Origin of the sequence: Marivibrio sp. (assembly GCF_040218065.1) — a bacterium.
Lineage (GTDB): Bacteria > Pseudomonadota > Alphaproteobacteria > UBA8366 > Aestuariispiraceae > Marivibrio.
The window spans coordinates 628664-683939 of sequence record NZ_JAVJQE010000013.1 but is presented as its reverse complement, the minus strand read 5'-3'; the positions used below and the strand labels follow the sequence as shown (position 1 = coordinate 683939).

General features: G+C 68.9%; 55 protein-coding genes and 1 other RNA gene (1 of these 56 only partly in view). 36 read left to right on the top strand and 20 right to left on the bottom strand.

Translation table 11 applies throughout. From position 1 onward, the window contains the following. Positions 1 to 187 precede the first annotated feature (187 nt). From RIB45_RS15100 to epmA, 3 genes are all read right to left on the bottom strand, one after another. Positions 188 to 667, bottom strand: a complete 480-nt coding sequence (locus RIB45_RS15100; protein WP_350051241.1) for an Hsp20 family protein — start codon at positions 665 to 667, stop codon at positions 188 to 190. A gap of 268 nt (positions 668 to 935) precedes the next feature. After that, entirely contained in the window at positions 936 to 1160 is a 225-nt protein-coding gene (rpmE, locus tag RIB45_RS15095) for a 50S ribosomal protein L31 (RefSeq protein ID WP_350051239.1), read from the bottom strand. Between the two features lie 135 nt (positions 1161 to 1295). Continuing rightward, positions 1296 to 2387, bottom strand: coding sequence for an EF-P lysine aminoacylase EpmA (epmA, locus tag RIB45_RS15090; RefSeq protein WP_350051238.1), 1092 nt, complete (start codon positions 2385 to 2387; stop codon positions 1296 to 1298). 242 nt (positions 2388 to 2629) lie between these two features. Between epmA and efp the strand changes: the two genes are divergently transcribed. From efp to RIB45_RS15055, 7 genes are all read left to right on the top strand, one after another. Further along, the gene (gene efp, locus RIB45_RS15085; protein WP_350051237.1) at positions 2630 to 3196 is read left to right on the top strand and encodes an elongation factor P; all 567 of its coding nucleotides are present in this window, start codon (positions 2630 to 2632) and stop codon (positions 3194 to 3196) included. Between the two features lie 105 nt (positions 3197 to 3301). Continuing rightward, a complete protein-coding gene (locus tag RIB45_RS15080) occupies positions 3302 to 4105 on the top strand; it encodes an inositol monophosphatase family protein (protein ID WP_350051236.1) in 804 nt (267 codons plus the stop codon). A 217-nt stretch (positions 4106 to 4322) separates the two neighbouring features. After that, a complete protein-coding gene (locus RIB45_RS15075; RefSeq protein WP_350051235.1) occupies positions 4323 to 5693 on the top strand; it encodes an OmpA family protein in 1371 nt (456 codons plus the stop codon). Positions 5694 to 5785: 92 nt separating this feature from the next. Then, complete coding sequence (locus RIB45_RS15070; protein ID WP_350051234.1) at positions 5786 to 6973, top strand: flagellar motor protein MotA; 1188 nt, start codon at positions 5786 to 5788, stop codon at positions 6971 to 6973. 29 nt (positions 6974 to 7002) lie between these two features. Further along, a complete protein-coding gene (locus RIB45_RS15065) occupies positions 7003 to 8196 on the top strand; it encodes a peptidoglycan -binding protein (RefSeq protein ID WP_350051233.1) in 1194 nt (397 codons plus the stop codon). Between the two features lie 271 nt (positions 8197 to 8467). Further along, positions 8468 to 8752: a hypothetical protein gene (locus RIB45_RS15060; RefSeq protein ID WP_350051232.1), complete on the top strand. Its 285-nt coding sequence runs from the start codon at positions 8468 to 8470 to the stop codon at positions 8750 to 8752. A 22-nt stretch (positions 8753 to 8774) separates the two neighbouring features. Continuing rightward, positions 8775 to 9164 (top strand): MAPEG family protein, encoded by a 390-nt coding sequence (locus RIB45_RS15055; RefSeq protein ID WP_350051231.1) that lies wholly within the window; start codon positions 8775 to 8777, stop codon positions 9162 to 9164. A 15-nt stretch (positions 9165 to 9179) separates the two neighbouring features. Here the strand turns inward: RIB45_RS15055 and RIB45_RS15050 are convergent, their stop codons facing one another. From RIB45_RS15050 to tkt, 5 genes are all read right to left on the bottom strand, one after another. Next, the gene (locus RIB45_RS15050) at positions 9180 to 9824 is read right to left on the bottom strand and encodes a thiamine phosphate synthase (protein WP_350051230.1); all 645 of its coding nucleotides are present in this window, start codon (positions 9822 to 9824) and stop codon (positions 9180 to 9182) included. Between the two features lie 25 nt (positions 9825 to 9849). Further along, positions 9850 to 10770, bottom strand: coding sequence for a class I fructose-bisphosphate aldolase (locus RIB45_RS15045; RefSeq protein ID WP_350051229.1), 921 nt, complete (start codon positions 10768 to 10770; stop codon positions 9850 to 9852). A 28-nt stretch (positions 10771 to 10798) separates the two neighbouring features. Further along, positions 10799 to 11806 (bottom strand): type I glyceraldehyde-3-phosphate dehydrogenase, encoded by a 1008-nt coding sequence (gene gap / locus RIB45_RS15040; RefSeq protein WP_350051228.1) that lies wholly within the window; start codon positions 11804 to 11806, stop codon positions 10799 to 10801. A gap of 218 nt (positions 11807 to 12024) precedes the next feature. After that, positions 12025 to 13488: a tannase/feruloyl esterase family alpha/beta hydrolase gene (locus tag RIB45_RS15035; RefSeq protein ID WP_350051227.1), complete on the bottom strand. Its 1464-nt coding sequence runs from the start codon at positions 13486 to 13488 to the stop codon at positions 12025 to 12027. Between the two features lie 101 nt (positions 13489 to 13589). After that, positions 13590 to 15617 carry a transketolase gene (gene tkt, locus RIB45_RS15030; protein WP_350051226.1) on the bottom strand — a complete coding sequence of 676 codons (2028 nt, stop codon included), beginning with the start codon at positions 15615 to 15617 and terminating at the stop codon, positions 13590 to 13592. 328 nt (positions 15618 to 15945) lie between these two features. Between tkt and RIB45_RS15025 the strand changes: the two genes are divergently transcribed. The 5 genes from RIB45_RS15025 to RIB45_RS15005 all read left to right on the top strand — a co-directional run bounded on the left by RIB45_RS15025 (position 15946) and on the right by RIB45_RS15005 (position 18317). Continuing rightward, positions 15946 to 16233 (top strand): hypothetical protein, encoded by a 288-nt coding sequence (locus RIB45_RS15025; protein ID WP_350051225.1) that lies wholly within the window; start codon positions 15946 to 15948, stop codon positions 16231 to 16233. Positions 16234 to 16263: 30 nt separating this feature from the next. After that, complete coding sequence (locus tag RIB45_RS15020) at positions 16264 to 16656, top strand: cell division protein ZapA (RefSeq protein WP_350051224.1); 393 nt, start codon at positions 16264 to 16266, stop codon at positions 16654 to 16656. Positions 16657 to 16670: 14 nt separating this feature from the next. Then, a non-coding RNA gene (gene ssrS, locus RIB45_RS15015) (6S RNA) lies at positions 16671 to 16827 on the top strand. 60 nt (positions 16828 to 16887) lie between these two features. Then, positions 16888 to 17505: a 5-formyltetrahydrofolate cyclo-ligase gene (locus RIB45_RS15010; protein ID WP_350051223.1), complete on the top strand. Its 618-nt coding sequence runs from the start codon at positions 16888 to 16890 to the stop codon at positions 17503 to 17505. Further along, positions 17502 to 18317, top strand: coding sequence for a TIGR00282 family metallophosphoesterase (locus RIB45_RS15005; RefSeq protein WP_350051222.1), 816 nt, complete (start codon positions 17502 to 17504; stop codon positions 18315 to 18317). The genes RIB45_RS15010 and RIB45_RS15005 overlap by 4 nt, the downstream gene beginning before the upstream one ends. 78 nt (positions 18318 to 18395) lie before the next feature. Here RIB45_RS15005 and RIB45_RS15000 read toward each other — a convergent pair whose 3' ends face one another. Then, entirely contained in the window at positions 18396 to 18917 is a 522-nt protein-coding gene (locus RIB45_RS15000; RefSeq protein WP_350051221.1) for a phosphorelay protein, read from the bottom strand. A gap of 110 nt (positions 18918 to 19027) precedes the next feature. Beyond that, positions 19028 to 19594: a response regulator gene (locus RIB45_RS14995; RefSeq protein ID WP_350051220.1), complete on the bottom strand. Its 567-nt coding sequence runs from the start codon at positions 19592 to 19594 to the stop codon at positions 19028 to 19030. Between the two features lie 485 nt (positions 19595 to 20079). Between RIB45_RS14995 and RIB45_RS14990 the strand changes: the two genes are divergently transcribed. The 13 genes from RIB45_RS14990 to ftsH all read left to right on the top strand — a co-directional run bounded on the left by RIB45_RS14990 (position 20080) and on the right by ftsH (position 33368). Continuing rightward, a complete protein-coding gene (locus RIB45_RS14990) occupies positions 20080 to 20829 on the top strand; it encodes a YebC/PmpR family DNA-binding transcriptional regulator (protein WP_350051218.1) in 750 nt (249 codons plus the stop codon). Positions 20830 to 20854: 25 nt separating this feature from the next. Then, positions 20855 to 21415: a crossover junction endodeoxyribonuclease RuvC gene (gene ruvC, locus RIB45_RS14985; protein WP_350051216.1), complete on the top strand. Its 561-nt coding sequence runs from the start codon at positions 20855 to 20857 to the stop codon at positions 21413 to 21415. Then, complete coding sequence (gene ruvA / locus RIB45_RS14980; protein WP_350051214.1) at positions 21412 to 22062, top strand: Holliday junction branch migration protein RuvA; 651 nt, start codon at positions 21412 to 21414, stop codon at positions 22060 to 22062. Before ruvC ends, ruvA begins: the two co-directional genes overlap by 4 nt. Next, entirely contained in the window at positions 22059 to 23171 is a 1113-nt protein-coding gene (gene ruvB, locus RIB45_RS14975; RefSeq protein ID WP_350051213.1) for a Holliday junction branch migration DNA helicase RuvB, read from the top strand. Before ruvA ends, ruvB begins: the two co-directional genes overlap by 4 nt. Next, positions 23164 to 23586, top strand: a complete 423-nt coding sequence (gene ybgC / locus RIB45_RS14970; RefSeq protein ID WP_350051212.1) for a tol-pal system-associated acyl-CoA thioesterase — start codon at positions 23164 to 23166, stop codon at positions 23584 to 23586. Before ruvB ends, ybgC begins: the two co-directional genes overlap by 8 nt. Positions 23587 to 23636: 50 nt before the next feature. Further along, on the top strand, positions 23637 to 24392 hold the full coding sequence (gene tolQ, locus RIB45_RS14965) for a protein TolQ (protein ID WP_502882574.1): 756 nt from the start codon (positions 23637 to 23639) through the stop codon (positions 24390 to 24392). Between the two features lie 3 nt (positions 24393 to 24395). Next, positions 24396 to 24863, top strand: coding sequence for a protein TolR (gene tolR / locus RIB45_RS14960; RefSeq protein WP_350051210.1), 468 nt, complete (start codon positions 24396 to 24398; stop codon positions 24861 to 24863). 58 nt (positions 24864 to 24921) lie between these two features. After that, the gene (tolA, locus tag RIB45_RS14955) at positions 24922 to 25956 is read left to right on the top strand and encodes a cell envelope integrity protein TolA (protein ID WP_350051208.1); all 1035 of its coding nucleotides are present in this window, start codon (positions 24922 to 24924) and stop codon (positions 25954 to 25956) included. Next, on the top strand, positions 25956 to 27374 hold the full coding sequence (gene tolB / locus RIB45_RS14950) for a Tol-Pal system beta propeller repeat protein TolB (RefSeq protein ID WP_350051206.1): 1419 nt from the start codon (positions 25956 to 25958) through the stop codon (positions 27372 to 27374). The genes tolA and tolB overlap by 1 nt, the downstream gene beginning before the upstream one ends. Before the next feature lie 423 nt (positions 27375 to 27797). Beyond that, a complete protein-coding gene (pal, locus tag RIB45_RS14945) occupies positions 27798 to 28325 on the top strand; it encodes a peptidoglycan-associated lipoprotein Pal (RefSeq protein ID WP_350051204.1) in 528 nt (175 codons plus the stop codon). Positions 28326 to 28589: 264 nt separating this feature from the next. Then, positions 28590 to 29804 carry a tol-pal system protein YbgF gene (gene ybgF / locus RIB45_RS14940; RefSeq protein WP_350051202.1) on the top strand — a complete coding sequence of 405 codons (1215 nt, stop codon included), beginning with the start codon at positions 28590 to 28592 and terminating at the stop codon, positions 29802 to 29804. Then, positions 29801 to 31153, top strand: coding sequence for a tRNA lysidine(34) synthetase TilS (tilS, locus tag RIB45_RS14935; protein WP_350051200.1), 1353 nt, complete (start codon positions 29801 to 29803; stop codon positions 31151 to 31153). Before ybgF ends, tilS begins: the two co-directional genes overlap by 4 nt. Before the next feature lie 265 nt (positions 31154 to 31418). Continuing rightward, complete coding sequence (gene ftsH, locus RIB45_RS14930; protein WP_350051198.1) at positions 31419 to 33368, top strand: ATP-dependent zinc metalloprotease FtsH; 1950 nt, start codon at positions 31419 to 31421, stop codon at positions 33366 to 33368. Between the two features lie 221 nt (positions 33369 to 33589). On the opposite strand, the gene RIB45_RS14925 is transcribed toward ftsH, so the two are convergent. Beyond that, the gene (locus RIB45_RS14925) at positions 33590 to 35434 is read right to left on the bottom strand and encodes an FAD-dependent oxidoreductase (RefSeq protein ID WP_350051196.1); all 1845 of its coding nucleotides are present in this window, start codon (positions 35432 to 35434) and stop codon (positions 33590 to 33592) included. A gap of 210 nt (positions 35435 to 35644) precedes the next feature. Between RIB45_RS14925 and glmM the strand changes: the two genes are divergently transcribed. After that, entirely contained in the window at positions 35645 to 37009 is a 1365-nt protein-coding gene (gene glmM / locus RIB45_RS14920) for a phosphoglucosamine mutase (RefSeq protein WP_350051195.1), read from the top strand. 31 nt (positions 37010 to 37040) lie between these two features. Here the strand turns inward: glmM and RIB45_RS14915 are convergent, their stop codons facing one another. Next, positions 37041 to 38531: an aminotransferase-like domain-containing protein gene (locus RIB45_RS14915; RefSeq protein WP_350051194.1), complete on the bottom strand. Its 1491-nt coding sequence runs from the start codon at positions 38529 to 38531 to the stop codon at positions 37041 to 37043. A gap of 122 nt (positions 38532 to 38653) precedes the next feature. On the opposite strand from RIB45_RS14915, the gene RIB45_RS14910 reads away from it, so the two are divergent. The 6 genes from RIB45_RS14910 to RIB45_RS14885 all read left to right on the top strand — a co-directional run bounded on the left by RIB45_RS14910 (position 38654) and on the right by RIB45_RS14885 (position 43493). Next, positions 38654 to 38935 (top strand): DUF1127 domain-containing protein, encoded by a 282-nt coding sequence (locus RIB45_RS14910; RefSeq protein WP_350051193.1) that lies wholly within the window; start codon positions 38654 to 38656, stop codon positions 38933 to 38935. Positions 38936 to 39170: 235 nt separating this feature from the next. After that, positions 39171 to 40160: a threonine dehydratase gene (locus RIB45_RS14905; RefSeq protein ID WP_350051191.1), complete on the top strand. Its 990-nt coding sequence runs from the start codon at positions 39171 to 39173 to the stop codon at positions 40158 to 40160. After that, positions 40157 to 40960: a PhzF family phenazine biosynthesis protein gene (locus tag RIB45_RS14900; protein WP_350051190.1), complete on the top strand. Its 804-nt coding sequence runs from the start codon at positions 40157 to 40159 to the stop codon at positions 40958 to 40960. The genes RIB45_RS14905 and RIB45_RS14900 overlap by 4 nt, the downstream gene beginning before the upstream one ends. An 88-nt stretch (positions 40961 to 41048) precedes the next feature. Further along, complete coding sequence (locus tag RIB45_RS14895; protein ID WP_350051188.1) at positions 41049 to 41552, top strand: GNAT family N-acetyltransferase; 504 nt, start codon at positions 41049 to 41051, stop codon at positions 41550 to 41552. A gap of 140 nt (positions 41553 to 41692) precedes the next feature. Next, positions 41693 to 42601: a methylated-DNA--[protein]-cysteine S-methyltransferase gene (locus tag RIB45_RS14890; RefSeq protein WP_350051187.1), complete on the top strand. Its 909-nt coding sequence runs from the start codon at positions 41693 to 41695 to the stop codon at positions 42599 to 42601. 91 nt (positions 42602 to 42692) lie between these two features. Then, a complete protein-coding gene (locus RIB45_RS14885) occupies positions 42693 to 43493 on the top strand; it encodes a phytanoyl-CoA dioxygenase family protein (RefSeq protein ID WP_350051186.1) in 801 nt (266 codons plus the stop codon). Between the two features lie 9 nt (positions 43494 to 43502). Here RIB45_RS14885 and RIB45_RS14880 read toward each other — a convergent pair whose 3' ends face one another. Further along, positions 43503 to 44078 (bottom strand): PAS domain-containing protein, encoded by a 576-nt coding sequence (locus tag RIB45_RS14880; RefSeq protein WP_350051185.1) that lies wholly within the window; start codon positions 44076 to 44078, stop codon positions 43503 to 43505. Continuing rightward, positions 44075 to 46117 (bottom strand): oxidoreductase, encoded by a 2043-nt coding sequence (locus tag RIB45_RS14875; protein ID WP_350051183.1) that lies wholly within the window; start codon positions 46115 to 46117, stop codon positions 44075 to 44077. The genes RIB45_RS14880 and RIB45_RS14875 overlap by 4 nt, the downstream gene beginning before the upstream one ends. Positions 46118 to 46278: 161 nt before the next feature. On the opposite strand from RIB45_RS14875, the gene RIB45_RS14870 reads away from it, so the two are divergent. Both RIB45_RS14870 and RIB45_RS14865 read left to right on the top strand, forming a co-directional pair. Next, a complete protein-coding gene (locus tag RIB45_RS14870) occupies positions 46279 to 47073 on the top strand; it encodes a tyrosinase family protein (protein ID WP_350051182.1) in 795 nt (264 codons plus the stop codon). 15 nt (positions 47074 to 47088) lie between these two features. After that, complete coding sequence (locus RIB45_RS14865; RefSeq protein ID WP_350051181.1) at positions 47089 to 47541, top strand: hypothetical protein; 453 nt, start codon at positions 47089 to 47091, stop codon at positions 47539 to 47541. A gap of 48 nt (positions 47542 to 47589) precedes the next feature. Here the strand turns inward: RIB45_RS14865 and RIB45_RS14860 are convergent, their stop codons facing one another. The 6 genes from RIB45_RS14860 to RIB45_RS14835 form a co-directional block, all read right to left on the bottom strand. Then, a complete protein-coding gene (locus RIB45_RS14860; protein ID WP_350051180.1) occupies positions 47590 to 48141 on the bottom strand; it encodes a MarR family winged helix-turn-helix transcriptional regulator in 552 nt (183 codons plus the stop codon). A gap of 234 nt (positions 48142 to 48375) precedes the next feature. Then, positions 48376 to 48624 carry a DUF2783 domain-containing protein gene (locus RIB45_RS14855; RefSeq protein ID WP_350051178.1) on the bottom strand — a complete coding sequence of 83 codons (249 nt, stop codon included), beginning with the start codon at positions 48622 to 48624 and terminating at the stop codon, positions 48376 to 48378. A 2-nt stretch (positions 48625 to 48626) separates the two neighbouring features. Then, entirely contained in the window at positions 48627 to 50288 is a 1662-nt protein-coding gene (locus RIB45_RS14850; protein WP_350051177.1) for an FAD-dependent oxidoreductase, read from the bottom strand. A gap of 85 nt (positions 50289 to 50373) precedes the next feature. Beyond that, positions 50374 to 51339 (bottom strand): MBL fold metallo-hydrolase, encoded by a 966-nt coding sequence (locus tag RIB45_RS14845; protein WP_350051176.1) that lies wholly within the window; start codon positions 51337 to 51339, stop codon positions 50374 to 50376. 30 nt (positions 51340 to 51369) lie between these two features. Then, positions 51370 to 52395, bottom strand: a complete 1026-nt coding sequence (locus tag RIB45_RS14840; protein ID WP_350051174.1) for a fumarylacetoacetate hydrolase family protein — start codon at positions 52393 to 52395, stop codon at positions 51370 to 51372. After that, positions 52392 to 53552 (bottom strand): homogentisate 1,2-dioxygenase, encoded by a 1161-nt coding sequence (locus RIB45_RS14835; protein ID WP_350051173.1) that lies wholly within the window; start codon positions 53550 to 53552, stop codon positions 52392 to 52394. Before RIB45_RS14835 ends, RIB45_RS14840 begins: the two co-directional genes overlap by 4 nt. 194 nt (positions 53553 to 53746) lie before the next feature. On the opposite strand from RIB45_RS14835, the gene maiA reads away from it, so the two are divergent. After that, positions 53747 to 54391: a maleylacetoacetate isomerase gene (gene maiA, locus RIB45_RS14830; RefSeq protein ID WP_350051172.1), complete on the top strand. Its 645-nt coding sequence runs from the start codon at positions 53747 to 53749 to the stop codon at positions 54389 to 54391. Positions 54392 to 54451: 60 nt separating this feature from the next. Beyond that, positions 54452 to 55276 carry the 5' portion of a phospholipase D-like domain-containing protein gene (locus tag RIB45_RS14825; protein ID WP_350051171.1) on the top strand. Its footprint extends 627 nt past the window's final position, so only the first 825 of its 1452 coding nucleotides appear in the window; the start codon lies at positions 54452 to 54454; the stop codon falls past the right edge of the window.

Below are 55276 nucleotides of genomic sequence, written 5' to 3'. Positions count from 1 at the left end.
TGCAAACGCGCGAACGGGCGGGAGCATGGTGGGGGGCGCGGCGGCGCGCAAGATCGGATATCTCGGCCTCAGACCAAGTTTGCTTGGGGCGGCCGAAATGGCGGGCCTCCGAAAAAGTGGGCCGTATGCAGAAAAAGGGCGGCGCGTCGGCGCCGCCCTTTCCGTCTGCGTCGGCACGAACCGGGACTTACGCGGTCTCGGTCGCGCCTTCTATCGCCTTCGCCTGCGTCTTGCCGTTGATGGCGATCTGCCGCGGCTTGGCCTCCTCAGGCACCTCACGCTTCAGCGTGACGTGCAGCAGGCCGTTCTCCAGCTTGGCGTCCTCGACCTTGATGTGGTCGGCCAAGCTGAAGCGGCGTTCGAAGGCGCGCTCGGCGATCCCGCGATGCAGGAAGTGACGCTCGGCCTTCTGCTCGTCGCCGTTCTTGACGGCGTCGGCGGTGCGGCCGGAGATCGTCAGCACGTTCTCCTGCACGGAGACGTCCAGGTCCTCCTCGCCGAAGCCGGCGACCGCCATGGTGACGCGGTAGGAGTCCTCATCCAGCTTTTCGATGTTGTAAGGCGGATATGAGGGAGCCGCGTCCGCCTGCACGCTGTCGAGCATGCGGGCCAGACGGTCGAAGCCGACGCTGGTGCGGAAAAGCGGGGAAAGATCGTAGGTGCGCATAGAGCTACCCTCCTTCTAGAAGCGATAACCGTTTCTCTGTCGCGGCCGCCCCGGCTCATTCCGGCGACGGCCCGATGCTGCGTCGGCGCTAAAGCCTCCCTTTAAGGCGAGGCGGGAACCCGCGCTGGGCGTTCCCTGCGCCGACACCCGAGAGTTGGGAAATCATCCGGCGATTTCAAGAGGCTGGGGTCCTTATTGGCGCCCCGCCTACGGGCATGAAAAAAGGCGGCCGAAGCCGCCTTTTTCCGAACCGTCGGGCCGAGGCCGATCAGGTCTTGAGGCCGAAGCTCGCGAAGCGCTTATTGAAGCGCGCCAACTGCCCGCTCTCCATCAGGCGGGCCGGGCCGCCGGTCCAGGCCGGGTGCGTGGAGGGGTCGATGTCGAGCTTCATGACGTCGCCCTCCTTGCCCCAGGTGGAGCGGGTCTCGTAGGTCGTGCCGTCGACCAGCTGGACCGTGATGGTGTGGTACTCGGGATGGATGTCGGCCTTCATGTCTCGTCTCCTTCATGGACGGGCGCGGCCATACGCGACGCGCCCTATCGCATGGGGTTTCAGGTCACTGCTGGACGCGGGTTCTACAGAAAGGCCGCGCGCGGCGCAACCGCAATTCCAGGGGATTTCCGCCTTCTATTCCACCCACGCCCACTGCACCTCTCGGATGTCGTCGGCGCCGGTCGCCAGCATGACCAGTCGGTCGAAGCCGAGCGCGATCCCGGCCGCGCGCGGGGGGAGGGTCTCGACCGCCTCAAGGAACCCCTCGTCGATCGGCGGGGCGGGGCGGCCGTAGAGCCGCTCATGCAGCGCGCGGTCGGCCTCGAAACGGGCGCGCTGAACGCCCGCGTCCGCCAACTCCCCGAAGGCGTTGGCGAGCTCGACGCCGGCGACGTAGAGCTCGAACCGTTCGGCCGTCGCGGGATCGTCGGCGCTCGGCCGGCTGAGCGCGGCCATGGAGATCGGATAGGAATGCAGCGCCGTCGGCCGATCCGCCCCCAGATGCGGCTCGACCCTCGCCTCCAGGATGCGGAAGAAGGCGTCCTCCCAGCGGTCGTCGTCGGCCGCGCGCAGGCCGAGGCCGCGCGCCGCCTCGATCATCGGCGCGGCGTCCGGATCGCTCGGATCGCCTTGGGTCAGCGCCGGGAGGTCGAGACCGACCCAACGCTCGAAGGCCTCGGCGACGCTGATCCGCTCCCATCGCGCCGAGACGTCGCAGACCCGATCGCCGGCGCGGAACAGCGGCGTTCCGGCGACCTCGGCCGCCGCGGACAGAAGGCCCCGACAATCGTCGATCAGATCGAGATAGGCGGCCTCCGCCCGGTACCATTCCAGCATCCGGAACTCCGGGCTGTGACGTCCGGAGCCTTCGGCGTTTCGGAAAACCGGGGCGAGCTGCCAGATGCGCCGGAACGCGGCCAAATCCCGCCCGCCGGCCAGCAGTTTCTTCATGGCGAATTCCGGGCTGGTGTGCAGGTAGCGCCGCGCGCCCGCTTCGGCCGCGTCCAGCGCGTGCGCGCCCGGCGGCAGCAGGCGGGTCTCGAACACGCCCAGATGCGGCTCCATCCCCGGCGACAGCTGCAGAGCGGGGGTCTCTACCTCGGTGAAGCCGGCCGCGTCGAACCAGCGGCGCGTCGCGCTCAGGATCCGGGCGCGGATCGCAAGCCGCGCCTCGCGGGCGGCCAGCGCCTGCGGGGCCCAGAAGCGGCGGTCGGTCGGCTGTGTCATCAGGTCTCGCTCGGCTCTGCGGCGCGGCCGCGCGTCACGGCTTGTCCGGCCGCGGTCCGAATGGTAGAGAAACGCCGCTTTCGCGAGGCGGCGCCGGCGCTTGTCGGCGTTGTCGGTCCGTCCGTCGCGAAACCCCTTTATCGGAGCGCGCCCCGGACTTCCAGCCCTCTCGCGGCCGGTCCCGGCGGCGCCCTCGTCACCGTGAAGCGCCCCGGCGCACAGGAGTTGAGAAGAGTCCGCCCATGAAGGTCAACGCCATCAATCTGCGCCCCGGCTCCGCCATCGAGGTGGACGGCAAGCTCCTCGTCGTCACCAAGAACGACATCAACCAGCCCGGCAAGGGCGCCGCCGTCGCGCAGGTCGAAGCCCGCGACGCGCGCACCGGCCTGAAGTCGAACTTCCGCTTCCGCACGCAGGAGCAGGTCGAGACGGCGGAGCTGTTCGATTCGAACTATCAGTATCTCTACGAAATGGACGGCGTCTATCACTTCATGAACCAGGAGACCTTCGAGCAGCTCGAGGTGCCCGGCGACGTGATCGGCGAGCCCAGGGACTTCCTGCAGGAGAACATGACGGTCACCATCTCCACCCATGAGGGGGCGCCGATCTCGGCCCAGCTGCCGCAGAAGGTGACGATGGAGGTCGTCGAGGCCGACCCGGTGGTGAAGGGCCAGACGCAGTCTTCCTCCTACAAGCCGGCGAAGCTCGAGAACGGTCGCGCGACGCTGGTGCCGCCGCATATTGAGGCCGGCACCCGCATCGTCGTCATGACCGCCGACGGCTCCTACGTCGAGCGCGCCAAGGACTAAGGCGCCCAGACGCGTCGATCAGCAGACGGCGGGGCCGAACGACGACCCCGCCGTCGTTTTTTTCCGGGGCGCCCGCGCCGCCGACGACGAGAGACAGAACCCGCCATGCTCATTCGCTCCGCCATTCTCAACGTCATGACCCGCGCCGCCGAAAAGGCGGGCCGGGCGCTGGTCCGCGATTTCGGGGAGGTCGAGCAGCTGCAGGTCAGCCGCAAGGGGCCGGCCGATTTCGTCTCCAACGCCGACCGCAAGGCCGAGAAGATTCTGCGCGAGGAGCTGCTCAAGGCGCGCCCCGATTTCAGCCTGTTGATGGAGGAGACGGGGACCGTGACCGGGGCGGACCCGGACCGTCGCTTCATCATCGACCCGTTGGACGGGACGACGAACTTTCTGCACGGCCTCCCGCACTGGGCCGTCTCAGTCGGCTTCGAGGAGCGCGGCGAGCTGCTTGCCGGCGTGATCTACGATCCGATCAAGGACGAGCTGTTCTGGGCCGAGCGCGGCAAAGGGGCTTACGTGAACGACCGGCGGATCCGGGTTTCAGCGCGCCAACACCTGTCCGACGCCGTGCTCGGCACGGGCATCCCGCATCTCGGCATCCAGGAAGGCGCCGGCAAGGCCGTCTTCACGAAGCGGTTGGAAAAGGCGATGAACGGCTGTGCGGGCGTGCGTCGTTTCGGCGCCGCCTCGCTCGATCTGGCCTACGTCGCCGCCGGCCGCCTCGACGGCTTCTGGGAGCGCGGCCTCAGCCCCTGGGACGTCGCCGCGGGCGTCGTCATCGTCCGCGAAGCGGGCGGTTTCGTGCTGGACGGGAAGGGGCGTACATACGGCCTGTCCGAGCCCGATCTGATCGCAACCAACGAGTTGCTGCAAAAGCCGCTCGTGGCGATGCTGAAAGTCGAGAGTTGAGCCGCGCACGACGCTTGGCGCCGGTTGCGAATCGACGGAGCGTGCGCGTGATGACGGGCGGCGGGGCCCTGGACGGTTGAGGCCGCGCCGTTCGCCGGTCTATGGTGATGGCCGCAAGGGGCGGAGGCGATCGCCGCTGAGAGCGGGGCTGACGGCGGCGGGATGCGCGCAGGACGTGCGGGTCAGCGCTGCGTCCGGCGAAGCGTGGATCTTGAAGATGACGGCGAGCGACTTGATGAGGATCAATTCGACCGACAAAACGCGCCGGCGCAGCCGGGCGCTGGTTTTGTCGGCGGCGCTGCTGGCGGGGACGACGCTGTCCGCTTGGCCCGCCGCCGCGCAGAAGGCCTATTATCAGGGGCGCGCGGAGACGGACCAGACGGTGATCATCGATCTCTCGGTTCTGGATCAACTCGGTCAGCCGCCGAATCTGCCGGGCATGCTGGCCCCGTCGGGACAACCCGGCGCCGCCCCGCAGCAGCCGTTCCCGCAACAGCCGACCCCGCAGCAGACGGCGCGCCCGCAACCCGCCACGCCGCAGGCCGCCCGCCCCCAACCTGCGACGCCCCAACCTGCGACGCCGCAACCTGCGACGCCGCAACCGGCGCAGCCGACAGCCGACGCGCCGATCGCCCTGCAGCCTCCGCCGAAGGAAGCGCCGACCTCGACGTTGAACATTCCGTCCGAGACGGCGCTCGCGACGCCGGACGCGGCCCCGCAGTCGGGGCTCGAGGGCGAGGCCGCGTCGTCCCGGCCCTCGGCGCCGCCGCCGAAGCCTGAAATCGAAGACGCCCCCTCCGCCGCAACGGCCGAGCCGGCGCCGGAACCCGAGCGCGCCGCCGCGCCGGAGGCCGCGCCCGCCGCCGAGCCCGAGCCGGCGCCGCGTGAAAGCGCCGCCGCCCCGGAACCAGCCCCGGAACCAGCCCCGGAACCAGCGCCGGAACCAGCCCCAGAGCCCGTCCCGGAACCTTCCCCGGAGTCGGCGCCCGCACCGTCCGAGCCGGCGCCTGCACCGGCGGCGGCCCCCGAGGCCGAGCCGGCGACCGCGCCCGCGCCCGAACCGAAGCCCGCCCCAAGCGCGGTTGCGGCCGCGCCCGCCGAGCCCGAGCCCGCACCGAGAGAGCCCGCACAGGAGGCTTCGTCCGCCGAGGTCGCGCCGCCTGAGCTGGAGGAGCCGCCGCAACCGGCGCCCGCTCCCGAGGCGGCGCCTGAGGCGGCCGATGCGGCTGACACGCAGGTCGCCGCCATCGACCCCTCGATCGTCGTGGAGCGAGAGCGGGGCCTTTCGGTCCTGTTCGACCCTGGCGCGCAGGATCTGCCGTCCGGCGCGGAGGCCGCGCTCGATCGGCTTGCAGAAAGGATGCGCGAGGATTCGGATCTGCGCCTGCGTCTTCGCGGCTACGCCCAGGCGGAGGGGGACACCGCCAACCAATCGCGGCGCGTCTCGCTGTTCCGCGCGCTGGCCGTGCGGACCTATCTTATGAAGCGCGACGTCAGCAGCAGGCGCATGGACGTGCAGGCGCTGGGCGCCAACCCGCCCGAAGACGGCGGGTCGATGAATCGGGTCGACGTGATTCTGCAGCGCTGAGCGACCGCGCGCCCGATCGACGGGCGCAGGGGTGAAGCGCGATCAGACGATGCCGCAAGCGCCACGGCGTTCTGCGCCCGGGAGGAGATGCTTTGAGCCGTCCGAACGCTTTTCTGATCCGCATGGCCGTGTTCGTGCTGCTGGTCGCGATCGGGGTCTTCCTGATCTACCCGCAGTTGGAGGAGGCGTTCTTCGCGAACGTCTTCATCAACGGGGTGATCCTCGGCGTATTGCTGGTCGGGATCATCCACAGTTTCCGAACCGTCGCGACGCTCAATCTGGAGGTCAATTGGATCGAGCGCTTCAAGCTCGGCCCCGACGGCGGGATTCCGTCGTCGAAGGACGCCCCGCGCCTGATGGCCTCGGCGGCGACGCTGCTGTCCAGCCGGTCCAGCCGCACCGGGCAGATGCACATTTCGGCCGGCGCGATGAAGACCATCCTGGACGGCATCGCGACGCGGCTCGACGAAAGCCGCGAGATCGGTCGCTACATGGTGGGGCTGCTGGTCTTCCTCGGCCTGCTCGGCACCTTCTGGGGGCTGCTCGACACGGTGCGCAGCGTCGGCGACGTGATCTCCGGCCTGAACCTCGCAGGCGAGGAGGCGAGCGGGGCCTTCGGCGAACTGAAGCAGGGGCTGCAGACCCCGCTCGCCGGGATGGGCACGGCCTTCAGCTCGTCGCTCTTCGGCCTCGCGGGCTCGCTGATCCTGGGCTTTCTGACGTTGCAGGCGGGTCAGGCGCAGAACCGTTTCTACAACGATCTGGAGGAGTGGCTTTCCAGCCTGACGCGGCTGTCCTCCGGCGCGATCGCGGGAGACGGGGAGCAGTCGGTGCCGGCCTATATCCAGGCGCTGCTGGAGCAGACCGCCGACAGCCTTGAGAACCTCCAGCGCGTGATGGCGCGGGCGGAAGAAAACCGCGCCTCCGGTCAGGGCGACATGCGACAACTCGGCGATAAACTCTCCGCGCTGACCGACGCCATGAAAACCGAGCAGGATCTGATGCTGCGCCTCGCCGAAGGGCAGATGGAGTTGAAGGGCGTGCTGGAGCGCCTCGCCAAGGCGACCGAGCACGCCGGCGGCACGGACGACGGCCAGATGCGCCAGCACATCCGCAACGTCGACGCCCATCTCGCTCGGATGCTGGAGGAATTGCCCCGCGGCCGGAACGAGACGGTGCAGGAGATCCGCGGCGAAATCCGCCTGCTGGCCCGCACGCTGGCCGCCATCGCCCAGGGACGCAATCCCGATCAGGCCACGCGCGGCGAGGAGCCGCGCTGAGGCGTCGGCTGCAAGGAGCGGATTAGCCCATGGCGCTTTCCTCGCGCAGACAACGCAACAATCAGGATATCTGGCCCGGCTTCGTCGACGCGCTGGCGACGTTGCTGATGGTCATCATCTTCCTGCTGATGATCTTCGTCGTCTCGCAGCTCTACCTGAACGAGGCGCTGGTCGGCCGCGATCGGGCGCTCGACCGGCTCAACGCGCGGATCAACGAGCTCTCCTCGACGCTCGCCTTGGAGCGCGAGGCGAACACGGATCTGCGCGAAAACATCGAGCGGCTGTCGGCCGATCTGCGCGCCTCGCTCGCCCGTCGGGATGCGCTGCAGGCCCAGCTCTCGGAGCTGCGCCAGGAGAACACCTCCCTCAAGGCCGACGTCGCCGGCGCGCAAGGGCGGATCGACAAGGTCGCCGCCGATCTCGAGGACGCCTACAAGGTGATCGAGGCGAGCCAGGAGAAGATCGGCCTGCAGCTGCAGGAGATTGCGGCGCTCGAGAACCGGGTCGAGGCGCTGCGCGCGTTGGAGGAGGAGCTGAAGGGCGAGCTGGCGCAAAAGGACCTCACCCTCGACGAGGAGCGCGAAAAGCTGCTGGAGAGCCGGGCCGAGATCGCCCAGCTGAACAAGCAGCTGCGGGAGCTGAACGCCCAGATCGCGAGCCTGAACGACGCGCTCGAGGCCTCGGAAGCCCGCGACGAACGGGCGCAGGCGCAGATCGCCGATCTCGGCAAGCGCCTGAATGTCGCGCTCGCCTCCAAGGTGCAGGAGCTGGCGCGTTACCGCTCGGAATTCTTCGGCCGGCTGCGTGAGATCCTGGGCGACCGGAGCAATATCGAGATCGTCGGCGACCGCTTCGTCTTTCAGTCGGAGGTGCTGTTCGACCAGGGCTCGGCCGAACTCGGCGTGGCGGGCAAGTTCCAGCTGGTGCAGTTCGCCCGCACGCTGAACGAAATCGGCGCGGAGATCCCGGACGAGATCGATTGGATCCTGCGCGTCGACGGTCACACCGACCGCGTGCCGATCGCGACTGCGCGCTTTCCTTCGAACTGGGAGCTCTCGACCGCCCGCGCGATCTCCGTGGTGAAATTCCTGGTCAGCCAGGGCGTGCCCAGCGAGCGCCTCGCCGCCACCGGCTTCGGCGACAACCAGCCCCTCGACCCGCGCGACAACCCGGAAGCCTACCAACGCAACCGGCGCATCGAGATGAAGCTGGATCAGTTGTAGGAGCTGATCCCTCCTTTCCGGCGTCCCCGCGAAAGCGGGGACCTCCGCGCGGTAGGCCCAGGCTTACGGCGCCTCCGATCCGGAGGCCCCCGCTTTCGCTTCCCACACACAACCAGCTTCATCTCCGCGCCTAGCACAGGGCGCTGTGGGCGTCAGCGGCCCCGGACTTCGGTTCAGGGCCGTTTTTTGTGGCTGCAGAGGGTTCCGACAGGAAGGAGACATCGTGCGTACGCCGTCACCACGGCCAGTTGCTGAGTACAGCGACGAACACGTGGACAAAAAGCGCCGCCGCCGGGCGCCGGAAAATCACGCGTCGTCGGTCGGCGTAGCTGATCCGTTTCTTGAGGCCGCCGGCGTCGACCCGAAGAAGGCGGTCGGCGCGGATTTCCACTCCGCGCTGTATCCTGGTTTCGACAACGATCTGTCCGAAAGCCCTACAGCGGCGCGCGGGAGCCGGGCGGTCGAGGCGGCGCTGGACGATCACGACCCGTTCGGCGACCCGTCCTTCACGGCGCCGGGGCGCGGGGACCACGTCTTGCGGGTGGCGCGCGCGTGACCTGCGCCCTATATGCCGGCCTATGACACCCGAACTCACAGTCCTCGCGCTCGCCGGCCTGCTGCAGGTCGTCCAAATCCTGATCATGGCGGTTCCCGCCAACCGCCAGCTGGGGACCGGCTACACCGCCGGGCCGCGCGACGAGACGCGGGAGCCGACCGGCGTCCCCGGCCGGCTCTACCGCGCCTCAAACAACCATTTCGAAGCGCTGATCCTGTTCACCGCCGCCGTCGCGGTCGTCAGCCTGAGCGGGCAGGGGAGCCAAGTCACCGCCGCTTGCGCCTGGATCTATCTGGGCGCGCGGATCCTCTACGTCCCGGCCTACGCCAGCGGCGTTCCCTATCTGCGCTCGATAATCTGGTTCGTCGGCTTCGCGGCGACGGCCGCGATGTTCGCGGCGGCGCTGGCGTAGGCGAGGGCTGGCGGCCTACCGTGCGGCCTTAAGCGCCTGCGTGAAGGCGGCGACCGCGGCGCCGGGGCCGTCGGGATGATCCCAGACGGAGGAGACGGCGCAGACGAAATCGGCGCCCGCGTCGACCGGCTTCTTGACCGTCTCCGGCGCGATCCCGCCGACGGCGACGCAGGGCGTCTCCATCATCTCGCCCCACCATTCGATCGCGGCCAACGCGTCGGGCTCGGCCGGCAGGTCCTTCGTGCGGCTGTCGAAGACAGGGCCGAAGCTGACGTAATCGGCGCCGGCTTCCGCCGCCACCATCGCGTCGTGGCGCGAGGTCCCGGCCGAGACGCCGACGATCGCGTCGTCGCCCAAGGTCTTCTTAGCGGCCTTCACCTCCTTAGCCGACGCCCGGTCGAGATGCACCCCGTCGCAGCCAAGATAGGCGGCGAGCTTCACCCACCCGTTGAGGACGAAGGCGGTCTCATGTCCCTGCACCGGATCGCGCAGGCGCTTGGCGGCCGATCGGATGAAATCCTCGTCCGCGCCCGGCGCCCACAGCTGCAGGCAGGCGACCGGCCCGCCCTTCAGCGCGTCCTCGACCAGAGACGCGAACGCCGCCGGGTCGAAGACCGGCGGCGTCACGAGATAGAGCTGGCAGTCGTGCTGGTCGGTCATGACCGGCTCACCTTGAGCGGATCGTTCAGGCCTTGCCCTTGTAGATGTCGATGATGTGGGAGAGCATCTCCAACGCCTCCTCGCGCGGGCGCTGGAAGGTGTTGCGCCCGATGATGGAGCCGTTGGCGCCGCCGTCGCGCAGGCCGCGGATCTCCTCGTAAAGCCCGTCGAGGCCCTTGGCCGCCCCGCCGGAGAAGACGACGATGCGCTTGCCGTTGAAGGCGGCCTGGCGGACATGGGCCACACGCGCCGCGAGGGTCGAGATGTCGATCCCCTCCTTCTCGTAGATCTTCTTGGCCTCCGGCTGCTCGAGGTGGGCCGTCGGCGGCTTCACCTTGATGACGTGGGCGCCGAGCTGGGCGGCCAAGTGGGCGGCGTAGGCGCAGACGTCCATCGCCGTCTCGCCGTCCTTCGACAGGTCGCCGCCGCGCGGATAGGACCAGATCACGACGGCGAGGCCGACGGACTTCGCCTCCTCCGCCATCTCGCGGATCTCCTCGAACAGCTCGTTCGCGTGATCGCTCGCCGGATAGACGGTGAAGCCGATCGCCGCGCAGCCCAGCTTCAGCGCGTCGTCGACGCTGGCCGTGATCGCCTGATCCTTGTCCGTCGCCCAGGAATTCGAGCTGTTGACCTTCAGGATGGTCGGGATCTGACCGGCGAAAGTGTCGGCGCCCAGCTCAAGTTGGCCGAGCGGGGCGGCGTAGGCGTTGAGGCCCGCGTCGATCGCCAGCTTGTAGTGATAGTGCGGGTCGTAAGCCGCCGGATTCGGCGCGAAGGAGCGCGCGGGCCCGTGCTCGAAACCCTGATCGACCGGCAGGATCACCATTTTGCCGCTGCCGGCGAGCTTCCCCTGCATCAGCATCGAGGCGATGTTGCGCTTCGTGCCCGGATTGTCGCTCTCATAATGCGAGAGGATCTTCTTGACGGTTTGCGTGACTTTCATCGGATCGTCCCCCTGACCTAGTCCGCGCTCAGCCGAGCTTGCCGACGGCGACGGCGGTGTCCGACATCCGGTTGGAGAAGCCCCACTCGTTGTCGTACCAGCTGAGCACGCGCACCAGCGTGCCGTCGACCACCTGGGTCTGCGTAAGGTCGAAGGTCGAGCTGGCGCTGGAATGGTTGAAGTCGACCGAGACCAGCGGCTCGTCGTTGGTCTCGAGCACGCCCTTCAGCGGGCCGTTCGCCGCCTCGACGATGGCGTCGTTGATCGTCTCCACGTCGGTGGCCCGCGCGGCGTCAAACTTCAGGTCGATCAGCGAGACGTTGGCGGTCGGCACGCGAATGGCGGTGCCGTCCAGCTTGCCCTTCAGTTCCGGCAGCACCAAGCCGACGGCGCGCGCCGCGCCGGTCGAGGTCGGGATCATCGATTCGCTGGCCGCGCGCGCCCGGCGCAGGTCGCTGTGAAGCGTGTCCACGGTGCGCTGGTCGCCGGTGAAGGCGTGGATCGTCGACATGAAGCCGCGCTCGATACCGACCGCCTGGTTGAGGACGTGCGCCACCGGGGCGAGGCAGTTGGTGGTGCAGCTGGCGTTCGAGATCACGGTGTGGCTCGGCTTCAGCACATCGTGGTTGACGCCGTAGACGATGGTGGCGTCGGCCTCCGAACAGGGGGCCGAGACAAGCACGCGCTTGGCGCCGGCCGTCAGATGGGCTGAAGCTTTTTCCTTGGAGGCGAAGAGGCCGGTGCACTCAAGCGCCACGTCGACGCCGATCTCGCCCCAGGGCAGCTTCGAGGGATCGCGCTCGGCCGTCACCTTGATCTGCTTGCCGTTGACCGACATCCAGTCCTTGCCGGTCTCCACTTCGCCGGGGAAGCGGCCGTGCACGGTGTCGTACTTCAGCATGTGCGCGTTCGCCTCGACCGTGCCGAGATCGTTGATCGCCACGAACTCGATATCGTCGCGCCCCTGCTCGATCGCCGCGCGCAGCACGAGCCGCCCGATGCGCCCGAATCCGTTGATCGCCACCCGAACCGCCATCGCGCTGTTCCCTTTCCTGATGCGTGTGAAAAATCGACCGCGCGCCGGCCCTGGAGGCGATCGGCGCGCCCGGCGGCCCGACGGCGGCTCGATGCAACGAGCCGCCGTCGGACGCCGTGAAACCTCGGGCCGTGTTATTGGCGCCCCAGGCCGGCAAAAGCAAGCCGGTCAGGCCGATTTCCGCGGCGATTTCCGCCAGAAAACGCGTGCGGTCGATCTCATTCCGCGAGCGCGAGGTCGGCCGGCGGGACCCCGTCCTCCACCCAGCGCTCCAACGCCGTGAGCGGGTCGATCGAGAACTGGTTGACGCCGCCCGGTCCGGGCAGCAGCCCGCAATGGTCCATGCCGGGGATCATGAAGAGGCGCGCGCTCTCGCGCAGCGTCGCCTCGCCCCCGGCGGCGGCCGCCGCCTTGTCGTACCAGTCGACCGTCTTGTAAGGCGTGACGATCGCGTCGGCCCACCCGTGCCAGACGATCAATTTGCCGCCCGCGGCCCGGAAGGCCCCGATGTCGGGATCGTCGGCGTTGTAGACGCTCGCCATCGTCGAGAGCCGCGGCGGATCGCGCTCGAAATCGAAGTCGAGCGGCGTCCACTCCGGTCCCGGGTCGTCGGCGAAAGCCATGTAGGCGCCGAAGCTGCTGCTGAAAGCGGGGACGAGTTTTCCGCCGCCGCCTTCCTTTCCGGTGAGCCACAGCCACCAGAACGGCTCGGAGCCCTCGGGGATCCCGCCGGGGTAAAGCTGCTCGCCGGCGGCGTTGCGGGGACCCTGGCGCCAAGCGGCGACGACGCCCAGTTCGGCGTCGCTCAGACACTCGGCGCCCGGACCGCCGTCCGGGCAGCGCATCGTCTTGAGGTCGACGGAGCACGCCCGCGGATCGGCGATCAGACCGTCCTCCGCGCCGTCGGCGCCGTCGCACTGGCGCATCACCTCCGCGCCGATCAGCGCCTCCTTGCCGGGCTTCAGGATTTGTTCGCCGGCCGCGTCCGTGTTCGCTTGGGTGATCCAGGCCATCTTGGTCGCGACCAGGCCGGTGTAGTCCATCGCCGGCGCGCCTGAGATCACGCCCGAGAACATTTCCGGATAGCGCAGCGTCGCCATGTGCGCCATGCGCCCGCCCGTGGAGCAGCCCTGAAAGTAGGACTGCGCCGGCGCGCCGCCGTAGAAGGCGTCGATCGCGGCCTGGGCCACCCGATTGGTCTCGCCGATCGACCGCCAGCCCCAGTCGCGTTCGGCGTGCGGATTGTCGTGCGCCCAGCCGGCGTCGAGGACGTGGAGTCCGTGATGGCCGCTGTCGGAGGTCGCGGTCGCATAGCCGCGCTTCAAGCCCGGCCCCATGGCGTTGATGAAGCCGCCCTGGCTGTCGGCGCGGCCCAGCACGCCGCAGAAGCCGCCGCAGCCGGTCTGATAGAACTTGCCGTTCCAGTCGGCCGTCGGCAGACGGACTTCGATCGAAATGTCAGGCAAGGCGCGCGCGCGGACTTCGCAATAGGCGGGCGTGTCTTCGAGCGCCGGCACGACGCGCGCGGAGGTCACGTAGCCCGCGTCGATCACGAGGTCGCGCAAGGCGGCGCAATCCTCGGCGGTCTTCTCTTGCGCCGCCGCCGGAAAGGCGAACGCGGCGAGGGCGCTGACGGTGAAAACAGCGCCGACGACGGCGGCGCGGGCGGACTGATGCAGCATGACGGCTCCCCCTTGTCTCGGCTCTTCTTGCGCCGCGCGCTGGTCTTCCACTGAGTGAAAGCGCGCCCGGCGACGCCGAATTTTAGGGGAAAAGAGTACGCTCAGCCCGTGACGCGCGCAACGACCGCCGCGGCGATCCTGTCCGCCGTCAGGCCGAAATGATCGTAGAGGTCCTGATAGGGGGCGGAGGCCCCGAAGCCGTCCATGCCGACGAAGGCGAAGTCGCCGCCCATGATCCCATACCAGCTCTGATCGGTGGCCGCTTCGACCGCAACCTTGGCCACGTCGGCGCCGCCCAGCACGCTTTCGCGATAGGCTGCGCTCTGCGCCCGAAACAGCTCCATCGACGGGACCGAGACCACCGCCGTCGGAACGCCGCGCGCCTCCAGCGCCTCGGCCGCCGCCGCCGCAATCTCGACCTCAGAGCCGGTGGCTGCGATCGTCGCCCGACGCGGGCCGCCCGCAGCCTCGCGGATCACGTAGCCGCCGCGCGCCGAGAGGTTCTCGTCCTGGTGCCTCGTGCGCAGCGTCGCCAGACCCTGCCGGGTCAGCGCCAGGATCGACGGGCCGTCCGCGTTCTGCAGCGCCAGCGCCCAGCATTCCGCCGTCTCGACCGCGTCGCAGGGACGGAACACGGTCACGTTTGGAATCGCGCGCAGGGCCGAGAGATGCTCCACCGGCTGATGCGTCGGCCCGTCTTCGCCGAGGCCGATGGAATCGTGCGTCATGACGTAGACGACCCGCTTGCCCATCAGCGCCGACAGGCGGATCGCCGGGCGGCAGTAGTCGGTGAAGACCAGGAAGGTGCCGCCGTAGGGGATGAAGCCGCCGTGCAAAGCCATGCCGTTCATCGCCGCGGCCATGCCGTGCTCGCGCACGCCGTAATAGACGTAGCGCCCGGAGAAATCGTCGCGGCCGACCGGCGTCATGGCGCCCGTCTTGGTGTTGTTGGAGCCGGTGAGGTCGGCCGATCCGCCGATCAACTCAGGGACGGCCTCGCTCAACACCTCGAGCGCCTTCTGCGAGGCGACGCGGGTCGCAAGTTTCGGCGCTTCGTCGGACAGGCTCTTCTTGTGCGCGATCAGCGCGGCCTCCCACCCTTCGGGCAGGCCGCCCTGCTGGCCGCGCTCGAAGGCGGCGCGGGTCTCGATCGGCTGGGCGGCCAGACGCTCGGCCCAGGCGCTCTGCTCGGCCGCGCCGCGACGGCCTACGGCGCGCCAGGCGTCGAGGATGTCGGCAGGGATCTCGAACGGCTCGGCCGTCCAGCCCAGCGCCTCGCGCGCGCCGGCGATCTCGTCCGCGCCGAGCGGCGCGCCGTGGGCGCCGGCGGTGCCGGCCTTCTTCGGCGCGCCGAAGCCGATCACCGTCTTGCAGGCGATCATGGAGGGCTTCGTGGAGCGCTTCGCGGCGACGATCGCCTTGTCGACCGCGTCCGGGTCGTGGCCGTCGCAGGTCTGGACGTGCCAGCCGCAGGCTTCGAACCGGGCGATCTGATCGTCGGAGACCGCGAGATCGGTCTTGCCGTCGATCGAGATGCCGTTGTCGTCGAACAGCACAATCAGCCGGCCGAGCCCCAGATGACCGGCGAGCGAAATCGCCTCGTGGCTGATCCCTTCCATCAAACAGCCGTCGCCGGCGATGACGTAGGTGTGGTGATCGACCAGCGCGTCGCCGTAGCGCGCGTTCAGCATCCGCTCGGCCAGCGCCATGCCCACCGCGTTGGCCAGCCCCTGGCCCAGCGGCCCGGTCGTGGTCTCGATCCCTTTGGCGTGGCCGTATTCCGGATGGCCGGCGGTCTTGGCCCCGAGCTGGCGGAAATTCTTCAGCTCCTCCAGCGTCATGTCCTCATAGCCGGTGAGGTGAAGGAGGGAGTAGAGCAGCATCGAGCCGTGGCCGGCCGACAGCACGAACCGGTCCCTGTCGGGCCAGTCCGGCGCGGCGGCGTCGAATTTCAAATGCTTGCTGAACAGCGCCGTCGCGACGTCGGCCATGCCCATCGGCATGCCGGGATGCCCGGACTTCGCGCGCTCAACCGCGTCCATCGCGAGCGCGCGAATCGCGCCGGCCATCTGTTTCGGGGTGACGGCCGCCGAAGCGGGGTCGGCGGCGGAGGAGGCGGAGTTGGACATGGGGGGCGGCACTCTTCAGTCTGCAGTCGCGTCGGCGCGCCGGGGATGCGGTCCGGGTCCTGGCGCCCCGGCGCGACCGGCGCCTCGGCGCGACCGGCGCTTCAGGCGCGCCGATGATCGATCGAAATCGCCGCGATCGGACCCCCGTGCGCGGCGGGCGCACCATGCAAGGCGGGACCGGGCAGGTCAACCGGATTCACCCCGCTCTCCGGGCGTTCCGCGCGCGCCGAGACCGCCGCGGGCCAGTTGACGCGACCCGGCGGCGCGCCTACCGTCAGACCCGGTCGTTCGAACGCCGGACGACGCCCCCCGACCTCGGATCCGTGAGATGAGCGATCTCGACGCCGCCGAAGCCCGCCTCGCCGCCGCCCTGGATCGGCTGGAGGCCGTCAGCGCGCCTGCGGCCGCGGCGCTGGCGAAGGCCGCCGGGGTAGGCGATGCGGACCCGAGCGCGCTGAGCGCCGAAAACGCCGCCCTGACGGAAGAGCGCGACGCTCTCGCCGCGCGGGTCGCCGCGCTGGAGGCGGAGATCGAGCGGTTGAAGCGCGGCGCGCTCAAGGAGATCGACGCCGCGCTCGGCGATCTCGACGCGGCGCTGGCCGAGGACGGGCGCTGACAGGGCGCAAGCGAAGGGAGCGCGGACCGGATGGGCCAGATCACCGTCACCGTCAACGATCGGGACTACACGGTCGCCTGCGAAGCGGGTCAGGAGGGTCATGTCGCCTCTCTGGCCGAAAGGTTGGACGGTCAGGTGCGCGATCTGGCGGGGGCGATCGGGCAGGTCGGCCACGCCCGCCTGCTGCTGATCGCGGCCTTGATGACCTCCGACGAACTGGCGGAGCGCGCGCAGGAGGTCGAGCGGCTGCAGGCCCGCGTCGCGGCGCTGGAGGCCGCCGCCGCGTCCGGCGGCGCGGAGGCTGACGTCGCGCGTGAAAAGGCGGAAGCCGAGGCCGCCGAGCTCCGGGCGCGTTCCGCCGCCAGCCTGGATTCCGCAGCCCGGCGCATCGACGCTATTGCCGAGCGCCTCCAAGGCTCTTAAATCAACCGGCAGGGCGCGTGCTGCGGCGTGCGTGCAGCCGACTATGTCCCGGGGGCTATAAACACCTCTAGGGAGCTGTCCCTGCCGGGGTCCAGGCCTCGGTACTACGGCGCCCACCTGCTAGTGCAGGCTCCAGAGGATATGATCAGGCCACGGCGACTGCGGCCGCGCCCGCCGATTTCCACCGCTTTGGCGAGCGTTGAGGAAAAGAAAGGAGACGGCGCACCCGTGATGGCGAGTCAACCCACCGCAGCAGAGAGCGAACCGCTGACCCATGCCGAGACGGCCGAGGCCAAACGCCTCGCCCGCAAGGAGGCGCAGGCGGCGCGCAAACGCGCGCACGAGGCCAACGGCCTCATGGCGTCGATCGACGTGTCGATGCGCTTCCTAAGCGCCATCGATCCGCCGAAGAAATCGATCGTCAGCGCCTTTCTCTCGATCGGAACGGAGTTGGACGCGGGTCCGCTGTTGAAGAACCTGTGGGCGCGCGGCTGCCGCGTGGCGTTGCCGCGGGTCGAGGCCAAGGATGCGCCGCTCAGCTTCCGCCTCTACAACGAAGGCGACGCCCTGGTGGAGGAAAGCTTCGGCACCCGCGCGCCGGCCGATACGGCCGAGGCCGTCGATCCCGACATCCTGATCGTGCCGATGCTGGCCTTCGATCGGACGGGCTATCGCCTCGGCTATGGCGGCGGCTTCTACGACCGGTCGCTTGAGGAACTGCGGCGGCGCAAGACGGTGTTGGCCGTCGGCGTGGCCTTCGCCGCGCAGGAGGTCGATCACGTGCCGCGCGAGGAGACCGATCAGCCGCTCGACTGGATCGTGACCGAGAAGCGGGCGTTCCGTCCGTGAAGACGCTGTTCCTCGGCGACGTCGTCGGCCGCCCGGGCCGAGAGGCGATCAAGGCGCGGCTGCCGCAGCTGCGCGACGAACTCGGCCTGGACTTCGTCGTGGCGAACGGCGAGAACGCCGCGCACGGCTTCGGCATCACCAAGAAAATCTGCGAAGAATTATTCGCCGCCGGCGTCGACGTGATCTCCGGCGGCAATCATTCGTGGGATCAGGCGGAGATCCTGGGCCATATCGACGAGGAGCCGAGGCTTCTCCGTCCGGCGAATTTTCGGGCCGGGACTCCGGGCCGCGGGGTCGGCGTCTTCGACACCGACAAGGGGCATCGGATCCTTGTCGTCAACGTCATGGGGCGGCTTTTCATGGAGCCGCTGGACGATCCCTTCCAAGCGATCGAAAAGGCGTTGCCGCCCGGCGCGCCGGTCGAAAGCGGCTTCGACTTCGTACTGGTCGATTTCCACGGCGAAGCGACCAGCGAGAAATACGCCGCCGGCCATTACTGCGACGGCCGCGCGAGCCTGGTCGTCGGCACCCACACGCATGTGCCCACAGGCGACGCGCACGTGCTGGAGGGCGGCACCGGCTTTCAATGCGACGCCGGCATGTGCGGCGACTATGATTCCGTGATCGGCATGAAGAAGGAATTGTCGCTGGAGCGTCTGCTCGGCCGCTTGCCCCGCCCGCGCATGGAGCCGGCGGAAGGGCAGGGCACGCTGTGCGGCGTGCTGGTCGAAACCGACCCCAAGACAGGCCTCGCCGATCGGGTGGAGCCGCTTCGCGTCGGCGGCAAGTTGCGCGCCGCCTGGCCGGCTTGAGCGCGCTGCGGCTCCGCTGAACCGCCCGGATCTAACCCGGACGCGAGCCGGCCGCCGCCGGGTCGACGGACGCCCGTTTCAGGCCGTCCCGCGTTTCGCCAGATACTTTCGCACCGCCGCATCGAGGCCGTCGGCGATCTGATCGCCCATTTCGCCGCCGGTTCCCTTGACCCGGTTGCCGACAATCGCGCGCATGGCGTTGACGTGGGTCTCCAGAATCCCGACGCCGCCAGCGTCGAGCACGTCCACCTTCTCGGTGAAGCGGCAAAAGGAGTTGGCGATGCGGGTCATCAGCGGATAGCCGAAGCTGCCGCCTTGGCCGCGCATGTCGTGCGCCAAGCGGAAGGCCTCGCGCACCGGCTCCGCCTCATTGTCGACGCCTGGCTCGATTCTGGCGACCAACGCGCTGAGCGTCTCGACGTCCTTGCTGGCCCAATTGGGGTAGTCGTCGCTCATTTTGGCGATCGCGGCTTCGGCCTTCGCCAGCATTTCGGGGCTTGGACCGCCGCCGCCGCTCACCTTGTGCTTGAGCGGATGAGGCGGGTTGATGATCTGCACCGCGTCGTTCTTCTTGCCGCCGCCGTTGGATTGGTCGCTCATCCGCTTCTTCCTTACCTCGCAGGCCCCGCGGGCCGGCGTCTGCGATCCTCGATGGCCGACGCACCCTCTGTTAAAGCCGAATCGCGGCGCGCACGCAATTCCCGGGCCCGTTACAGTTCGCCGATCTCGTGCGCCACGGCGTGCAGGCCGGCGCGGTCGTCGCGCTCTTGCGCCGTCGTGCGCGGAAGTCGCCGGGCTCGCTCCCGCCGCTCCTCGCCCGAGAAGTCCTCCAGCTTGCGCCGACGGCAGGGGCCGACATAGTCGCCGACCCGCACAAAGGGACGGGGCGTCTCGATCACCGCGCGGATGCGCGAATAGAGGCCGAGCGGCGTCACCGGCTTGGCCAGAAACTCGGTCGCGCCGGCGTCGCGCGCCTCCAGGATGCGGCGGCGCTCCGTGTGGCCGGTCAACATGACGATCGGCAGGAAGGGATTCGGGCTGTCGGGCGCGGCGCGCACCAGCCGGGTGAACGCCAACCCGTCGAGCGACGCCATCATCCAATCGACGAAGACAAGGTCCGCAGGGCGGTGCTGCAATTCCGCAAACGCTTCCGATCCGTCAGAGCATTCAACAATGTTCTGAACCTCGAAGCCTTGGAGAATATCGCGCAGAAGCGCACGCATGTGCGGATTGTCGTCGACCAGCATGATGGTCACGCGGTCCAGACGCAAAGGCATCGTCGCTGAGAGCCCTCTAATTTTGACGACGGACCCGCCTGCCGTCCGCCCCGTCGTCAGCCGACCCAAGAGACCGCGCGTCCTCCCGCGCCGCCGACGCTCGCGGCGTCGGTTCGTATGGGTTGTGCTGTGTTTGTTATACGACCGATAGAGGTCTTGTGGAATCGGGAATTAAACCCTGACGGCATTACGGGAATGCGTCTTCGTTGCACCGGGCGCGCGCGTCGCCTATGCAGGGGACGCGCGGGCGGCGGCGCGCGAGGCCGCGCCGCAAATCCGCCACAAACCGCCGATAGGGAACCCGCAGCGCAGACTGGCTCGAGCGCGCCTACTCGGGTCAGGAAAGCCGTGCGCGGACACAACATATCGGCTATGATCAACCGGTCGCCGCAAAACTTGGTGGGCGGCCTCCGAGTTTCAGTGCGGGCGCCCGCCTCATGTCGGCCGACCCGGCTGCAGTAAAGACCTGTTAGGACGAGATCGCCATGGCGGGACATTCCAAATTCAAGAACATCATGCATCGCAAAGGCGCGCAGGACAAAAAGCGCGCCCAGCTGTTCGCACGGCTCTCGAAGGAGATCATGGTCGCGGCCAAGATGGGCGACCCCGATCCGGCGGTGAACCCGCGCCTGCGCCTGGCCGTGCAGGCCGCGCGCGCCCAGTCGATGCCGAAGGACAATATCGAACGGGCGATCCAAAAGGGCGCCGGCGGCGGCGAAGGCACGGACTATGAGGAGATCCGCTACGAGGGCTACGGTCCCGGCGGCGTCGCCATCATCGTCGACGTCCTGACCGACAACCGCAACCGTTCGGCCGCCGACATCCGCTCCATCTTCAACAAGAACGGCGGGAACATGGGCGAGACCGGCTCCGTCGCCTTCATGTTCGAGCGCATGGGCGAAGTGCGTTACAAGGCCGAGGCCGCCAGCGCCGAGGCGATGTTCGAAGGCGCGTTGGAAGCCGGCGCCGAGGATGTGGAGTCCGATGAGGACGGCCATGTCGCGGCCTGTCAGGCCGACGATCTCGGCGACGTTTCGGCCGCCTTGCAGGAGACGTTCGGCGAGGCCGAGACGGTGCGCCTGATCTGGAAGCCGAAGAATCTCTCCCCGGTCGAAGGCGAGGCGGCGGAGACGCTGATGAAGCTGCTCGACGCGCTCGACGATTATGACGACACGCAGAACGTCTGGGCCAACTACGACATTCCCGAGGCGGAGTTGGAGCGGTTGGCCGGCTGAGCCGGGTTGGACGGGCGGAAAGCGCATGCGCATCATCGGACTGGACCCGGGGCTCAGGCACACCGGCTGGGGCGTCATCGAGATGAACGGCTCGCACCTCTCCTATGTCGCCTGCGGCGTGGTCGATCCGCCGGACAGCCTGCCCATGGCCGATCGGCTGAAGGCGCTGCATGACGAGCTGATGAGCGTGCTCAAGCGCTTCGCCCCGGAGGAAGCGGCGGTCGAGGAGACCTTTCTCAACAAGAATCCCGGCACGACGCTGAAATTGGGCCACGCCCGCGGCGTGGTGCTGTTGGCGCCGGCGCTGGCCGGCTTGCGCGTCGCCGAATATGCGGCGAAGAGTGTGAAGCAAGCCGTCGTCGGGACCGGCTCCGCCACCAAGGATCAGATCGGCGTCATGGTGCGCACGCTGCTGCCGGGCGCCGACCCGGGCAGCGAGGACGCCGCCGACGCGCTGGCCGTCGCGATCTGTCACGGCCACCACGGATCCAGCATGCGCGCCTGGAGCGCAGGGGGCGGGCCGACGACGCAATTCGCCGCCGGCCGACCGATCCCGGCCGGCGCCTTTCGGACGGGGCGGCGATGATCGCGAAGCTGAAAGGCCTGGTCGAATCGGGCGACGAGGACGGCGTCATCCTGGACGTGGGCGGCGTCGGCTACCTGGTCTTCTGTTCGGCGCGCACGCTTTCGCGCCTGCCGGTGCCGGGCGGGGCCGCGTCGCTCGACATCGAAACGCATGTCCGCGAGGATCACATCCATCTCTACGGCTTCGCCGAACGGGCGGAGCGCGACTGGTTTCGGGCGCTGACGACCGTTCAGGGGGTCGGCGCGCGGGTCGCGCTCGCGATCCTCTCCGTGCTCACGCCCGATCAGCTCAGCCAGGCGGTCGCCGCCCAGGACAAGGCGGCGGTCGCGCGCGCCAACGGGGTGGGGCCTAAGCTCGCCCAGCGCATCGTCTCGGAATTAAAGGACAAGGCGGGCTCCATCGCCCTCGGCCCCGGCGCGGCGCTCTCCGGCGCGGGGACGACCGCCGCGGCCCCCGGCGGCGGCGGCACGGAGGCGGGCGAGGGCGTCGATCCCGGCGCCCGCGAGGACGCGGTCTCTGCGTTGGTCAATCTCGGCTACGGCCGCTCCGAGGCCTTCACGGCGGTCGCCAAGGCGGCGCGCGGGATCGAGGGCGGCGCTGACGCGGCCCAGTTGATCCGCGCGGGCTTGAAGGAGCTTTCGCAGTGAGCCCGGCGGCGGACGGTTACGCGCCCGGTCCGGCGCCGGACGATCGCGCGGTCTCTCCGCAGGAGCGACCGGAGGATCGCGAGGAGGCGCGCGAGGGCGTGCGCCCGCTCAGCCTGGGCGAGTTCATCGGCCAGGGGGCGGTGAAGGAGAATCTCGGCGTCTTCGTCGCCGCCGCACGTCAGCGCGGCGAGGCGATGGACCACACGCTGTTCTACGGCCCGCCCGGCCTCGGCAAGACGACGCTGGCCCAGATCGTCTCGCAGGAGCTGGGCGTCGGCTTTCGCGCCACCTCCGGGCCGGTGATCGCCAAGGCCGGGGATCTGGCGGCGCTCTTGACCAACCTGCAGCCGCGCGACGTGCTGTTCATTGACGAGATCCACCGCCTCTCTCCGGCGGTGGAGGAGATCCTCTATCCGGCGATGGAGGATTTTCAGCTCGATCTCATCATCGGGGAGGGGCCGGCGGCCCGATCGGTCCGGATCGATCTGCCGCCCTTCACCCTTATCGGGGCGACGACGCGGGCCGGCCTCATCACCACGCCGTTGCGCGAGCGGTTCGGCATTCCGCTTCACATGAATTTCTACACCGAGGACGAGCTGACCGAGATCGTCAGCCGCGCGGCGCGCATCCTCGGCATGGTTTTGGCGGACGACGGCGCGCGCGAGGTCGCCAAACGCTCCCGCGGGACGCCGCGGGTCGCCAACCGGCTGCTGCGTCGCGTGCGCGACTTCGCCGCCGTCGACGGCGCGACGCAGGTTGACGCCGGCGCGGCCGACAAGGCGCTGCTGCGCCTCGACGTCGATCGGCGCGGACTCGACGCGATGGACCGGCGCTACATGCGTTGCGTGGCCGAGAATTACGGCGGCGGCCCCGTCGGCGCGGAGACCCTTGCGGCGGCGCTTGGCAACGAGCGCGACGTGCTGGAGGAAGTGGTCGAGCCGTTTCTGATTCAGCAGGGTCTGGTTCAACGCACCCCGCGCGGGCGCATGCTGACCCCGCCGGGCTGGCGCTATATCGGGCTGGAGCCGCCGGCCGCGGTGACGGCGCAGCTCGACATGCTGGCCAAGGCGGGCGCGGCGAAAGAAGGGGGAGGGGACGGCGATGGCTGACCGCGCCCCGCACCGCCTGCCCGTGCGGGTGTATTACGAGGACACTGACGCCGGCGGCATCGTCTATCACTCGAATTACCTGAAATACGCCGAGCGCGGGCGCACCGAACTGCTGCGCGAGGCCGGCTTCGAGCATGCGAACCTGATGCAAGAGTACGGGGCCGGCTTCGCGGTGCGGCGCTGTACGTTGGATTTCGTGAAGCCCGCGGTGTTGGACGACGCCCTTATCGTTGAGACCGAGATCGCGCGCATCCGCGGCGCCAGCGTCGAGATGCGGCAAAAAATACTGCGCGACGGGGCGCTTGTCGCCGACGTCGAGATCCACGTCGCGTTGATCGATCGGCACGGGCGGCCGAAGCGGCTGCCCGACCCGCTGGCGGCGGCGATGCGCGCCGTCGCCCCGCTCGAAGCCTGACGGCGCGAGAGACCCACCCATCCGACCAGCCGAACGGAGACGGAGAGATCATGGAACAGGATGCCACAGGGGCGACGGAGGGCGCGGAGGGCGTGATCGACACGATCATGATGGGGGGCGACGCCTCCCAGCCCGAGCTCACCATGCTGAGCCTCTTCCTGCGCGCCGACTGGGTCGTCAAAAGCGTGATGGTTCTGCTGGTGCTGATGTCAATCTGGTCGTGGGCGGTGATCTTCGACAAGTTGACCCGCATGCGGAAACTGCAGCGTCTCGCCGGGCGGTTCGAGGACGCCTTCTGGTCGGGCGGGTCGCTCGACGATCTCTACAATCGGGTCGGGCAGTATCCGGCCGATCCGATGAGCTCGGTCTTCTCATCCGCGATGCGCGAATGGCAGCGCTCGGCTGCGCGCGGCTACGCCCGGGAGAGCGCGGCCGGCCTGCAGCAGCGCATCGAACGCGTCATGCAGGTGACGCTGGCGCGCGAGGTGGAGCGGTTGGAGAAATGGCTGCCCTTCCTGGCCTCCGTCGGATCGTCCGCCCCGTTCATCGGCCTGTTCGGCACCGTCTGGGGCATCATGAACAGCTTCACCGCGATCGCGGCGACGAAGCAGACCAGCCTTGCGGTGGTCGCGCCGGGCATCGCGGAGGCGCTGTTCGCCACCGCCCTCGGCCTTGTCGCGGCGATCCCGGCCACTGTCGCCTACAACAAGATCTCAAACGATCTGTCGCGCTACGCCGGGCGGCTGGAGGCCTTCGCGGGCGAGTTCAGCGCCATCATCTCGCGCCAGCTTGACGAGGAGGGCTGAGCCATGGCCGGCGGCCTGATGGGACCGTCCGGCGGCGGCGGATCGCGCTTCAACCGAACGCGCTATCGCCCGATGTCGGACATAAACGTGACACCTTTCGTGGATGTCATGCTGGTGCTGCTGATCGTCTTCATGGTGACCGCGCCGCTTCTGACGGTGGGCGTGCCGGTCGATCTGCCGGAGACGCGCGCGGCGAGCTTGAACGACGCGGAAGAGCCGCTCGTGCTCACCGTCGACCGCGAGGGCGTGGTCTACATTCAGGAGACGGCGATCGAGGAGGCCAACCTGATCGCCCGGTTGCGCGCGGTGACCGGAAACAATCCGGACGTCCGCATCTTCGTGCGCGGGGACAGTCAGATCCGGTACGGCCGGGTCATGGAGGTCATGGGCCAGTTGAGCGCCGCCGGCTTCAGCAAGGTCGCGCTGCTGGCGCGGCTGCCGGGACAAGAAGAAGGCGTATCCGGCCAGTAACGTGACGGCTGGTCCGTAGGCTCTAGAAGGGTCGCTAGAAGGGTGATGTAGGCGAGGGATGCGCGGCGGTCTGGTCTTCTCTGTGGCTCTGCATGCGGGCGTCGTTCTCGCCGCCTACGTCGTTGTGCCGCGTGAGGCGATCGAATTGGAGCCGACCGGGGCGATGGTCGACGTCGAGGTGGTCAGCGAGGAACAGCTGGCCGCCCTGCAGACCCGCACCGAGGAGCCGCAGGCCGACGAACCCCCCGCGCCTGAGCCTGAACCTGAACCTGAGCCCGAGCCCGAGCCCGAGCCGCCGCCGGCGCCGGAGCCGCCGCCGGCGCCCGAGCCGCCGCCGGCGCCCGAGCCGCCCCCGGCGCCCGAGCCGCCCCCGGCGCCCGAGCCGCCGCCCGAGCCCGTCCCCGAACCCCAGCCGGAGCCGGTCCCGGAGCCGCAGCCCGAGCCTGAACCGGAGCCGCAGCCTGAGCCTGAACCGGAGCCGCAGCCCGAGCCTGAACCGGAGCCTGAGCCTGAGCCTGAACCGGAGCAGGAGGCTCAGCCGACCCCGCCGACGCCGAGGGTTAAGCCCAAACCGCCGCCGCCGCAGCAGAATTTCGCCTCGCTTTTGAAGGACCTCGAGCGCGAGCTGGAGGAGGAGGCGCCGCAGCCCCAGCCGCCGGCGCAGGAGCCGGATCCGGAGCCGGAGGCGCCGCAGACGTCGCTGCAGGACGCGGTCAAGGAGGCTTTGGCCCGCAGCGAGCGGCAGCCCAGCCCGCCGCAAAGCGCGGTCCGGGCGACAGGCGCGCTTAATCCCAGCGAGTTGGACGCCGTGCGCCAGCAGATCGCCGGCTGTTGGGCGGTCCCGGCCGGCGCGCGGGAGGCGGAGGATCTGGTGATCGAGGTGCGGGTCGCCGTGCGCCCCGACCGGACGGTCAGCGCGGCCGAGTTGGTCAATCCTGAGAAGGCTTCCGATCCGTTCTGGCGGGCGGCGGCGGAGAGCGCGCTGCGCGCGGTGCTCAACCCGCGTTGCAGTCCTTTAAAACTGCCGCCGGACAAATATGATGTTTGGAACTCGATCATTTTCACTTTCAACCCGCGGGAGATGCTCGGCTGATGCATAAGGATTCCGGGATCGAGACCCTGGCGCTCGACGCGCCGGCGACGGAGGGCGACGCGCTCGTCGCACGCGCGTCGCGCCGGGCGATCACTCGCCGCGGCGCGGTCGGGCTGCTGGGCGGCGCCGGAGCGCTGGCGGTCGGCGGGCTGCCTATTGCGCCGGCGGCGGGCGAGGTGCGCATCGACATCACCCGCGGCAACATCGAGCCGCTGCCCATCGCCGTCACCGAGTTCTTCGGGGTCAGCGAGGACGAGGCCGGCATCGGGCGCGATATTGCGAGCGTGATAACGGCGGATCTGGAGCGCTCCGGGCTGTTCGCCCCAATCGACAGGCGCGCCTTCATCCAGACGGCCGCCAGCATGAAGGTGCGTCCGCGCTTCTCCGACTGGCGCGTGATCAACGCCCAGGCGCTGGTAAACGGCTCGGTCGAACTGAAGCCGGACGGGCGCGTGCGCGTCGAGTTTCGCCTGTGGGACGTCTTCGCCGAGGCGCAGATGCTGGGCCGCGCCTACCAGACGGAGCAGCCGCATTGGCGGCGCGTCGCCCACATCATCGCCGACGCGATCTACCAGCGGATCACCGGCGAACAGGGCTATTTCGACACCCGCATCGTCTACGTCGCCGAAAGCGGGCCGAAGATCGACCGGACGCGCCGGCTCGCCATCATGGACCAGGACGGCGCCAATCACCGCTTCCTGACCGACGGCCGCGCCATGGCGCTGACCCCGCGCTTTTCACCCGCGCGGCAGGAGATCACCTATCTCAGCTACTTCAACAACACGCCGCGGGTTTATCTCTTCAACATCCGCACCGGTCGGCAGGAGGTGCTGGGCGCGTTCGACGGCATGACCTTCGCGCCGCGCTTCTCGCCCGACGGCAATTCGGTGATCATGAGCCACGCCGAGGCCGGCAATTCCGACATCTATCTGATGGATTTGCGCACGCGCACGCCGCGTCGGCTGACCGACCACCCCGGAATCGACACCGCCCCTTCCTTCGCGCCCGACGGGGAGCGCATCACCTTCGAATCGGACCGCGGCGGCTCGCAGCAGATCTACGTGATGAACGTCGACGGTTCGGACCTGCATCGCATCAGCTTCGGCGAAGGGCGGTACGCAACGCCCGTCTGGTCGCCGCGCGGCGATCTGATCGCCTTCACCAAACTGCATCGCGGCGAGTTCTTCATCGGCGTGATGCGGCCCGACGGGACCGGGGAGCGCCTACTGGTCGGCGGCTACCACAATGAAGGACCGACCTGGGCGCCGAACGGCCGGGTGCTGATGTTCTTCCGCGAGACCCGCGGGGAGCAGGGGAGCAGCACGCTGTTCTCAATCGATCTGACCGGCTATAATCTCCGCGAAGTGGTGACGCCCGGCGACGCCTCCGATCCGGCCTGGTCGCCGCTCAATCCGTAACGGGGCGGACGGCGCGAAACGCCGCAAGTGGAAACCGGTCGAAAGTCGGGAAAATCCGCTGCAATTCACGGCGATTTCATCGCGGTTTCTGTTGATATTCGAAAATCTGCATGCTTAAACTAATCTACCGGGAACAGGCGGTGTTCCGGGCGCGTCGCCTTGCGACGCGCGATCATGAAGCCAAGCGCTCGGCGATGCTGCCTTCGACCGATCCGGTCGACGAAAGCGTCGCCGCAACGACTGGGCGCTCAGTTCGCGCGGACAGGCAAGGCGGCGCTTGGGGCCGCTCCGGTGCAGGTTTCGGCCGAACCGGTCGGAGAGCTTGCGACGACACGCGACTGCGACGGTCGCGACGGATCGCGGGCGTGTCCACGACTGACGGGCGGCGCAGCGTGCGCCGACCCACCTTTAGGGGGTGCTTCTATGCGCGTTAAGATGATCAGCCTGCTGGCGGCGTTGACCCTGGTCGCCGCCTGCGCCTCGGAACCCGAGGAGACGGCGGATACCAGCGGTCAGGGGACGACCCAGACCACCCAGACCACCACGACCGACACCGGCTCGGCGCAGCCGTCCGTGGTCCCCGGTTCGGAGGAAGAGTTCATCACCGAAGTCGGCGACCGCGTCTTCTTCGCCTTCGACAGCTCGGAGCTGTCCTCGTCGGCGCGCGCTACGCTGGATCGTCAGGCGGCCTGGCTGCAGCAGCACCGCTCGGTCCAGATCGTGATCGAAGGCCATGCGGACGAGCGCGGCACGCGCGAGTACAACCTCGCGCTCGGCGAGCGTCGGGCCAATTCGGTTAAGGAGTACTTGGTCAGCCAGGGCGTCGACGCGAACCGCCTGCGCACCATCTCCTACGGCAAGGAGCGGCCGGCCGTCGCGGGCTCGACCGAGGCCGCCTGGGCGCAGAACCGTCGCGCCGTGACCGACATCGTCAGCGGCGCCGCCTCGTAAGCGCCTTCTGACGCGTCTGCTTTGCGGCCGGTCTTCCCGAGCGGAAGACCGGCCGTTTTGCTGTCCGGCCCCGTCCGCGTCGCACGCCGGCCGGCGTCTGGGCCTCGACAGACGCCTTAGTGTCGACAAAAATCGGCGCTATCCGCTGCAGGCGGGCGCCGCCGGCTCGCCGCCCCGACCGGGCGGCCGCCGCGTCCAGCCCGCGCCGCGACGCGCCGATCCGAAACAGAGCCGACCCGAAACAGAGCCGACCCGAGAGTGCTGATGTTCGCTACCTCCTCCTCCCGTCTTCGCGCTTCAATCCGTCGCCGCCGCCTTGCGGCGGCGTTCGCCGGGGCGCTTGCGCCGATCGCCGGGGCGATCGTCTTGGGGGCGACGCTCCTGTCGACGCCCGCCGGTCCGGCCGCGGCGCAAAGCGATCTGTCGCGCGAGATGGAGATCCTGAAGCGTGATCTGCGCGATCTGCAGCGCTACATCTATCGCGGTGAAGGCCAGCCGCCGGCGCCGACGGGCGAGGGCGCCGGCGCGCCGACCCCACCCCAGGGCGAGGCGATGCCGACCGACGTCGCCGGTCGTCTGCAGGTCAAAATGCAGCGCTTGGAGCGCGAGATGCGCGACCTGACCGGACGGGTCGAGCAGGCGGAGTTCCGCGCGCGCCAGGTGGATCAGCGTTTGGAGAAGCTCTCCTCCGATATCGATTTTCGACTGCAGCGCCTGGAGCGGCAGGCGGGACTCGGCGTGCAGACCAGCCAGGCCGCGGGGACCGCCTCGGCCGGCGCATCCGGCGTTCAGCCGTCGGCCTCAGGCGGCCGGACGGCCGCGGGCGACCAGCAGGGCACGACCGTGATCTCCTCCGCCGGGACGACGCAAGAGAGCGGCGCCGACGCGCCGCAGACGCTTGGCACGCTGCGCACCAACGCCGAGGGCGAGGTCGTCGGCGCCGAGATCGCGCCGCGGCGGGAGGACGCCGCCTTGTCCGACGGGTCGAGCCCGCAGCAGGCGGCCGCCCCGAGCGCGCCGCAGCCGCCGCCCCAGCCCGGCTCGGTGTCAGGGGCCGAAGCGACCGCGGCCGCGCCAAGCGGCGTCTTGCCGGACGGTACGGTCCAGGAACAGTACGACTACGCCTTCTCCTTGCTGCGCAAACGTGATTTCGCCGCCGCCGAGCAGGCGATGCGCAGCTTCGTCGACAAGCACGGCGACAGCGGGCTTGCGGGCAATGCGATGTATTGGCTGGGCGAAACCTATTACGCGCGGGAGAACTACCGGGACGCGGCCGCCACCTTCCTCGACGCCTACACCGGCTATCCGCAGAACGACAAGGCGAGCCACAGCCTCTTGAAGCTCGCCATGTCGCTCGGCGCGCTCGGCAAGCAGGACGCCGCCTGCCAGGCCTTCTCGACGCTGGCGCAGGACGGAAACGCGAGCGAGCGAATCCTGTCCACCGGCCGGTCGGAGGCCGAAAAGCTCGGTTGCTCGTGACCTCCGCGGCCGCGCGCCCTGGTCCCGTCGATCCCGCGCAGTTCGGGAATGCGCTCGCCGCCTGCCTGCCGGCGGCAGGCCCCCCCGTCGGGTTGGCGGTCGCCTGTTCCGGCGGGCCGGACAGCTTGGCGCTGGCGCTGTTGGCGCGCGACTGGGCGCAGGCACGCGGCGCGCCCCTGAAGGCCTTCATCGTCGATCACGGGCTGCGCCCAGAGGCCGCCGCCGAGGCCGAGAGCGTGCGCGCGCGGCTCGAGCGCGCCAGGGTGAGCGCCGCGGTGCTGCGCGACCCCGGCGCCGCACCGCCCGCCAGCGACGTGCAGGGGTGGGCGCGCCGGCTGCGCTATCGCCTGCTGCTCGCCGCTTGCGCGGAGGCGGGCCTCGGCGTTCTCGCGCTCGCCCATCATCTTGAGGACCAGGCGGAGACGTTCCTGCTGCGCCTTGCGCGCGGCAGCGGCGTCGACGGCCTGGCCGCGATGGCGCCGGCGCTGGATTGGGGCGGCGTGCGCGTCGTCAGGCCGCTTTTGGATATCCCGAAGGCGCGGCTGACCGCGACAGTTGCGGCGGCGGGACTTCAATCGGTCGACGATCCCAGCAACTGCGATCCGCGCTTCGCCCGCGTACGTGTGCGCGAGCGGGCGGACGATTTGGCGGCGCTCGGATTAACGCCGCGACGGCTGGCGGACACGGCGGGGCGCATGGCGCGCGCCCGCGCGGCGCTGGAGGGGGAGGCGGCCCGGCTCGTCGACGCCGCCGCCGCGTTCGACGCCGCCGGCTTCGCGACGCTCGATCGCGAGGCCCTGCTGCGCGCGCCGGAGGAAATCGGCCTCAGGGCGCTGGCGGGCCTGATCCGCCGGGTCGGCGGCCAGGTCTATCCGCCGCGCCTGGAGCGGTTGGAGCGGCTCTACGGCGCGCTGGGCGCAGGCTCGATCGGCGGCGGGCGCACTCTAGCCGGGGTGCGGATCGCGCCGCGACGCGACGGGCGCCTGTTGATCCACCGCGAGCCGGCCCAGGTCACCGAGCGCGCGGCATTGGCCCCGCAGCTGTTGTGGGACGGCCGGTTCGCCCTGCGCTTCGCGTGCGCCGATCCGCGTCTGGAAGTCCGCGCGCTCGGCCGCGACGGGTGGTCGCATCTGCGCCGCCGGAATCCCGCCGCAGCCCGGGCGGGTGCGGCGCTTCCCGGCCCGGTCAGGCTCTGCTTGCCGGCGGTGTGGCGGCGCGAGGAGCCGCTCGCGGCGGGAGAGGCCGCGGCCGAGCCGCTCGGCGCGCCGCATCTCGCCCCGCCGGTCGATTGTCCGGCGGTTCTCGCGCTGCGCTTCGCCGGGCCGGAAGCGGTGCGCGTGAATTGCTGAGGCCGGCGCTCTTTTCTCAGGCGGCGGGCGGCCCTATTTACCTTGAGCGCCGGCGGCGCGCCGTCCGAACGGGCGTCGCCGGGCCGCTTCGCTGGACGCAGGGGCCTGAAACGCGTTTAATGCGAGGGTCCGCTGCAGGCGGCTGGGGGCGAGACTGTTTTGACGGCGCGCGGCGGCGGCGCGCGCCCCATGATCCGGGCGAGACGCTCCTTCGAGCGTAGCTTGACGACAACGCCCCGGTTCGAACGACGAGAGGCTTTGGCTCGTGAACTTCTTCGGCAGAAATCTGGCGCTCTGGATCATCATCATCGTCTTGATGGTGTTCCTGTTCAACGTCTTCCAGGGCGGCTCCGGCCCGACCCAGGCGCAGCAGACGCCCTACTCCCAGTTCTTGAGCGACGTGGAGAGCGGCGACGTCAAGGACGTGACGATTGAGGGCAACCGCATCACCGGCCACCTGCAATCCGGCCGCCAGTTCAGCACCTACGCGCCGAACGACCCCGGCCTGATCGAGAAGCTGCAGTCCAACAACGTGATGATCCAGGCGCGCGAGCCGGAGGGGAACAGCTTCTTCGTGCAGCTGCTGATCTCCATGCTGCCGATCCTGCTGTTGATCGCGGTCTGGATCTTCCTGTTCCGTCAGATGCAGGGCGGCGGCGGCAAGGCGATGGGCTTCGGCAAGTCGAAGGCCAAGCTGCTGACCGAGCAGAAGGGCCGCGTCATGTTCGACGACGTGGCCGGCATCGACGAGGCCAAGCAGGAGCTGCAGGAGGTGGTCGAGTATCTGCGCGACCCGTCCAAGTTCCAGCGCCTCGGCGGCAAGATTCCGAAGGGCGTGCTGCTGGTCGGTCCGCCCGGCACCGGTAAGACGCTGACCGCGCGCGCCGTCGCGGGCGAAGCCAACGTGCCCTTCTTCACGATCTCCGGCTCCGACTTCGTCGAGATGTTCGTGGGCGTCGGCGCCAGCCGCGTGCGCGACATGTTCGAGCAGGGCAAGAAGAACGCGCCCTGCATCATCTTCATCGACGAGCTGGACGCGGTCGGCCGTCATCGCGGCGCCGGCCTCGGCGGCGGCAATGACGAGCGCGAGCAGACGCTGAACCAGATGCTGGTCGAGATGGACGGCTTCGAGGCGAATGAGGGCGTGATCATCATTGCGGCCACCAACCGCCCGGACGTGCTCGACCCGGCGCTGCTGCGCCCGGGCCGCTTCGACCGTCAGGTCGTCGTCCCCAACCCCGACATCGTCGGCCGCGAGAAGATCCTGCGCGTCCATCTCTCCAAGGTGCCGCTGGCGCCGGATGTGGAGCCGAAGGTGATCGCCCGCGGCACGCCCGGCTTCTCCGGCGCGGATCTCGCCAATCTGGTGAACGAGGCGGCGCTGATGGCCGCCCGGCGCAACCGGCGCGTGGTCTCGATGAAGGAGTTGGAGGACGCCAAGGACAAGGTCCTGATGGGGGCCGAGCGCCGCTCGATGGTGATGACCGAGGACGAGAAGAAGCTTACCGCCTATCACGAGGCGGGCCACGCGCTGGTCGGCATCTATATCGACGGCAACGATCCGCTGCACAAGGTGACGATCATCCCGCGCGGGCGCGCGCTCGGCGTGACGATGAACCTGCCGGAGCGCGACCGCCTCGGCTACAAGAAGATGGAGATGGAGGCGCGGCTCGCCATGATGTACGGCGGCCGCGCGGCCGAGGATATCATCTTCGGGCCGGAGAACGTCACCACCGGCGCCTCCAACGACATCCAGCAGGCGACCAACATGGCCCGCGCCATGGTCACCGAATACGGCATGTCGCAGAAGCTCGGCCGGCTGCGCTACAACGAGAACCAGGACGAGGTGTTCCTCGGCCACTCGGTCGCGCGCCAGCAGAACATCTCGGAGAAGACGGCGCAGATCATCGACGAGGAGATCCGCCGTATCACCGAGGAGGCGGAGAAGCGCTGCTATCAGACCCTGCGCGACCACGAGGACGAACTGCACAAGCTCGCTCAGGCGCTGCTCGACTACGAGACGCTGTCGGGCGAAGAGGTCAAGAAGGTCATCAAGGGCGAGCCCATCCATCGCGAGGAGGATGCGGGCGGCCCGACCGGCGGCGCCGGCGCGCGCTCGTCGGTCCCGACGACCTCGAAGGGCGAAAAGGGCAAGGACGGCGGCGGCTCCCGCCCGATCGGCCCCGACCCCGACCCGGAGCCGGGGCCGGCCTGACCCCGCCCCGTCTGCGACGATGCGAGAAAGGCCCGATCCTCAGCGGATCGGGCCTTTTTTCTTGCGAGCGCCGGCGGTCGGACTTGCAGCGCCTCACCCCGACCCCCTCCCCTCTGAAGGGGAGAGGGAGAAGAGGAATACCGCTCGCCCACTTTATAAGGGAAGGGTGAGGGGATGGTGCGGCGAGGCGCCGGCGGTCGAACCTTCGGCGATCACCCCCCTCACGCCTGCCGGTTGGTGTAGTCGTAGAGGTCGGCGTCGAGGGTGAGGGGGGTCTTCGCGCCGCCGAAGACCTTGCCGCCCATCGCCGCCAGCACGCCGACGGCCGCGTTCATTGCGGTCTGCAGCGCGCCTTCGGTCCAGCCGCCGACCCAGGACACGCTGTCGCCGGCGACGAAGACGCGGGCCGTCTGCGGGTCGTTCTTCACTTTCTGGAAGTCGAAGAAGAGGTCCTGGACATAGTGGTTCTGTCCGGGGCGGTTCAGCTTGAAGGCGCCGAAATAGCCGGGCTCCAGCTCCCAATCGATCATCTGGACGTTGGCCTCATAGTCGCCGTCCTTCGGGTGCAGTTCGCGCGCGAAGTCGGGCGCCACGGGCGCCAGCGCCGCGCGCAGCATCTCGAGCCGCGCCCTCTTGTCCTGGAAGGTCAGCTGCTTGATCGACTGATCGCCCCAGACGTAGGAGACCAGAACCACGCCCGTCGTCTCGTGGTAGTCGAGGGTGTAGAGATTGGTGGAGAGCGTGTCGCTCAGGATGCAGCGCACGGGCTCCTTTAGGGTCTTCCAGAACTGGGTCTCGGTCCGCAGGAAGACCTTGCTGGAGTTCATGATGTGCAGATCGCAGACGCCGGCGGCGGGCTGCGTCTCCAGGCCGGGCGAGAGCGCGCCGTGCTGGGGATCCTCGAAGCCGTTGAACAGGCCGAGCTTGCCGTCGATCTCCATCGAGCGATGGGTCGTCGCCATGATGACGCGCCCGTAGGGCCCGTCCGGCAGCGGCGCGCCGTCCTCTCCCAACAGCACGAGGCGGCCGCCCCCGTCGGCGAGATAGATCCCGGTGCAGCGGCTGTTGAGATGGGTGTGCGCCTGGACCGAGGTTGCGGCGCCGCCGGGCGGCGTCACCGCCGCCTCATAGAGATGCTGGGCGATCTGATGGACGCCGCCGGGGATGAAGCGCTGGTCGGTCTCCAGCCCGTTCACCATCAGGCGCAGGATGTCGAGGAAACCCACTTGGTAGAGCGGCCCGAAGCCGCCGAAGCCGGCGCCCAGCGCCGCGAAGCGCTCGTAATCGTCCGGCACGGCCCACGGCTTGCCGCCCGGCGGGTTCGGCCCGCTGAAGATCAGCATCAGCCCGTCATAGAGGCTCTTGTTGGCGAAGACCTCGATATAGGTCTTCCAGGCCGCGACCGGATCGACCTCCGCCTCATGCTTCTCCATGGCGCTCGTAAAGGTCAGCGCGGCGGCGATCTTGTCCGGCGGGGCGAGCGTGACGGTCCGCTCCCGGCCCTCCGCGTCGGCGATCGCCACGGACGCGCCGTCCTTGAGGAAGGCGCCCCACGCGTGGGAGAGCGCCTTGAAGGGCTCCGGCACGTTCTGATCGCGCTTGTTGGTGAATGTGTACTGATCACCCTGATAAGAAACCAGCGTCTCCACCGCGCCGGGATCGGGGAAGTCGGGGGTGGTGCGGATCCCGAACTGATCGATGTAGCGGAACAGCAACTCCTCCGAGGGCGGGAAGCGCATGGCGCCGAGCTCCGCCAGATCTTTGGAATCGTCGAAGAAACTTTTGGAGTAGAGGCGCCCACCGATCCGATCGCTCGCCTCGAACAGGGTGACGTCGACGCCGGCGCGCAGCAGTTCGTAAGTCGCCGCCAGACCGGCCAGACCGGCCCCGATCACGGCCGCCTTCTCGGCGGAGGCGGGATCGACGGCGCCGATCGGGCCGTCGCAGGAGTCCATCCAATGGGCGTACGAGAAGCCCGGGGTGTCGACGTAGCTGTAGTAGGTCTTCTCGGCGGACGCGGCGAGCGCGCGCGGCCCGTCCTTGCGCGGCGGAACCTGATAGACCATGGCGGCGATCCTCCCCTTTGTCAGCGTGCAGAGCGTTGCACGGCGTCAGTTTCGTAAAGCACGTAAAAAGAGTATAATAAAAATGATAATCGAAAAACACGAATAAAGACCGAGCGTCGGCTGCGCCCGCCTCCGCCGCGCGCGCCCGCAACGCCTTGAATCATCGGCGACTCCGGCGCATAGAGGGGACTGCAGCACGGAGCGGTTGGCATGACGCGAAAATATTTCGGAACCGACGGCATGCGGGGCACGGCGAACTGCTGGCCGATCACGCCGGAGGTGGCGCTGCGGCTGGCCGTCGCGGCCGGCGCGCAGTTCCGCCGCGGCGATCACCGGCACCGCGTGGTCATCGGCAAGGACACCCGGCTCTCCGGCTATATGCTGGAACCGGCGCTGACCGCCGGCTTCATTTCCATGGGCATGGACGTGATGTTGCTGGGGCCGCTGCCGACGCCGGCGGTCGCGATGCTGACGGGCTCGCTGCGCGCCGATCTGGGGGTGATGATCTCCGCCTCGCACAATCCCTATCAGGACAACGGCATCAAGCTCTTCGGCCCCGACGGCTACAAGCTGAACGACGAAACCGAGGCGGCGATCGAGCGCATGATGGACGACGGCCTCGACGACGGCGCGCCGGCCGCGCCGGCGGAGCCGCACGCGCTCGGCCGCGCCAAGCGGTTGGAGGACGCGCCCGGCCGCTACATCGAATTCGTGAAGGCGACCTTCCCGAAATCGCTGCGTCTCGACGGGCTGAAGATCGTCGTCGACTGCGCGCACGGCGCGGCCTATCGCGTGGCGCCCGTGGTCTTCCACGAACTCGGCGCGGAGGTGATTCCAATCGCCGTTCAGCCCGACGGGGCCAATATCAACCGCGATTGCGGCGCCACGGCCCCGGATGCGATGTGCGAGCGGGTGGTCGCCCACGGCGCCGATCTCGGCCTCGCGCTCGACGGCGACGCGGACCGGCTGATCGTGTGCGACGAACATGGCTCCATCGTCGACGGCGACCAGCTGATGGCGCTGATCGCGCGGAGCTGGGCCGAAGCCGGGCGGTTGCGCGGACCCGTGGTGGCGACCGTCATGTCGAACCTGGGGCTGGAGCGCTTCCTGGCCGATCGCGGCGTCGGGCTGCGCCGCACGAAGGTCGGCGATCGCTATGTGGTGGAGGCGATGCGCGAAGGCGGCTCCAACCTGGGCGGAGAGCAATCCGGGCACATCGTGCTCGGCGACTACGGCACCACCGGCGACGGGCTGGTGGCGGCCCTCCAGGTGTTGGCGGTGATGGTCGCCGGCGGCCTGCCGATGAGCGCGCTGGGCCGGCAGTTCGAGCCGGTCCCTCAACGCCTGCACAATGTCCGGTTCGAGCGCGGCAGCCGGCCGCTCGACGACGCCGCCGTCAAGCAGGCGATCGAAGCGGGCGCCGACCGGCTGGGCGAGGCCGGGCGCCTCGTCATCCGGCCGTCGGGGACCGAGCCGGTGATCCGCGTGATGGCGGAAGCCGACGACCGCGCCTTGATCGACGCCGTCATCGGCGACGTCGCCGCGGCGATCGAACGGGTCGGCGCGTCGGCCTGACGGCGCGCCGCCGCCTTACATCACCCCGCCCTCACATCACTTCCGCTTCGGCCAGCGGGTCCTGTTCGTCCAGGATGCGGCGCAGGCGCGTCAGACCCTGGACCAGGCGTTCTTCCGCGCGCGGTCCGCCCAGGCACACGCGCACCGCGCCGGGGGAGGGGGCGTCGCCGATGGTGAAGGCGTGGGCGGCGGTCAGCATCACGTCCTGGGCCGCCGCGGCGGCGACGAATTGGCTGGCGCGCCAATGCGGCGGCAGGGTGAGCCAGAGATGCAGCGCTCCTTCCGGCATGGCGTAGTCGCACCCTTCGAAGATTTCGGTGGCGACCGCCCGTCGGCGCGCCAACGCCGCGCGCCGCTCCTCCAGGATCGCGTCCGCGCCGCCGCCTTCGATCCAGCGCGCCGCGATTTCCGCCGTGATCGGCGAGGCCATCCAGGTGCTTGCCCGGACCGAGGCGGCGACGTAGTCGCGCATACGGTGCGGGGTCTTCACGAAGCCGATGCGCAAGCCCGGCGCCAAGGTCTTGGAGAGCGAGGTGACGAGATAGCCCATCTTGGGTGCGTGGACCGTCGCAGGCCGCGGCGCATCGGCCGGGAACAGGCCGCAGATGTCGTCTTCGATTAGCGGGATTTCGTAGCGTTCGCACAGACCGGCGATCTCGATGCGCCGCTCTTCCGGCATGACGGCGTTGGTCGGGTTCTGCAGCGTGGGGACGATGTAGACGGCGTCGATCCGCCCGGCGGCGGCGGCCGTGGCGACGGCGTCGACTGTCAACCCGTACGCGTCGATCGTCCCGGGGACGAGCTCCAGGTCGAGCAGCTTCGCCACCGTCTTGATCCCCGGATAGGCGAGCGCCTCGGCCAGCACCTTCTGGCCGGGCTTCAGGACCGTGGCGAAGGTCGCCGCCAGCCCGTTATGGGCGCCGGCGGTGAGCGCCAAATCCTCCTCCAGGACCTCGACCCCGCGCCGGCTCAGCCAGTCGACGCCGGCGCGGCGGAAGCGCGCGGCGGCGTTCTTCGGATGATAGGTCAGGAGATCGCCCATTCCCGGGGCTTCGGCCATGGCGGCAAGCGTGCTGCGAAAAAGCCGCCCCTCGGACGCCGGCGGCGGCACGTTCGACTGCAGCGGGATCGGACCGGCTTCCGGCCCTTCGATCGAATCCTCGATCGCGGGGTCGCCCGCCGCCCAAGGGTTGCCGGGGCCGGGCGTCGCGGACGCGGCGCCGGGATCCCCCAGCATCGCCTGGAAGCGCGCGGCGCGCGGGCGCACGAAGGTGCCGCGTCCGACTTCGCCGCCGATCAGGCCGCGGCGCTCCGCCTCCTGATAGGCGCGGGTCACGGTGCCGACCGTGACGCCAAGGCGCCAGGCGAGATCGCGTTGCGGCGGCAGTTTCGCGCCTTCGGACAGCCGCCCGTCGCGCACGTCCGCCGCCAGGCGGTCGGCGATGGCCGCGTATTTCGGCCCGGGCGCGTGCGACAGGTCGGGGGTCCAGTCGGCGGGATCGGCCGGTGCGGCGTCATTCATGCGAAGCCCTTTTTCGGAAAAATTGTCATGGTGACAATGTATCAATTGAAACCGCCTGAACAAGAGATTTATACATTGGTTCGAGACAATCGGGTCTCAATCTGGGTATAAGGAAAGATTGTATGCCTACAATCAAGACAAAGCCCGGATCGTTCGGGTCGCAGGCCGCGTTTTTGGCGGGATCGGATCGCTCCGGGTCGATCGCAGCGCAGCGCGCGGCGCTCCGCGGGTCGCGTCAGCCGGTCGGTTGGATCGCCATGCTGTGGGCGGCGCTGCGCCGCTGGCAGGAGCGGGCGGAAAGCCGCAGCCATATTCGCGAGCTCGATGCGCGCCTGTTGCGCGATATCGGGGTGAGCCGGGCGGAGATCGAAAGCGAGATCGCCAAGCCCTTCTGGCGTCCCTGAAGCCCCCGGCCCGGCCGGCGCGCCTCCCAAAGGGCGTCGACCGGGCTCTTCAGAGCCGCCGCCGGACGAGCGCCTTACCCCCGCTCGCCCGGCGCTGGAACCCCGGCCGGAAGGGCGGGCGTAGGGGCGGCCCCGGCGTGCTAACAGCGCGGACGACGTCGGGGCCGCCCCTTTCTTTTCGACACAGCGCACGGCACAGTCGCGCGTGACCCTGATGTCGAGACGGGAGGATCCCATGGCCCACACCGCAACCCGCGCCGAGCTGGAAGCCGCGATGGCGCTGGTGCACGGGCATTTCGACCCCACGCCGGCCTATCGTTGGCCGCTGCTGGCCGCGCGCACCGGCGTCGACGTCGTCGTCAAACATGAGAACCACACACCGGTCGGCGCCTTCAAGATCCGCGGCGGGCTGGTCTATATGCGCGATCACGCGGCGCGCTGCGGGACGAGCGCCGGCGTCATCACCGCGACACGCGGCAATCACGGCCAATCGATCGCGACCGCAGCCAAGGCGCTAGGCGTCCGCGCCGTCGTCGTCGTGCCCGAAGGCAACAGCCGCGAGAAGAACGCGGCGATGCGCGCGCAGGGGGCGGAGCTCATCGTCCACGGCGCGGATTTCCAGGAGGCGGTGGAGTACGCCCAGGCGCGGGCGGCCGAAGACGGGCTGATGATGCTGCCGAGCTTCCATCCCCTGTTGATGCAGGGCGTGGGCAGCTACGCGATGGAGCTGTTCGGCGCGCATCCCGATCTGGAGACGGTCTATGTGCCGATCGGCCTCGGCTCCGGGATATGCGGGGTGATCTCGGCGCGCGACGCGCTCGGCCTCAAGACCGAGGTGGTGGGAGTCGTCGCCGAGGGGGCGCCGATGTACAAACTGAGCGTCGAACAGTGCCGGCCGGTCTCCACGAACAGCGCCGAGACGATGGCGGACGGCATGGCCTGCCGCACGCCCGTGCCCGAGGCGTTCGAAATCATCCAGGCCGGCGCCGCGCGAATCCTCGCGGTGTCCGACGCCGAAATCCGGGCGGCGATGCGCGCCTACTATCACGACTGCCACACCGTCGCCGAAGGCGCGGGGGCCGCGCCGCTGGCGGCCTTGATGCAGGAGCGCGCGCGCCTGCAGGGCCGCAAGGCCGGCGTGATCCTGACCGGCGGCAACATCGATCGGGCGCTCTTCGTCGAGGCGTTGCTCGAACCGGACGCGCATGAGGAGAGCGAGATATGAGCCTGACCCTGCCGATCTACCAGTTGGACGCCTTCGCGGAGGCGCCGTTTACCGGCAATCCCGCCGCTGTCGTGCCGCTGGACGCGTGGCTGGCCGACGAGGCGATGCAGTCGATCGCGCTGGAGAACAATCTGGCGGAGACCGCCTTCGTCGCGCCCACGCCGGACGATCCCGACCATGACTTCCACATTCGCTGGTTCACCCCGACTGTCGAGGTCCGGCTCTGCGGCCATGCGACCCTTGCGACGGCCGCCGTGCTCTTCGAGAGGACGGGCTTCGAGGGGGCGGCGATCCGCTTCAAGAGCAAGAGCGGCCTGCTGGAGGTCGAACGGGTGGAGGCCGGGCGTTATGCGCTGAACTTCCCGGCGGAGCCGCCGCGCCCGGCGGAGCCGCCCCCGGACCTGGTCGACATTCTCGGCGGCGTGCAGCCGACGGCCTTCCTGAAGGCCGTGATGAACATGGCCGTGCTGTCGGACGAGGCGGCGGTGCGGGCCGTCTCGCCCGATTTCCGCGCGTTGGCCAAGGTCGCCGGCGACGGCTTGATCGTGACGGCCCCGGGCGATCAGTGCCATGTCGCCTCCCGCTACTTCGCCCCGCACGCCGGGATCGATGAAGACCCGGTGACGGGCTCTGCGCATTGCACCGTGGCCCCTTACTGGTCCCAGCGGCTCGGCGAGAGTCGGCTCCACTGCCGTCAGCTCTCGGCCCGCGGCGGCGATCTGACCTGCACGGTCGAGGGCGATCGGGTGCGCATCGAAGGCGCGGTGCAATGGTATCTGCACGGTGAGATCTCGATCTGAGCCGGCCCCGGCCGCTGGCCGCGCCGACGAGAATCGGAGAGGATAAGGTTCATTCGCGCATCAGCCTTCGCCGAGGAGCCTTGGGGTCATGAGCGATCAGGACGCCGCGACGGTCGAGATCACGCCGGTTGAGGGCGGCGACGGCCTGATTTTTCTCAAGACGCTCTTCGTCGAATACGCCGAAGCGTTGGAGTACGACGTGTGCTTTGAGGCTTTCGACCGCGAGCTGGAGGGGCTGCCGGGTCCATATACGCCCCCGAAGGGCGGCCTTTGGATCGCGCGGGTCGACGGCGCGATCGCGGGCTGCGTCGCGCTGCGCCCGGTGGTCGACGTGAACGACGGGGCGGAGGCGGGCGAGATCAAACGTCTTTACGTGCGGCCTCACTTCCGCGGTCATTCGCTGGGCACCAAGTTGATCGAGGCGACGATTGAGCGCGCGCGGACCGGCGGCCTCGATCGGCTCCTGCTGGATACGGTCGGCGGGCGGATGGAGCGTGCGATCGGGCTCTACCGCGGTCTCGGTTTCCGACGCTATCAGCGCTATTACGACGGCGCGCCGGAGGGCGTGGATTTCTATCGCCTGGATCTGTGACGGGCCGGTTCGGCGCGAGCGTTCCGCGCGCGCACTCGGCGCTGGGAAGACCGGACGGACCGCCGCAAGAACCGGGTGGCGAGGCGGCGGCGGCGAGCGTATCTCTAGCGCGTCACCTCGATAGGAAGGACCCTGCCGCCATGAGCGATCGCCTGATCGACGCCCCCGCCCGGCCCGAAACGTCGGAGGATCACGCGCACTACGCCCTCATCGGCGACGCGCTCTCCTTCATCGCCGAGACCTGGGGCGAGCGTCAGCCGAGCCTCGGCGAACTCGCCGCGCGCGCCGGCCTGTCTGAGCATCATTTCAGCCGCGTCTTTCACCGGTGGGTCGGCCTCAGCCCAAAGAAATTCATGGGGCTCGTCACGTTAGAGCGGGCCAAGGCCGCGCTCGACGCCCGCGACAGCGTGCTCGACGCGGCCTTCGAGGCGGGTCTGTCCGGCCCGGGCCGGCTGCACGACCTGTTCGTCGCCTACGAAGCCATGACGCCGGGCGACTACAAGCGTCTGGCCGACGGGTTGACGATCCGCTGGGGATGGGCCGAGACGCAGTTCGGCGAGACCCTGCTGATGGAGACGGCGCGCGGCGTCTGCGGTGTGGCCTTCCTCGATTCCCGCGGGCGGGAGGCGTGCTTCGAGGATATGGTCGCTCGCTGGCCTAAAGCGCGCCTGGTGGAGGACGCCGCCGCCGTGCGCCCCACGCTCGACCGGATCTTTTCGGCCGACGGCGACGGCGCGCGGGTTCGCCTGCTGCTGAAGGGCACGCCCTTTCAGGTGAAGGTGTGGGAGGCCCTGATGCGCCTGCCCCCCGCCGGCCTCACCACATACGGACGGCTTGCCGAGACGCTCGGCATGAAGCCGGGCGCGGCGCGCGCGGTGGGGACCGCCGTCGGCGCCAATCCGGTCAGCTGGTTGATCCCCTGTCACCGGGTGATCCGGCAATCGGGCATGCTGGGCGGCTATCGCTGGGGGTTGCCGCGCAAGGTCGCGATGCTCGGCGCGGAGGCGGCGGGCCGGGGATTGGCCGTGCATCCGCAGGCGAGCCCGTAGGGACGGGGCTCCGTCCCGCGCCGGCGCCTTGCAAAGTTCGGCGTAATCCGCTATTTCATTGAACATACGTTCAGTGAATAGAGATTCAGCCATGACCCAGACCATGCCCTACTTCAGCCCCGACGCGGCGGACGAGATTGTGGCCGAAGCGCTGCAAAACGCCGGCGCGGCCATCATCGAGGCCGAGGCGCCGGCCGATCTGCTGGACCAGGTCCAAGCCGATTTCCGCGCCCCCTTCGAGGAGGAGGGGCCGAAATTCGCAAACGATTTCAACGGCTACAAGACGCTGCGCCTTGGCGGCGTGCTGCAGTATTCGCGCGCCTCGGCCGATCTGATCGGTCATCGCCGGGTGATGGCGATGGCGGACGCGGTGCTGGGGCCGCACTGCGAAAACTACCGCATAGGCAGCACCACCGCGATCGAGATCGCGCCGGGCGAAGGCCATCAGGTGCTGCACCGGGACGACAGCTTCTATCCCTACCGCATTCCGGGGGTGGAGTTTCAGATCTCGGCGATGTGGGCGCTCGACGACTTCACGGAAGAGAACGGGGCCACCCGCGTGGTGCTCGGCAGCCAGGATCTGCGCCCGATGGAGACGATCCCGGAAAGCGACGTCGTCCAGGCGGTGATGCCGCGGGGCTCGGTGCTGTTCTATCTGGGCGCGACGGTCCATGGCGGCGGCGCCAACAACTCGAACAAGCCGCGCTCGGGCCTGATCAACACCTACAGCCTCGGCTGGCTGCGCCAGGAGGAGAACCAGTACCTCACCGTCCCGCGCGAGATCGCCGACAGCTATCCCGAGAACATCCGCCGCCTCATGGGCTATCAGGCGCACGGGACCATGCTGGGCGTCTTCCCAGGCGATCCGGACGAGTATTGGTACGACGCCTGAGGCGGAGGCTTACCCTTCCGCGAACAGCATGATCAGTAGGAGCCGGTCCGGCGTCGTCCCGTCCGTCGCCGCGGGATACAGCAGGCGCAGGTAACGCAGCCACGTCATGTCGGAGACGACGACGCGCCCGATGCTGGCGCGCGGACGGCGCTGGTCCAGGCAGGCGGCGTACTCGTCCAGGATCGACCGGCGGGCCTCGCCCACCAGAATGTCGCTGATCCGCGCGCCGCGCAGGGTGCGCCGGGCGACCTGCTGAATCGTCTCGCCGACGAAGCGGTAGACGAAATCCGGCGCGCCGTCCTCACCCTCCATCCGGTCGAGATAGGCGAGCGAGGGCATGAGGGCCGCGAAGCGCGTCACGTCGAAGCGCCGCCAGTCGATCACGCCGCCGGAGGAGAGCGCGTCGAGCTCCGCGGCCGCCTCCTCCAGCCTGGCGGCGCTGACGGCGTCGGCCAGCGGGACGGCCCGCGTCTCGCCGCGGCTGACCGCATCCCGCGGCGCGCCTTCGCGGTCGAGCAGCCGGGCGAGGGCGCCGGCGTCAAGCGGCTTCAGCCGCCGGAGGCGCCTGTCGCTTCCGTCCGTCACAGCGGCAGGCAAAGCCGCAGCGCCTCGTAGATTGCGGCGTGGATGTTGCGGCTCGCGACCGCGTCGCCGATGCGGTAGAGGCGATAGGCGCCGTCGGGGTTGGTCGCGATCTCCTGCGGCTTCAAGGCCGTGAAGGCGGGGTAGTCGACCTCTCCCCGGTTGATCGAGCCTTCCTTCAGGTCGAAATAGAGGTCGTCGAGCGGCAGAGTGCCGTGCTCCACCACCAGCTGGTCGATCTCGCGCTCCTCCGTGCGGCTGGAATAGTCGCCGCCGATGGTCGCGACCAGGCCGTTGCCGGCGCGCTCCACCTTCAGGACCCGGCTGTTGATGGTGAGGCGCACGCCGTGGTCGGCGAAGCATTCGGCGTACTTGACGTGGTTGAGGCCGCCCATGTCCGGGGCGAAGAAGCGCTCGGGCGAGACGATCTCGAGCGCCGCGCCGCTCTCCGCGATCGCCTCGGCCGCCTGCATGCCGGGATGCTGGCCGTTGTCGTCATAGAGCAGCACCCGCTCGCCGGGCTTCACGTCGCCGGAGAGGATGTCCCAGCTGCTGACCGCCAGCTCCGAGCCGCTCTGCAGGATGTCCGTGTTCGGCAGGCCGCCGGTCGCGACGATCACCACGTCCGGCGCCTCGGCCAGCACGTCCGGGGCCTCGGCCAGCGTGTTGAACCGCATCTCGACGCCGAGCCGCTCGCACTCGGCCGCGCGCCAGTCGGCGATGCCGATCAATTCGCTGCGCCGCTTGGTGCGGGCCAGCAGGCGAACCTGGCCGCCGGGCGCGTCCGCCGCCTCGAACAGCGTGACCTTGTGACCCCGCTCGCCTGCGACCCGTGCGGCTTCGAGGCCCGCAGGGCCGGCCCCGACGACGACCACCTTCTTGGCCGCGCCGTCGCTTTTCGGGATCACCTGCGGGATCGTCGCCTCGCGGCCGGTCGCAGGATTGTGGACGCACAAGGCCTCGCCGCCCTCATAGATCCGATCGAGGCAGTAGGTCGCGCCGACGCAGGGGCGGATTTGCGCCTCGCGTCCTTCGGCCACCTTCTTTGCAATATGCGGGTCGGCGATGTGCGCGCGGGTCATGCCGACCATGTCGAGCTTGCCTTCCGCGATCGCATGGCGGGCGGTCGCGACGTCGTTGATGCGGGCGGCGTGAAAGACGGGGAAGCGCGTCTCGGCCCGCACCTCGCCCGCGAAATCCAGATGCGGAGCCGAGCGCATGCCCTGCACCGGGATCACCCGGCTGAGCGCCGCATCGGTTTCGATATGGCCGCGGATCAGGTTCAGGAAATCGACATGACCGGTTGCGATCAGCCGTCGGCAGATCTCCACCCCCTCGGCGCGCGACAGGCCTTTGTCCCAATCCTCGTCGGCGACCAGGCGCGCGCCGACGATGAAGTCGGGACCGACCGCCTCGCGGATGGCGGCGAAGACGCGTTTGGCGAAGCGCAGGCGGTTGTCCAGCGAGCCGCCGTAGTCGTCCTCGCGATAATTGGTCGCCGGCGACCAGAAGCCGTCGATCAGATGGCCGTAGCACTCGAGCTCGATCCCGTCCAAGCCGGCCGCCTGCATGCGCTCGGCCGCGGCGGCGTAGTCGCGGACGATGCGCTCGATGTCCCAATCCTCCATCGTCTTGGGAAAGGCGCGGTGGGCCGGCTCGCGCACCGGGCTGGGGGCGAGGACCGGCAGCCAGTCCGCCTTGTTCCAGTTGGTGCGCCGGCCGAGATGGGTGAGTTGGATCATCACCGCCGCGCCGTGCCCCTGGCATTCTTCCGCCAAGCGCTTGAGATGCGGGACGATTTCATCGCGATAGGCGTGCAGGTTGCCGAAGGCGGGCGGACTGTCGGGCGAGACGATGGCCGAGCCCGCGGTCATGGTCAGCGCAATGCCGCCCTTCGCCTTCTCCACGTGATAAAGACGATAGCGCTCGGTCGGAAGGCCGTCCTCGGAATAGGCGGGCTCGTGCGCCGTCGACATGATCCGGTTGCGTAAGGTGAGATGTTTCAGCCGATAGGGCTGGAGAAGGGGATCGGTGCTCGCCATCGCCTCGCCTCGTCGCTGGTTCTGACTGAGTAGAGCAAACCCCGCGCCCAGGCGCAAAGCGTCGGCGTCCGGCCTGCGCATTTTCGACTCTAAATCGCAAATAAAGTGAAGTACGCTTTTCTCGGGAACACGTGCAGATCGTTCAGGGAGGGACAGTCTCTATGGCCGGATCCATGGTCTACCGCACCCGGGTCGCCGATCTGTCGGCGCCGGCGATGAAACGGTTCGTGGAGGGGATGAACAAACTTCAGCCCATTCTGGACAATCGCGGCTTCAACGCCGTCGCAGGCTATCACGGCGCGCCGGGCTGGTACTGCTGGCATCACCAGCGCGCGAGCTGGTCGCCGCGCCGGGCGGTGCTGTTTCTGCCGTGGCATCGCGCCTATCTCTGGCATCTGGAGCAGGCGCTGCAGGACCAGATGGCAGGCGTCGCGTTGCCCTGGTGGGACTGGACCGTCCAACGGGACGTGCCGGACGCCTATGCGCAGCCGACGCTTTCGGACGGCGCGCACAATCCGTTGCACAATTTCCGCGCCCGCGCCCCGGCTACGGCGGACAACCCGGCGATCGATCATGTGACGACCCGGGCGCCAGGCCGGAATCCGCGCGGGCGCCTCGCGACCTCGCAAGAGATTGCGGATCTGTTGAAGAACGAGAAGGACTTCGCCGCCTTCTCAGACAAGCTGCAGGATTTTCACGACCGCGTCCACGTCTGGGTCGGCGGCGATATGGGGACCGTCGCCACCGCCGCGTTCGATCCGATCTTCTACGCCCACCACTGCATGATCGACCGCATCTGGTACCTTTGGCAGTTGGAGCACGGCGACCCGAAGTTCCCGCAGGAACTGCTCGACCTGCCGCTGCAGCCCTTCGCGAAAACGGTGAAGGACACGTTCGACGTCCACGATCTGGGCTATGAGTACGCGCTGAGCGCGACGCCCATCGAGATCAGCTGAGGAGGCTTCGCAATCATGACCCAGATCGTCACCATCGGACCCATCGCGCATCATTGCCCCGCCGACACCGAGCGCGTCGACCTGGAGATCTACGGCGTCGATCACTTCAAGCCGTCCTACGCTGCGATGGTGTTCGTGAACGATCCGGACGTCACGGCCGAGACGGCGACGCCCGATCGGCCCAGTTTCGCGGGCGAGTTCGCGGTCTTCGGGCACGCCACCTGCGTCGGCGACGAGGGACATTGCAGCCAGACGAAGACCGAGCGTCGCCGCTTCGACACCCGCCCGTCCAGCCCCCTCACGAAGGCCTTCAAGCGGGTGACGATCACCTCGGCCGCGCTTGCGGCCGCCGCAAAGGGGGAGGAGATGACGCTTACGATCGTCGCGTCGAGCGGTGATCCGGAGGCGGACGAACGCTACGCCCCGCTGCTCGACTGCACGGGCATGCAACTGGTGAGTTTCGGCTGAGCGCGCCTAACGCGGATCAGTCCCCCCGCGGATCAGTCCCCCGGCGGATCAGTCTACCGACTGTCCCGGGCGGGCCGCGGAGGTGGCGGGCGGCTTCTCGCCCGGCGCGCCGACGATGCGGAAGAGCACGCGCTCCAGCCCCTCGGCCATGCAGTTGAGCGTCGCCTCGTCGAGGCCGCCCAGCGCGTCGGCCAGCTGGTTCAGCGGGTCGTGCTTCACGATCTCTTCGGCTTCGTCGGTGAGGCGCAGCAGATACTGCCGGCGGTCGTTCGGGTCGCGCTCCTTCGCCAGCAGGCCGCGCTTGACCAGCAGCGAAATGGTCTCGGAGGCGGTCGCGGGCGCGATTTTCTGATAGCGCACCAAGCCCATCATCGTCGGGTCCGAATTGCGGGCGCGCTTCAGATAGCGCAGCACCGCCCACTGCGCAGGCGTCAGGCCGCGGTTGCTGGCGACCGTGTAGACCGATCGGGCCGCCTGATCGATCAGCAGCGCCAAGCCTTCCGGGCGCACCGCCTGACTGACCGGCGGACCCGAATAGCTCGTCTGCGGCTCCCGCGTCGAGAACCGACGTGTGGCGTCATCGTAGGAATTCATCGTCATTGGTTGTGACCGTCTGTCATTCCGCCGCAATGAAGGCGTCTCTTTTTCTTGCCGCGCCTACTCCCCGCGCGCGGCGCCTGATCGGGTTTTCGCTCCTTTGTTTTCCGACACTAACATATGTTGGAGCGCCTTGGCAGCATTTCGAGAGCCGAAAGACCGGAAAATGGGGTCGATTTCAACCAAATCATCCCAAATGCAGGGTGCGGGGCGGCTTTTCACGGGTGAAATCAAGCGTCAGTCGCCGCGTTCCGCGCTTTCTTCCGTCTGCGGCGAGGGGGCGCGGAGGCCGGCGCGGGCCTGCGCGAGCGCCGACTCGAGGACCGCCCGCTCGCCGATGTGATTGGCCAAAAGAAGAATGAGCCGGGCGTTGAGCTGGCGGCTTTCCGCGTCGGTGAGATCGCGGTGCGCCTCGATCAGGCGCGCATAGAAACCGTCCGGATCGTCGATGTTGGCGTCGGTGACGAGGGGCGGGGTCTCAGACATCCTCAGGCCTCCTTGCCGCGGGCGAGGGCTCGATCCTGCGCGGGCCGCAGACGCGTCGCCGAGAGCGTGCGGAACCGCGCGGCCGCGTGCTGGTCCGGTCGGATCAGATAGCAGGCCCCGGGCGTGAGGTCGTAGCGCGCGGCGACGAGGCCCTCGCTATCTTCGAAATCCCGCCCCATGACCAGCGCCTGCGCCGGGGGATCGAGGGCCGCTGCGGCCGCGTCGACGCTCGCGCCGTCGGGATCGTCGAGCGCCGGCGCGGCCAAGAGGACGAAGCCGTCGGCGCGTGCGAGCGCGCGCAGCAGCCAATCCTCTCGGCCCGCCGTGTCGCGGATCGGCGCGTCGAGGCAGGCGGCGCCGGGCCGCATCGGGGCGTCGAAGCGCTCCCCCGCCTCGTCCGGCGTCGTCAGCGGCGACGCCTCCAGCGACGCGGGCTGGGACAGCCGGCCGGAATTCACCAGCCGCCGGGCGAAGTCGAAGCGCGCGGCGAGCGCCAGCGTTGCGTCCCGGAAATCCCGGCTCGCCTGGCTCTTCGGCGTGATGAAGTCGGTCGCGCGGGTTGAGTTGGCGATGTTCTCGTCCGCGCCCCAGCCGCGCTCGACATCGTAGCTGTCGAGCAAGGCTTTCGGCGCCGCGCCGCGCAGCACCAGATCCAGCTTCCAGCCCAGATTGTCGACGTCCTGCACCCCGCCGTTGCCGCCGCGCGCGCCGAAGGGGGAGACCTGATGCGCGCTGTCGCCGACGAACAGGACGCGCCCGCTGCGGAACCGCTCGAGCCGTCGGCACTGGAATGTATAGACGCTGACCCATTCCAGCTCGAACGAGGCGTCCTCTCCCAGCATCGCCTTGAGGCGCGGGATCACGCGCTCGGGCTTCTTCTCTTCCTCGGGATCGGCGTCCCAGCCGAGCTGCAGGTCGATGCGCCAGACGTCGTCCGCCTGCTTGTGGAGCAGCGCCGATCGTCCCGGATTGAAGGGCGGGTCGAACCAGAACCAGCGCTCGGTCGGGAAATCCGCCGTCATCACCACGTCGGCGATCAGGAAGCGATCCTGGAAGACGCGCCCCTCGAAATCGAGGCCGAGGGCCTTGCGGGTCGGGCTTTTCGCGCCGTCGCAGGCGAGCAGCCAATCGACGTCCAACCGATGACGGCCTTCGGGCGTCTCGACCGTGACCCGCGCGGGCGTTTGTTCGTCGCCGGGCGCGACGTCGACCAGCCTGTTGCGCCAGCGCAGCTCGATCAGCGGATGGGCCTGCGCCGCCTCCACCGCCGCCATCTCGAAATGATACTGCTGCAGATTGACGAAGGCGGGCGCGTAATGACCGGCCTCCGGCAGCAGGTCGAAATCGTAGAGCTCGCGATCCTGGAAGAAGACGCGTCCCTTGCTCCAACGCACGCCCTTGGAGATCAGGCCGTCGGCCAACCCCAGCCGGTCGCAGATCTCCAGCGTGCGCTTGGACCAGCAAATGGCCCGACTGCCGACGCTGACCGTGTCGTCGTCGTCGATCACCACGACGCGCCGACCGCGCCGCGCCAGATCCAGCGCCGCGGTCAGGCCGATCGGCCCGGCGCCCACGATCACGACGGCGTGGCGGGCGGGGGGCTCAGCCCCCTCGTCCGGCGAGGGGGCGTAGTCGAACCGCGGATACTCGAAGGCTTGCAGCATATGCTGGCGTCCCCGGCTTTTGTCTTTTTCTTCTCTCCCTCTCCCTCTCCCTCTCCCCTTCAGAGGGGAGAGGGGGAAGAGCGGATCACCCTTTCCGCGCCGCCTCCAGCCCGGCCCACATCTCGCGGTCGCGCTCGGTCGTCCAGATCTGCGGGTCGACGGCGCCGCCGGCTTCCTGATAGGCGCGGGTGACGTCGAAGGGCATGCAATGGTCGAAGATGACCCAGTGACCGTATTTCGGCTGCATGTCCTCATAGGCGCGGGCGTAGACTTGGGCCAGATCCTCGCCCGCCTTAACGCCGGCCTCAGCGTGGGCGTAAAGGTCGCTCAGGAAGGCGCGGGTGCCCTCGATCGCCTCGCGGCAGTCCGCGTCCGTCTTCAGCGCCGCGCCGCGGCCGGGGATCAGCTGCTGCGGCCTCAACGCCGACAAGCGGTCCAGCGTCGTCGGCCAGTCCTTCAGATAGGCGTCGCCGGTATAGGGGGTGGCGCCGTACTCCACCATGTCGCCGGCAAAGCAGATCTTCTCCTCCGGCAGCCAGGCGACGATGTCGCCCTTGGTGTGGCTCCGCCCCAGATGCAGCAGCTGCACCTCGCGCCCGCCCATCCAGAGGGTCAGCTTGTCCTCGAACACGATGCTGGGCCAGGTCAGGCCGGGCACCGTCTCGACCTGATCGAAGAGCCGTGGGAAGCGGCCGACCTCGCTCTCGAAATCCTGCTGGCCGCGCTCGACGATGTTCTCGTAGGTGCCGCGGCTGGCGACGATGTTCTCGGCCTCGTAGGCGGCCGCGCCGAGGACGCGCACGGCGTGATAGTGGCTCAACACCAGATATTTGATCGGCGCGTCGGTGATCTGGCGGATGCGGCTGATCAGCTTCTCCGCCTGCACCGGCGTCGCCTGCGCGTCCATCACCAAGACGCCGTCGTCGGCGATGATGACGCCGGAGTTAGGGTCGCCTTCGGCCGTGTAGGCGTAGACGCCGTCGGCGAGCGGCTCGAAGGTGATCTCCTTCTCCTCGAGATCGGCGGTAGAGGCGAATGCGGTGGTGGACATTTGCGGGGTCTCCCTAAGGACGGGGTCGGGTCAGGCCGACCCTTCGTATTTGACGATGGTCTGATCGATCGCGCCGAAGATCGTGGCGCCGTCGCGGTCCAGCATCTCGATGCGCACCCGGTCGCCGAAGCGCAGGAAAGGGGTCTTCGGCGCGCCGTCGGCGATGGTCTCGATCATGCGGATTTCGGCGATGCAGCTGTAACCGAGGCCGCCGTCGGCCACCGGCTTGCCCGGCCCGCCGTCGGCGTCGCGGTTGGAGACGGTGCCGGAGCCCACGATCGTCCCCGCCGCGAGCGGCCGGGTCTTGGCCGCATGCGCGATCAGCGTGGGGAAGTCGAAGGTCATGTCGACGCCCGCCTCAGGCCGCCCGAACTCTTTCCCATTCAGGCTGGAGCGGAGCGGCAGATGCAGCTTGGCGCCGTCCCACGCCTCGCCCAGCGCGTCCGGCGTGACGGCGACCGGGGAGAAGGCGCTCGACGGTTTCGACTGGAAGAAGCCGAAGCCTTTGGCGAGCTCGCCCGGGATCAGGCCGCGCAGGGAGACGTCGTTGACCAGCATAACCAGCTTGATGTGGCGCGCCGCGTCCGCGACCGAGACCCCCATCGGCACATCGTCGGTCACGACGGCGATCTCCGCCTCGAAATCGATCCCCCATTCCTCGCCGGCCAGCGGGACGTCGTCGGCCGGACCCAGAAAGCTGTCCGAGCCGCCCTGGTACATCAGCGGATCTTCCCAGAAACTTTCGGGCAGCTCCGCGCCGCGGGCCTTGCGCACCAGCTCCACGTGATTGACGTAGGCGGAGCCGTCGGCCCACTGATAGGCGCGCGGCAAGGGGGCGCAGCACTCGACCGGATCGAACGGGACGACGCCTTCGGCCGCGCCGCTCTCGAGATCGGCCGCCAGGCGGCGCAGGTCCGGCTCGATCGCCGCCCAATCGTCCAACGCCGCTTGCAGCGTCGGCGCGACGGAGCCGGCGCGCACCGCATGGGAGAGATCCCGGCTCACCAGCGCCAGCGCGCCGTCCCTCCCGTGGTCTTTCAAAGTCGCCAGTTTCACTCCGCCGCCTCCGCCGTTTGGTCTTTGGGAGTCCAACTCCGGTGATAGTCGGGATTTTCCACGCCGGCGGGCAAGTCGCCGACCTGCAGCGGGTCGCGGGTGTCGACCATGACGGCGTATTCGTCGGTCGCCGTCTTCTTTTGCGTGAAGGCGTTTTTCAGCGCCTTCGGATGCGGTCCGTGGGTGAAGCCGCAAGGATGGAAGGTGACCATGCCGGCGTCGATGTTGTCGCGGCTGAAAAAATCGCCGGCGTGGTAGAACAGCACTTCGTCATAGTCGTCGTTGTTATGGAAGAAGGGCACCTTCAGCGCGCCCGGATCGCTTTCGAACGGGCGCGGCGCGAAGGTGCAGACCACGAAGCGGTTGGCGACGAAGGTCGTGTGCGCCGAGGGCGGCAGATGATAGCGGTCGCTCATCAAGGGGCGGATGTCCTTCACATTGATCCGCACCGGCGCCAAATCGCCCTTCCAACCGACGGCGTCCAGCGGGTTGAACGGGTAGGTGACGGTTGAGATTTCGCCCAGCCGGCGGATCTTCACCCGCCACTCGACGCCGGCCTCCGGGCCTTGGCGCTGGGCGTCGAAGGCCGCGTTCAGGCGGGGCGTGTCCAGCATAGCGGGGTCGAAGATGGCGTGCGGCCCGACCAGCCCCTTCTCGGGCAGCATGTAGGTCGAATTCGTGGCCTCGATCAGCAACGCCTCGATCGGGCCGTCAGTCTCGATCCGCCACATCGTTCCGCGCGGCAGAACGACGTAGTCGCCGGCGACGATCGCCAGATGGCCGAAGTCGCAGTAAAGATCCGCCTGGCCCGCGTGCAGGAAGATCAGCTCGTCTCCGTCTGCGTTGCGGACCAGATGGTCCATCGCGCCCCCGAAGCGCCAGAAGCGCATCTTGCAGTGGGCGTTATGCAGGAAGGTGGTCGCGTCCCAGGGAGTGCGGGCGGCCCGCTCGATCCGGTTCAGATCAAAGGCGCGCGGCTTGAGCGGCCCCTCCCAGCTGGTCCAAGCGGTCGGCGGATTGGCGTGATAGAGGTGCGCGGCCGGGCCGAAGAAGCCCTCCTTGCCCATCTCGCGCTCGTACGTGTCCGCCGGCAGGTCGGCGTGCGCCTGACGGGAGGCGCGGCCTTCAACCGTCTGGACCGGGATGTAGCGTCGCATGGCGTGCGGCTCCGTTGCGGTGAAGAAGCGGCGAGGCGACGTCCGCCCCGCGTCTGGGGGGCATGATAGTTTCAAGTGAAACGATGTCAACAAAGCGGACGAAGGGGCGGGGTTTTCAAAGGCTTGACGGGCTCGCTATAGTCCAGGCGGCGCGCGCCGTTCGGCGCACCGTCAGAGGAAAGTCGATTACGCCGATGAAACTCACGACCTATTTTCGCAGCTCCGCCGCTTGGCGCGTGCGCGCGGCCCTCGCGATCAAGGGCCTCTCCTACGAGTCGAGCTTCGTGCATTTGACCCGCGAAGGGGGCGAGCAGAAGCGTCCGGCCTATCGGGCGGTGAACCCGGCCGGCCTCGTCCCGTATCTGGAAGAGGGAGACGCGGCCTTCGGCCAGTCGCTGGCGATGATCGAATATTTGGAGGAGACCCGACCCGAGCCGCCTCTGCTGCCGTCCGATCCGGCGCCGCGCGCCAAAGTGCGCGAGCTGGCGCTGACGATCGCCTGCGAGATGCATCCGCTGAACAATCTGCGGGTGCTGCAGCATCTGACCGGCTCGATGGGCTTGAGCGAGGATCAGAAGCTCTCCTGGTACCGGCATTGGGTGGCCGAGGGGTTCGCGGCGGTCGAAGGCCTGCTGCCCGCCGATGCGCCGGCGCGCGGCGTGTGCTTCGGCGAGACCGTGACGCTGGCCGATCTGTGCCTCGTCCCGCAGGTCTTCAACGCCCGGCGCTTCGACTGCGATTTGACGCCGTATCCGAAGACGCTCGCGCTCGCAGACGCCCTGATGGCTCGTCCGATCTTCGCCGAGACGGCCCCCGCTCGGCAGCCGGACGCAGAGTGAGAGGAAGGCGGACGAGCGGCGGCGCTTGAGCGGCGGCGCCCGTCAGCGCATATAGCGGCCATGGAGGCGCTTCTAGAGGACCCCGTCGCGCTGATCACCGGCGTCGTCATTTTCGTGGCGGCGGCGCTTGCCTTCTGCCATGTGCTGGTCACTAAGCGCGACAGTCGCGGGGCGGTGGCCTGGGCCGGCTTGATCCTGTTCGTGCCTGCGCTGGGGGTCGCGCTTTACTACATCTTCGGCATCAATCGGGTGCAGCGCCGCGCCGGGCGGCTCGAAGGGTTGCGTGCGTCGGGGGACGCCGAGTCGGGGGATGAGGAATCCGACACGGCCGCCGTGCGCGCAGCCCTGCCCGAAGACCGGGTCTATCTGAATCACATCGCCCGCCGGGTCGACCGGCTGGCGACGCGTCCGCTCGTAGCCGGCAATCTGATCGAGCCGTTCGACAGCGGCGACGCCGCCTATCCAGCGATGCTGGCGGCGATCGACGCGGCCGAGCGTTCGGTCGCGCTCTCCAGCTACATCTTCCGGCACGACCGAATCGGCGATCGCTTCGCCCAGGCGTTGGAGCGCGCGTGCGACCGCGGCGTCGCGGTGCGCGTGCTGGTGGACGGCGTCGGCGCGTTCGCCGACATGCAGCGCATCGTCCGCCACCTGCGCCGCGCCGGCGTGCCGACCCAGCGCTTTCTCTACAGTCTGGTGCCGTGGCGCATGCCGTATCTCAACATGCGCAACCACGCGAAACTGCTGATCGCAGACGGGCGCGTCGCGTTTACGGGGGGCGTGAACATCAAAGACGCCTGCCTGTTGGAGCAGTCGGGCGAGGGCGGTGTGGCCGACGTGCATTTCCGCCTGCAAGGCCCGATCGTCGCCCAGGCGATGGAGCGC

Bases quoted from the DNA above. Each gene is read 5' to 3' on its own strand.
- RIB45_RS15100 (WP_350051241.1), bottom strand. From the start codon at position 667: ATGCGCACCTACGATCTTTCCCCGCTTTTCCGCACCAGCGTCGGCTTC.
- rpmE (WP_350051239.1), bottom strand. From the start codon at position 1,160: ATGAAGGCCGACATCCATCCCGAGTACCACACCATCACGGTCCAGCTG.
- epmA (WP_350051238.1), bottom strand. From the start codon at position 2,387: ATGACACAGCCGACCGACCGCCGCTTCTGGGCCCCGCAGGCGCTGGCC.
- efp (WP_350051237.1), top strand. From the start codon at position 2,630: ATGAAGGTCAACGCCATCAATCTGCGCCCCGGCTCCGCCATCGAGGTG.
- RIB45_RS15080 (WP_350051236.1), top strand. From the start codon at position 3,302: ATGCTCATTCGCTCCGCCATTCTCAACGTCATGACCCGCGCCGCCGAA.
- RIB45_RS15075 (WP_350051235.1), top strand. From the start codon at position 4,323: ATGACGGCGAGCGACTTGATGAGGATCAATTCGACCGACAAAACGCGC.
- RIB45_RS15065 (WP_350051233.1), top strand. From the start codon at position 7,003: ATGGCGCTTTCCTCGCGCAGACAACGCAACAATCAGGATATCTGGCCC.
- RIB45_RS15055 (WP_350051231.1), top strand. From the start codon at position 8,775: ATGACACCCGAACTCACAGTCCTCGCGCTCGCCGGCCTGCTGCAGGTC.
- RIB45_RS15050 (WP_350051230.1), bottom strand. From the start codon at position 9,824: ATGACCGACCAGCACGACTGCCAGCTCTATCTCGTGACGCCGCCGGTC.
- RIB45_RS15045 (WP_350051229.1), bottom strand. From the start codon at position 10,770: ATGAAAGTCACGCAAACCGTCAAGAAGATCCTCTCGCATTATGAGAGC.
- gap (WP_350051228.1), bottom strand. From the start codon at position 11,806: ATGGCGGTTCGGGTGGCGATCAACGGATTCGGGCGCATCGGGCGGCTC.
- RIB45_RS15035 (WP_350051227.1), bottom strand. From the start codon at position 13,488: ATGCTGCATCAGTCCGCCCGCGCCGCCGTCGTCGGCGCTGTTTTCACC.
- tkt (WP_350051226.1), bottom strand. From the start codon at position 15,617: ATGTCCAACTCCGCCTCCTCCGCCGCCGACCCCGCTTCGGCGGCCGTC.
- RIB45_RS15025 (WP_350051225.1), top strand. From the start codon at position 15,946: ATGAGCGATCTCGACGCCGCCGAAGCCCGCCTCGCCGCCGCCCTGGAT.
- RIB45_RS15020 (WP_350051224.1), top strand. From the start codon at position 16,264: ATGGGCCAGATCACCGTCACCGTCAACGATCGGGACTACACGGTCGCC.
- RIB45_RS15010 (WP_350051223.1), top strand. From the start codon at position 16,888: ATGGCGAGTCAACCCACCGCAGCAGAGAGCGAACCGCTGACCCATGCC.
- RIB45_RS15000 (WP_350051221.1), bottom strand. From the start codon at position 18,917: ATGAGCGACCAATCCAACGGCGGCGGCAAGAAGAACGACGCGGTGCAG.
- RIB45_RS14995 (WP_350051220.1), bottom strand. From the start codon at position 19,594: ATGCCTTTGCGTCTGGACCGCGTGACCATCATGCTGGTCGACGACAAT.
- RIB45_RS14990 (WP_350051218.1), top strand. From the start codon at position 20,080: ATGGCGGGACATTCCAAATTCAAGAACATCATGCATCGCAAAGGCGCG.
- ruvC (WP_350051216.1), top strand. From the start codon at position 20,855: ATGCGCATCATCGGACTGGACCCGGGGCTCAGGCACACCGGCTGGGGC.
- ruvA (WP_350051214.1), top strand. From the start codon at position 21,412: ATGATCGCGAAGCTGAAAGGCCTGGTCGAATCGGGCGACGAGGACGGC.
- ybgC (WP_350051212.1), top strand. From the start codon at position 23,164: ATGGCTGACCGCGCCCCGCACCGCCTGCCCGTGCGGGTGTATTACGAG.
- tolQ (WP_502882574.1), top strand. From the start codon at position 23,637: ATGGAACAGGATGCCACAGGGGCGACGGAGGGCGCGGAGGGCGTGATC.
- tolR (WP_350051210.1), top strand. From the start codon at position 24,396: ATGGCCGGCGGCCTGATGGGACCGTCCGGCGGCGGCGGATCGCGCTTC.
- tolA (WP_350051208.1), top strand. From the start codon at position 24,922: ATGCGCGGCGGTCTGGTCTTCTCTGTGGCTCTGCATGCGGGCGTCGTT.
- tolB (WP_350051206.1), top strand. From the start codon at position 25,956: ATGCATAAGGATTCCGGGATCGAGACCCTGGCGCTCGACGCGCCGGCG.
- pal (WP_350051204.1), top strand. From the start codon at position 27,798: ATGCGCGTTAAGATGATCAGCCTGCTGGCGGCGTTGACCCTGGTCGCC.
- ybgF (WP_350051202.1), top strand. From the start codon at position 28,590: ATGTTCGCTACCTCCTCCTCCCGTCTTCGCGCTTCAATCCGTCGCCGC.
- RIB45_RS14925 (WP_350051196.1), bottom strand. From the start codon at position 35,434: ATGGTCTATCAGGTTCCGCCGCGCAAGGACGGGCCGCGCGCGCTCGCC.
- glmM (WP_350051195.1), top strand. From the start codon at position 35,645: ATGACGCGAAAATATTTCGGAACCGACGGCATGCGGGGCACGGCGAAC.
- RIB45_RS14915 (WP_350051194.1), bottom strand. From the start codon at position 38,531: ATGAATGACGCCGCACCGGCCGATCCCGCCGACTGGACCCCCGACCTG.
- RIB45_RS14910 (WP_350051193.1), top strand. From the start codon at position 38,654: ATGCCTACAATCAAGACAAAGCCCGGATCGTTCGGGTCGCAGGCCGCG.
- RIB45_RS14905 (WP_350051191.1), top strand. From the start codon at position 39,171: ATGGCCCACACCGCAACCCGCGCCGAGCTGGAAGCCGCGATGGCGCTG.
- RIB45_RS14900 (WP_350051190.1), top strand. From the start codon at position 40,157: ATGAGCCTGACCCTGCCGATCTACCAGTTGGACGCCTTCGCGGAGGCG.
- RIB45_RS14895 (WP_350051188.1), top strand. From the start codon at position 41,049: ATGAGCGATCAGGACGCCGCGACGGTCGAGATCACGCCGGTTGAGGGC.
- RIB45_RS14890 (WP_350051187.1), top strand. From the start codon at position 41,693: ATGAGCGATCGCCTGATCGACGCCCCCGCCCGGCCCGAAACGTCGGAG.
- RIB45_RS14885 (WP_350051186.1), top strand. From the start codon at position 42,693: ATGACCCAGACCATGCCCTACTTCAGCCCCGACGCGGCGGACGAGATT.
- RIB45_RS14875 (WP_350051183.1), bottom strand. From the start codon at position 46,117: ATGGCGAGCACCGATCCCCTTCTCCAGCCCTATCGGCTGAAACATCTC.
- RIB45_RS14870 (WP_350051182.1), top strand. From the start codon at position 46,279: ATGGCCGGATCCATGGTCTACCGCACCCGGGTCGCCGATCTGTCGGCG.
- RIB45_RS14865 (WP_350051181.1), top strand. From the start codon at position 47,089: ATGACCCAGATCGTCACCATCGGACCCATCGCGCATCATTGCCCCGCC.
- RIB45_RS14860 (WP_350051180.1), bottom strand. From the start codon at position 48,141: ATGACGATGAATTCCTACGATGACGCCACACGTCGGTTCTCGACGCGG.
- RIB45_RS14855 (WP_350051178.1), bottom strand. From the start codon at position 48,624: ATGTCTGAGACCCCGCCCCTCGTCACCGACGCCAACATCGACGATCCG.
- RIB45_RS14850 (WP_350051177.1), bottom strand. From the start codon at position 50,288: ATGCTGCAAGCCTTCGAGTATCCGCGGTTCGACTACGCCCCCTCGCCG.
- RIB45_RS14845 (WP_350051176.1), bottom strand. From the start codon at position 51,339: ATGTCCACCACCGCATTCGCCTCTACCGCCGATCTCGAGGAGAAGGAG.
- RIB45_RS14835 (WP_350051173.1), bottom strand. From the start codon at position 53,552: ATGCGACGCTACATCCCGGTCCAGACGGTTGAAGGCCGCGCCTCCCGT.
- maiA (WP_350051172.1), top strand. From the start codon at position 53,747: ATGAAACTCACGACCTATTTTCGCAGCTCCGCCGCTTGGCGCGTGCGC.